General features: G+C 61.8%; 51 protein-coding genes and 2 pseudogenes (2 of these 53 only partly in view). 23 read left to right on the top strand and 30 right to left on the bottom strand.

Going from position 1 to position 57,671, the window contains the following annotated elements; genetic code table 11:
* Positions 1-140, top strand: the final stretch of a protein-coding gene (locus tag AC1Z32_RS32165) for a pyridoxal phosphate-dependent aminotransferase (RefSeq protein WP_483482865.1). The gene continues 1,096 nt to the left of window position 1, outside the view; only the last 140 of its 1,236 coding nucleotides appear in the window; its start codon lies beyond the left edge, outside the window; its stop codon occupies positions 138-140.
* Positions 133-939, top strand: a complete 807-nt coding sequence (locus AC1Z32_RS32170) for an alpha/beta fold hydrolase (RefSeq protein ID WP_483483363.1) — start codon at positions 133-135, stop codon at positions 937-939. Before AC1Z32_RS32165 ends, AC1Z32_RS32170 begins: the two co-directional genes overlap by 8 nt.
* 3 nt (positions 940-942) lie before the next feature.
* Here the strand turns inward: AC1Z32_RS32170 and AC1Z32_RS32175 are convergent, their stop codons facing one another.
* The 3 genes from AC1Z32_RS32175 to AC1Z32_RS32185 form a co-directional block, all read right to left on the bottom strand.
* A complete protein-coding gene (locus tag AC1Z32_RS32175; protein ID WP_483482866.1) occupies positions 943-1,293 on the bottom strand; it encodes a RidA family protein in 351 nt (116 codons plus the stop codon).
* A gap of 30 nt (positions 1,294-1,323) precedes the next feature.
* The gene (locus AC1Z32_RS32180; RefSeq protein WP_483483364.1) at positions 1,324-2,655 is read right to left on the bottom strand and encodes an NAD(P)/FAD-dependent oxidoreductase; all 1,332 of its coding nucleotides are present in this window, start codon (positions 2,653-2,655) and stop codon (positions 1,324-1,326) included.
* Between the two features lie 133 nt (positions 2,656-2,788).
* Entirely contained in the window at positions 2,789-3,715 is a 927-nt protein-coding gene (locus AC1Z32_RS32185) for a LysR substrate-binding domain-containing protein (protein ID WP_483482867.1), read from the bottom strand.
* A gap of 160 nt (positions 3,716-3,875) precedes the next feature.
* On the opposite strand from AC1Z32_RS32185, the gene AC1Z32_RS32190 reads away from it, so the two are divergent.
* Positions 3,876-5,135, top strand: a complete 1,260-nt coding sequence (locus AC1Z32_RS32190; protein ID WP_483482868.1) for an aromatic ring-hydroxylating oxygenase subunit alpha — start codon at positions 3,876-3,878, stop codon at positions 5,133-5,135.
* Positions 5,136-5,217: 82 nt separating this feature from the next.
* On the opposite strand, the gene AC1Z32_RS32195 is transcribed toward AC1Z32_RS32190, so the two are convergent.
* The 3 genes from AC1Z32_RS32195 to AC1Z32_RS32205 all read right to left on the bottom strand — a co-directional run bounded on the left by AC1Z32_RS32195 (position 5,218) and on the right by AC1Z32_RS32205 (position 8,531).
* Positions 5,218-6,210, bottom strand: a complete 993-nt coding sequence (locus AC1Z32_RS32195; protein ID WP_483482869.1) for an Ldh family oxidoreductase — start codon at positions 6,208-6,210, stop codon at positions 5,218-5,220.
* A 24-nt stretch (positions 6,211-6,234) separates the two neighbouring features.
* Positions 6,235-7,287 carry a proline racemase family protein gene (locus tag AC1Z32_RS32200; protein ID WP_483482870.1) on the bottom strand — a complete coding sequence of 351 codons (1,053 nt, stop codon included), beginning with the start codon at positions 7,285-7,287 and terminating at the stop codon, positions 6,235-6,237.
* A gap of 203 nt (positions 7,288-7,490) precedes the next feature.
* A complete protein-coding gene (locus AC1Z32_RS32205; protein ID WP_483482871.1) occupies positions 7,491-8,531 on the bottom strand; it encodes an ABC transporter substrate-binding protein in 1,041 nt (346 codons plus the stop codon).
* 678 nt (positions 8,532-9,209) lie between these two features.
* On the opposite strand from AC1Z32_RS32205, the gene betI reads away from it, so the two are divergent.
* The 5 genes from betI to AC1Z32_RS32230 all read left to right on the top strand — a co-directional run bounded on the left by betI (position 9,210) and on the right by AC1Z32_RS32230 (position 13,481).
* Positions 9,210-9,857, top strand: coding sequence for a transcriptional regulator BetI (betI, locus tag AC1Z32_RS32210; RefSeq protein ID WP_483482872.1), 648 nt, complete (start codon positions 9,210-9,212; stop codon positions 9,855-9,857).
* 137 nt (positions 9,858-9,994) lie between these two features.
* The gene (locus AC1Z32_RS32215; protein WP_483482873.1) at positions 9,995-11,182 is read left to right on the top strand and encodes an NAD(P)/FAD-dependent oxidoreductase; all 1,188 of its coding nucleotides are present in this window, start codon (positions 9,995-9,997) and stop codon (positions 11,180-11,182) included.
* A gap of 10 nt (positions 11,183-11,192) precedes the next feature.
* Complete coding sequence (locus AC1Z32_RS32220; protein WP_483482874.1) at positions 11,193-11,777, top strand: HutD/Ves family protein; 585 nt, start codon at positions 11,193-11,195, stop codon at positions 11,775-11,777.
* A gap of 24 nt (positions 11,778-11,801) precedes the next feature.
* Positions 11,802-12,551 carry an electron transfer flavoprotein subunit beta/FixA family protein gene (locus tag AC1Z32_RS32225; protein WP_483482875.1) on the top strand — a complete coding sequence of 250 codons (750 nt, stop codon included), beginning with the start codon at positions 11,802-11,804 and terminating at the stop codon, positions 12,549-12,551.
* Entirely contained in the window at positions 12,552-13,481 is a 930-nt protein-coding gene (locus AC1Z32_RS32230; RefSeq protein ID WP_483482876.1) for an electron transfer flavoprotein subunit alpha/FixB family protein, read from the top strand.
* Positions 13,482-13,568: 87 nt separating this feature from the next.
* On the opposite strand, the gene hutG is transcribed toward AC1Z32_RS32230, so the two are convergent.
* The 6 genes from hutG to pruA form a co-directional block, all read right to left on the bottom strand.
* Complete coding sequence (gene hutG / locus AC1Z32_RS32235) at positions 13,569-14,369, bottom strand: N-formylglutamate deformylase (RefSeq protein WP_483482877.1); 801 nt, start codon at positions 14,367-14,369, stop codon at positions 13,569-13,571.
* Between the two features lie 151 nt (positions 14,370-14,520).
* On the bottom strand, positions 14,521-18,318 hold the full coding sequence (gene putA / locus AC1Z32_RS32240; protein WP_483482878.1) for a bifunctional proline dehydrogenase/L-glutamate gamma-semialdehyde dehydrogenase PutA: 3,798 nt from the start codon (positions 18,316-18,318) through the stop codon (positions 14,521-14,523).
* Positions 18,319-18,327: 9 nt separating this feature from the next.
* Entirely contained in the window at positions 18,328-19,161 is an 834-nt protein-coding gene (locus AC1Z32_RS32245) for an ABC transporter permease (protein ID WP_483482879.1), read from the bottom strand.
* A gap of 5 nt (positions 19,162-19,166) precedes the next feature.
* Entirely contained in the window at positions 19,167-20,327 is a 1,161-nt protein-coding gene (locus AC1Z32_RS32250; RefSeq protein WP_483482880.1) for an ABC transporter permease, read from the bottom strand.
* A gap of 361 nt (positions 20,328-20,688) precedes the next feature.
* The gene (locus AC1Z32_RS32255; protein WP_483482881.1) at positions 20,689-21,765 is read right to left on the bottom strand and encodes an ABC transporter ATP-binding protein; all 1,077 of its coding nucleotides are present in this window, start codon (positions 21,763-21,765) and stop codon (positions 20,689-20,691) included.
* A 31-nt stretch (positions 21,766-21,796) separates the two neighbouring features.
* A complete protein-coding gene (pruA, locus tag AC1Z32_RS32260) occupies positions 21,797-23,407 on the bottom strand; it encodes an L-glutamate gamma-semialdehyde dehydrogenase (protein WP_483482882.1) in 1,611 nt (536 codons plus the stop codon).
* A gap of 502 nt (positions 23,408-23,909) precedes the next feature.
* On the opposite strand from pruA, the gene AC1Z32_RS32265 reads away from it, so the two are divergent.
* Positions 23,910-24,920, top strand: coding sequence for a LysR family transcriptional regulator (locus tag AC1Z32_RS32265; RefSeq protein ID WP_483482883.1), 1,011 nt, complete (start codon positions 23,910-23,912; stop codon positions 24,918-24,920).
* On the opposite strand, the gene AC1Z32_RS32270 is transcribed toward AC1Z32_RS32265, so the two are convergent.
* From AC1Z32_RS32270 to AC1Z32_RS32285, 4 genes are all read right to left on the bottom strand, one after another.
* A complete protein-coding gene (locus AC1Z32_RS32270; RefSeq protein ID WP_483482884.1) occupies positions 24,921-25,781 on the bottom strand; it encodes an N-formylglutamate amidohydrolase in 861 nt (286 codons plus the stop codon).
* Positions 25,782-26,086: 305 nt separating this feature from the next.
* On the bottom strand, positions 26,087-26,533 hold the full coding sequence (locus tag AC1Z32_RS32275; protein WP_483482885.1) for a hypothetical protein: 447 nt from the start codon (positions 26,531-26,533) through the stop codon (positions 26,087-26,089).
* Between the two features lie 632 nt (positions 26,534-27,165).
* Positions 27,166-28,611, bottom strand: coding sequence for a DEAD/DEAH box helicase (locus AC1Z32_RS32280; protein WP_483483365.1), 1,446 nt, complete (start codon positions 28,609-28,611; stop codon positions 27,166-27,168).
* A 466-nt stretch (positions 28,612-29,077) separates the two neighbouring features.
* On the bottom strand, positions 29,078-30,070 hold the full coding sequence (locus tag AC1Z32_RS32285; RefSeq protein WP_483482886.1) for a zinc-dependent alcohol dehydrogenase family protein: 993 nt from the start codon (positions 30,068-30,070) through the stop codon (positions 29,078-29,080).
* Positions 30,071-30,230: 160 nt separating this feature from the next.
* Between AC1Z32_RS32285 and AC1Z32_RS32290 the strand changes: the two genes are divergently transcribed.
* Positions 30,231-30,596 carry a winged helix-turn-helix transcriptional regulator gene (locus AC1Z32_RS32290; protein ID WP_483482887.1) on the top strand — a complete coding sequence of 122 codons (366 nt, stop codon included), beginning with the start codon at positions 30,231-30,233 and terminating at the stop codon, positions 30,594-30,596.
* 70 nt (positions 30,597-30,666) lie between these two features.
* Here AC1Z32_RS32290 and AC1Z32_RS32295 read toward each other — a convergent pair whose 3' ends face one another.
* The gene (locus tag AC1Z32_RS32295) at positions 30,667-31,560 is read right to left on the bottom strand and encodes a LysR family transcriptional regulator (RefSeq protein ID WP_483482888.1); all 894 of its coding nucleotides are present in this window, start codon (positions 31,558-31,560) and stop codon (positions 30,667-30,669) included.
* A 100-nt stretch (positions 31,561-31,660) separates the two neighbouring features.
* On the opposite strand from AC1Z32_RS32295, the gene AC1Z32_RS32300 reads away from it, so the two are divergent.
* From AC1Z32_RS32300 to AC1Z32_RS32310, 3 genes are read left to right on the top strand one after another with little or no spacing between them, the layout of a single operon-like run.
* Entirely contained in the window at positions 31,661-32,965 is a 1,305-nt protein-coding gene (locus tag AC1Z32_RS32300; protein WP_483482889.1) for a CitMHS family transporter, read from the top strand.
* Positions 32,966-32,983: 18 nt separating this feature from the next.
* Positions 32,984-34,342: an acyclic terpene utilization AtuA family protein gene (locus AC1Z32_RS32305; protein ID WP_483482890.1), complete on the top strand. Its 1,359-nt coding sequence runs from the start codon at positions 32,984-32,986 to the stop codon at positions 34,340-34,342.
* Positions 34,329-34,646 carry an AtuA-related protein gene (locus AC1Z32_RS32310; protein ID WP_483482891.1) on the top strand — a complete coding sequence of 106 codons (318 nt, stop codon included), beginning with the start codon at positions 34,329-34,331 and terminating at the stop codon, positions 34,644-34,646. Before AC1Z32_RS32305 ends, AC1Z32_RS32310 begins: the two co-directional genes overlap by 14 nt.
* A 67-nt stretch (positions 34,647-34,713) precedes the next feature.
* Here the strand turns inward: AC1Z32_RS32310 and AC1Z32_RS32315 are convergent, their stop codons facing one another.
* From AC1Z32_RS32315 to AC1Z32_RS32345, 7 genes are all read right to left on the bottom strand, one after another.
* Entirely contained in the window at positions 34,714-35,838 is a 1,125-nt protein-coding gene (locus tag AC1Z32_RS32315) for a branched-chain amino acid ABC transporter substrate-binding protein (RefSeq protein ID WP_483482892.1), read from the bottom strand.
* 67 nt (positions 35,839-35,905) lie between these two features.
* The gene (locus AC1Z32_RS32320; protein WP_483482893.1) at positions 35,906-36,256 is read right to left on the bottom strand and encodes a cupin domain-containing protein; all 351 of its coding nucleotides are present in this window, start codon (positions 36,254-36,256) and stop codon (positions 35,906-35,908) included.
* Between the two features lie 14 nt (positions 36,257-36,270).
* Entirely contained in the window at positions 36,271-37,653 is a 1,383-nt protein-coding gene (locus tag AC1Z32_RS32325) for an NAD(P)/FAD-dependent oxidoreductase (protein ID WP_483482894.1), read from the bottom strand.
* A 108-nt stretch (positions 37,654-37,761) separates the two neighbouring features.
* A complete protein-coding gene (locus AC1Z32_RS32330) occupies positions 37,762-39,162 on the bottom strand; it encodes an amino acid permease (protein WP_483482895.1) in 1,401 nt (466 codons plus the stop codon).
* Positions 39,163-39,277: 115 nt separating this feature from the next.
* Positions 39,278-40,747, bottom strand: a complete 1,470-nt coding sequence (locus tag AC1Z32_RS32335; protein WP_483482896.1) for a PucR family transcriptional regulator — start codon at positions 40,745-40,747, stop codon at positions 39,278-39,280.
* Between the two features lie 689 nt (positions 40,748-41,436).
* Complete coding sequence (locus AC1Z32_RS32340; RefSeq protein ID WP_483482897.1) at positions 41,437-41,715, bottom strand: hypothetical protein; 279 nt, start codon at positions 41,713-41,715, stop codon at positions 41,437-41,439.
* Between the two features lie 348 nt (positions 41,716-42,063).
* Complete coding sequence (locus AC1Z32_RS32345) at positions 42,064-42,279, bottom strand: DUF1059 domain-containing protein (protein ID WP_483482898.1); 216 nt, start codon at positions 42,277-42,279, stop codon at positions 42,064-42,066.
* Positions 42,280-42,693: 414 nt separating this feature from the next.
* On the opposite strand from AC1Z32_RS32345, the gene AC1Z32_RS32350 reads away from it, so the two are divergent.
* Positions 42,694-43,425, top strand: a complete 732-nt coding sequence (locus AC1Z32_RS32350; protein ID WP_483483366.1) for a protein-L-isoaspartate(D-aspartate) O-methyltransferase — start codon at positions 42,694-42,696, stop codon at positions 43,423-43,425.
* 33 nt (positions 43,426-43,458) lie between these two features.
* On the top strand, positions 43,459-46,017 hold the full coding sequence (locus tag AC1Z32_RS32355; RefSeq protein WP_483482899.1) for a spermine/spermidine synthase domain-containing protein: 2,559 nt from the start codon (positions 43,459-43,461) through the stop codon (positions 46,015-46,017).
* Positions 46,018-46,128: 111 nt separating this feature from the next.
* On the opposite strand, the pseudogene AC1Z32_RS32360 reads toward AC1Z32_RS32355, so the two are convergent.
* The 5 genes and pseudogenes from AC1Z32_RS32360 to AC1Z32_RS32380 form a co-directional block, all read right to left on the bottom strand.
* A pseudogene (locus tag AC1Z32_RS32360) lies at positions 46,129-46,479 on the bottom strand (LysR family transcriptional regulator); the annotation flags it as partial.
* A 248-nt stretch (positions 46,480-46,727) separates the two neighbouring features.
* Positions 46,728-47,531 carry an enoyl-CoA hydratase-related protein gene (locus AC1Z32_RS32365; protein WP_483482900.1) on the bottom strand — a complete coding sequence of 268 codons (804 nt, stop codon included), beginning with the start codon at positions 47,529-47,531 and terminating at the stop codon, positions 46,728-46,730.
* 21 nt (positions 47,532-47,552) lie between these two features.
* Positions 47,553-47,660, bottom strand: a pseudogene (locus tag AC1Z32_RS32370) (SDR family oxidoreductase); the annotation flags it as partial.
* Positions 47,661-47,732: 72 nt separating this feature from the next.
* Entirely contained in the window at positions 47,733-49,133 is a 1,401-nt protein-coding gene (locus tag AC1Z32_RS32375; RefSeq protein WP_483482901.1) for a GntP family permease, read from the bottom strand.
* 80 nt (positions 49,134-49,213) lie between these two features.
* A complete protein-coding gene (locus AC1Z32_RS32380; RefSeq protein WP_483482902.1) occupies positions 49,214-50,092 on the bottom strand; it encodes an NAD(P)-dependent oxidoreductase in 879 nt (292 codons plus the stop codon).
* A gap of 363 nt (positions 50,093-50,455) precedes the next feature.
* Here AC1Z32_RS32380 and AC1Z32_RS32385 point away from each other — a divergent pair, with 363 nt between their 5' ends.
* The 4 genes from AC1Z32_RS32385 (at position 50,456) to AC1Z32_RS32400 (ending at position 53,389) form a co-directional block, all read left to right on the top strand.
* Positions 50,456-51,160 (top strand): CoA transferase subunit A, encoded by a 705-nt coding sequence (locus tag AC1Z32_RS32385; RefSeq protein ID WP_483482903.1) that lies wholly within the window; start codon positions 50,456-50,458, stop codon positions 51,158-51,160.
* Positions 51,161-51,170: 10 nt separating this feature from the next.
* Positions 51,171-51,806 (top strand): CoA transferase subunit B, encoded by a 636-nt coding sequence (locus AC1Z32_RS32390; protein ID WP_483482904.1) that lies wholly within the window; start codon positions 51,171-51,173, stop codon positions 51,804-51,806.
* A 144-nt stretch (positions 51,807-51,950) separates the two neighbouring features.
* Complete coding sequence (locus tag AC1Z32_RS32395) at positions 51,951-52,850, top strand: LysR family transcriptional regulator (RefSeq protein ID WP_483482905.1); 900 nt, start codon at positions 51,951-51,953, stop codon at positions 52,848-52,850.
* A 152-nt stretch (positions 52,851-53,002) separates the two neighbouring features.
* Complete coding sequence (locus tag AC1Z32_RS32400) at positions 53,003-53,389, top strand: nuclear transport factor 2 family protein (RefSeq protein WP_483482906.1); 387 nt, start codon at positions 53,003-53,005, stop codon at positions 53,387-53,389.
* An 84-nt stretch (positions 53,390-53,473) separates the two neighbouring features.
* Here AC1Z32_RS32400 and AC1Z32_RS32405 read toward each other — a convergent pair whose 3' ends face one another.
* Positions 53,474-54,340, bottom strand: coding sequence for an IclR family transcriptional regulator (locus tag AC1Z32_RS32405; RefSeq protein ID WP_483482907.1), 867 nt, complete (start codon positions 54,338-54,340; stop codon positions 53,474-53,476).
* A gap of 297 nt (positions 54,341-54,637) precedes the next feature.
* Between AC1Z32_RS32405 and AC1Z32_RS32410 the strand changes: the two genes are divergently transcribed.
* The 4 genes in view from AC1Z32_RS32410 to AC1Z32_RS32425 are tightly spaced (at most 16 nt apart) and all read left to right on the top strand, a layout consistent with a single transcriptional unit that may run on beyond the window.
* A complete protein-coding gene (locus AC1Z32_RS32410; protein ID WP_483482908.1) occupies positions 54,638-55,726 on the top strand; it encodes an ABC transporter ATP-binding protein in 1,089 nt (362 codons plus the stop codon).
* A complete protein-coding gene (locus AC1Z32_RS32415) occupies positions 55,719-56,636 on the top strand; it encodes an ABC transporter permease (protein WP_483482909.1) in 918 nt (305 codons plus the stop codon). Before AC1Z32_RS32410 ends, AC1Z32_RS32415 begins: the two co-directional genes overlap by 8 nt.
* A 16-nt stretch (positions 56,637-56,652) precedes the next feature.
* Complete coding sequence (locus AC1Z32_RS32420) at positions 56,653-57,447, top strand: ABC transporter permease (protein WP_483482910.1); 795 nt, start codon at positions 56,653-56,655, stop codon at positions 57,445-57,447.
* 10 nt (positions 57,448-57,457) lie between these two features.
* A protein-coding gene (locus tag AC1Z32_RS32425) for a (2Fe-2S)-binding protein (RefSeq protein WP_483482911.1) crosses the window boundary here: on the top strand, positions 57,458-57,671 show its 5' portion. The gene runs 101 nt beyond the window's last position; 214 of the gene's 315 nt are visible here — the first part of the coding sequence; it begins with the start codon at positions 57,458-57,460; its stop codon lies beyond the right edge, outside the window.

Below are 57,671 nucleotides of genomic sequence, written 5' to 3' on the forward strand. Positions count from 1 at the left end.
TCGTTCAAGGCAGCGCATTCGGGCTTGCGCCGTATATTCGAATTGCCTACGCGCTCGACGACGATGCCCTCTTGGAGGCCTGCCACGCGATTCAGCACTTCTGCCGCTCACTGACAGGAGCCGATCATGCCGATGTCTGAACCGCTGGAGAAGCAATCGCTTGCACTGAATGTCGAAGGAATCGAACTGGAAATCGCCACGATGCATCGCACGGGCGAAGGCCTGCCGCTCGTCTTTCTGCACGGCTTCGGCTCGACCAAGGAAGACTATGCAGACATCGCGCATTACCCGGCGTTGGCCGGACGTCCGGTGATTGCGTATGACGCGCCCGGTTGCGGTGACACGCGCTGCAGCAATCCGTCGAAAGTTTCGATCCCCTTTCTCGTCGCCACGGCAAAGGCGGTACTCGCGCATTTCGGTATCGACCGATTCCATCTCGTCGGCCATTCGATGGGCGGCCTCACCGCGTTGATGCTCGCGCATGAGGCGCCGCAGCGCATCGCGAGCTTCATCGACATCGAAGGCAACGTCGCGCCCGAAGACTGCTTCCTGAGCCGTCAGGTGATCGACTATCCTTCAGACGATGCACAGTCCTTCTTCGATGACTTCATCGAGCGGAACTGGCATTCGCCTTATCACGCCAGCGCGCTGTATGCGTCGAGTCTGCGGCATAAGGTGCGCGCCGAAGCGGTACGCGGCATCTTCATGTCGATGGTCGAACTGTCCGATCACGGCGACTTCATGACGAAGTTTCTGTCGTTGCCCTTTCCGCGTATGTTCATGTACGGGGAGCAGAACGCCGCGCTCTCGTATTTGCCGCGCCTTTTGCGAAATGGCGTGCAGCTGGCGCAGATCGCCCACAGCGGACACTTTCCGATGTATTCGAATCCGGTGTGCATGTGGGAGCGTATTGCGGCGTTCGTGCAGCAGTCCGGCTGAGCCTCAGGCAGCCGCCACGATCACGACTTCGATCAGCTTTTCCGGTTGCGCCAGGACGGCCCCCACGGTAGCGCGCGGCGGCGTATGTCCCGGCGCCACCCATGCATCCCAGACTTCATTCATTGCGGGAGCCTGCTTCATATCCGAAAGGAAAATCTGACAGGACAGGATGCGCGACTTGTCAGAACCATGCTCGGCGAGCAAGGCGTCGATCGACGCCAGGACCTGTCTGGTCTGCCCCGCCATGTCTTGCGTGATGTCGTCCGGCACCTGCCCTGCGAGATAGATCGTTCCCTGATGTACAGCGACTTCGGACAGACGCTTTCCAACGTGGCTTCGCTTGATTTCCGTCACCTTCGATGCTCCACAGTTAAACTAAAAGTCTCAACGCTCCAGGCCAGCACGCGCGGCCTGATACTTGATCGAGGAAACCACGCCGATGCGGCGAAACGGCTCGGGCGGCAGCCAGCTGGGACCCTCGAGACTGAGCGCATCCGAAAGGCCGGAAGACTGCGCCCCCATGGCCATCTCGCCAAGCAACTTCCCGTATGTCGTGCCCTTCAACACGCCCGCGCCATTACAGCCCAACGATGCAAACAGACCGGGCCGCAACTCTCCGAAGTAAGTCGCCCCATTGCGCGTCAAAGCCGTGGTCCCGCCCCAGACATATTCGAAACGATGAGACCTCAGGTTCGGAAAGCGGCGCTGATAACTTGCCGTCAATTGCGCCAGCGTGTCGGCGGGTGACTGCTCCTGCTCATACGAGTAGGCGCTGCGAACCATGAAGCGTCCGCCTTGAACACGGCGAAGCGTCGTACCAAGACGGTTGGCCGGAATGACGCCCCACTCCTCTGAATCGCCGAGTTTCGCGAGTTCGGATTCCGGCAGCCGAGGCGTGAGGGCGGCATAGGTAAAGATCGTTATGAGACGATCATTCAGGATACCCAATGCTTTTGCGAACCCGTTATTGGCAAGAATGACCCGATCCGCGATGTATTCGCCACGACTCGTCGTTACTCGAAATGGCGTCGCCTCGCCAACCGACACGACAGCTTCGTTTTCCGCCACCGCGACATTGCGCGGAAGCGAGTCGGCCAGGCCGCGAATCAGCGCGGCTGGTTGCACGAAGACATTGCTGGACGAGTGATAGCCGTATCGGTAATAGCGTGTGCCGAGTTTCTGCTGCAAGGCGTCGCGGTCCAATTCTTCGTAATTTACGCCCCATTCCCGATACTGCGCGAGCGAGGCATGCAGATTCCGCACGCCGGCTTCACTCGCGGCGGCATGAAATTTCCCCACGGGGTTCCACTTGCAGTCGATGCCATTCTCGCGAACGAGCTGCGCGAGCCACTTCAGGCCTGCGTCATACATCCGGATCTGCTTACGCGCGACTTCGACCGGACTGGTGTGACCGCCCATCTTCGTGTTGTGCGGCAAGTTGATGATGAAGCCCGAGTTGCGTCCGGCGGAACCCTCTCCGATCGTCGACGCTTCGAGCACCAGCACCTCGTCATCCGGACACAACTCCGCGATACGCCGTGCCGCGGCAAGGCCTGTGTACCCGCCACCGATGACGATGGTCCCGAAGCGGGAGCTGTTCGTTGCCTGCCTTGGCACGCGCGGCGGCAACATGGCGTTCCAGCCGGAGCACTGCCGATATGCCGGATACGTTTGTGCTGCGTCGAAAGAAAACTCAGGACGTCTAGTGCTATTCATGAGTGCGGCTTCCCTCGATCCGTTCAATTGCCTCCATTTTGCGTGGCACGGAATCGAACTGGCGCTTACATCATGAAACCTGATGCCGAGCTTTTGCGCGGCTTGTACTTTTGCTTCGACGCATAGGCGCGTTTCAGAGCGGAGCGGGATCTCCATGCAACCATTCGACGAGCCCCGTTATCGACGATGTGATCGATCGCCCATGCGGCACGACGATGTAATACGATTCCGCCGGCTTGCATGACGCCGTATGCAGGCGAACCAGTTCTCCCGATGCAAGGAAATCAGTGATGAGCCGCCCCCATCCCAACGCCACGCCCTGCCCACAGCGCGCCGCCAGCACTGCGTCCGTGTAGATGCTGCATCGGAGCGCGTAATTCAGTCGTGCGGGCCGGTATCCGGCGGAAGCGAACCAGGTGTCCCACGCCATCCATCCTTCCGACGTGGAGTCGGAGTCGATCAGCGGCATCCGCGCAAGCTCTTCGAGCGTGTCCGGCGCGCCGTTTTCAAGAAGCCAGCGCGGCGAACATACGGGGAAGACCTCTTCGTCGAAAAGCAAGGTCGCGGTTCCATCTCCCCACGATCCATCACCGAAGCGCACCGCGACGTCGACTTCGTTGTGACGTAGATCGGCGGTGAACATCGGGTCGGTGAGGCGAAGCTGAAGCTTCGGCTGCAAGCGCTTCAGATTCGCAAGACGCGGCACGAGGCGCAGTTGCGAGAACGCCGCAGTCGAAGCGAGCACCAGTTCCTGTTGCTCGAACCCCGCCGATAGACGATCGAACACGCCAGCGATCTTCTGCATCGACTCGGCCACGACGAGGTAGAGAGACTCCCCTTCGCCCGTCAGCGATATGGACCGATGCGAACGGTGGAATAACTTCACCCCCAGCGTCTCTTCGAGGAATTTGACTTGCCGGCTGACCGCGGCCTGACTGACGCCTAGCTCGCTCGCCGCATTGGTGAAACTGCCGAGTCGAGCGACGGCCTCGAACTCGACCAGCGCGGTCATCGACGGAATAATCCGTCTATAGCCCTTGGGGCCTTTCGCAATTTTCATCGGGCGACGTCTCCGGTCATGGTTTGCGAGTGCTTCGCATAACTTGTAGTAATGCAGACAGAACAATAAAGGGCGTTGACGCTCCAGATCCGCACTCCAATACTGCGCGTACGGACTATGAACCGTGCCTGCCGATAACACCTATATCTGGAGCAAAAACGTGTCTGCCACTCCCCTCAAGACTCATCGCGAGCTGATCGATAGCCGCGTACCCGGTTGCGGCTTTCCCGGCGAAATTTTCAGTCGCCAGGACGTTTTCGATAACGACGTCGACGTCTTCTTCAACAAGCTCTGGATCCTCGTCGGCGTGACGGCCGATGTCCCCGAGCCGGGTGACGTGTCCACCGTCGAAGTGGGAAAGGCATCGATCATGATCGTTCGCGACGATGACGAGAACATCCGCACGTATCGCAACGTTTGCCGCCACCGTGGCTCCAGGATCATGAAGCAGCCCGGCAAGGCCAGCGTCGGGATGCTGGTCTGCCCTTATCATCAATGGACGTATGAGCTCGACGGCAGCCTGAAACACGCCACGCACATGGGACAGGACTTCGACAAGACATGCCGGAGCCTGATACCCGTTCACACGAAGGTGATCGGCGCGCATATTTTCGTGTGCCTCTCGGATGAGCCGCCCGAGGATATCTCGACGCTCGAGCAGGTGATGACGCCCCGCTTTGCGCCGCATCAGATGCAGCGCACCAAGATTGCCTTCGAGTCGGAGCTCATCGAGAACGGCAACTGGAAACTCGTGATGGAGAACAATCGCGAGTGCTATCACTGCGAGGGCACGCATCCGGAACTGACCAACTCGTTCCTTCCAGAAGACTTTGGCTTCTGTCCCGACGGACTCGGCGAAGAAGCGATGAAGAATTACGACGCCTACGTGGCCCGCAATGCGAAGAACCGCGAAGACTGGGAAAACGAAGGTTATGTCTGCGCGCTGTTCGAATCGCTCGACGAAAGCGTGCACACGAATTTCCGGACCCAGCGCCTGGTCATCGCCGGCAGCAATGAGTCGCAGACGCTGAGCACGAAGGTCGCGAGCACGAAGCTGCTTGGCGATCTGCAACGCCGCGACCTCGGAGACGTACACATGTGGGGCCATAATTCGTGGACTCATGTCATGAGCGACCATTCCATCGTCGCATTCATTCTCCCGATCGCGCCGGACAAGACGCTTGTGCGGACGAAGTGGCTCGTTCATGAGGATGCTGTCGAAGGCGTCGATTACGATCTCAAGACGCTGACCGAAGTGTGGCTGGCCACCAATCAGCAGGATGCCGATCTGGTCGCGAACACACACAGCGGAACGCAGGATCCCGCCTACATTCCGGGTCCTTACTCGAAATACACCGAAGCGCCGCTCGATCAGTTCTGCCGGTGGTATGACGCGCGTCTGAAAGCACAAGGCATCTGATACCGGAAGGGCGTCAGTGATCGATCGCTGACGCCCCCGTAATTTCTATCGATAATCGGGGCAGCGCTGCGCACTTCCCCACTCACCTGGTATGTTCGTCTCCCTGTGACCACTCCGCGTAGCCGCGCACCCGGTCGATCACTTCCGAAGGCACGTCTATCTCCCGATCCTTGATGTGACTGCCCGGAATGCGCACGCCCATGTCGGCCAGTCGCGCAAGTTGCGTCGAAAGTCGCGCGGGGAAGTCCGCCGAGAAGATTTCGGGTTTGAGCGCCACGAGAAAAAGCCCGATGCCTGGACTTTCACTGCCCTCGGCATAAGAAGGCGCATCCATCGACCAGTTGGCTCCCGTCACGCCGGCAGCGAGCACCTCCATCATCATCGCGATGTTCGCACCTCGCGCTCCACCGAAGGCGACGAGCAGGCCCTTCACGGCTTCCCTGGCGTCCGTTGTCGGCTTGCCGCTCTGATCGACTGCCCAGCCTTCAGGGATGGTCTCGTTGCGCTCCGCCGCGTTGCGAACGCTGACGAAAGCGGTTGCACTGGAAGCCTGATCGATCACCAACGGCCTCCCGTTCGCGACAGGTGCCGCGAAAGAGACTGGATTGGTCCCATAAACCGCACGGCCGCTTTCGAGCGTGGTCATCTGCGCCGTGGCATTGCAGGTGGCGATCGATACGAAGCCGCGCTCCGCCAGGCGCCGCGTGTAGTAACCCAGCTCACCAACCGTGAAGCTGTTCGACATCGTCAAGGCGACGATCCCATAGGTCGCCGCCCGCGTATTCAATTCCTCGAATGCCTGATCGAATCCGAGCTGGGCGATGCCCTTTCGCGCATCGACCGTGATCGCGGCGGGAACCGGAAAGCGAATCGCCGGATCGGCATCGACCGAGATCCTGCCCTTCAGAAAGCCATCGAGATAGTCCGGCAAGTGAGCGAAACCCACCGCCCTGCTGCCGGCGAGTTCGGCCGATATGACGGCTTCAGTCAGAGAGCGGGCGACCGCCTCGTTCGCTCCGACTGCCTTGATCACGCTGTACGCGATCTGCTTTGCTTCATCAATTTCGTATCGCATGGTCTCGTCACCGTTCGTGATACGTCATGCCCAGATGTCCCTCAACGTAAAGCCGTTGGGGAAGGGATCATCGGGATCGAGCACGTATGTGTTGAATCCGTAAATCCATGAGCGGCCGGAGATCGTCGGAACGACAGCGGGAATGTCACCGATGCTCGCCCGTTCGACCAGCTTGCCCGTGAAGACCGTCCCCAGTATGCCCTCGTGCCGGAACGGCTGGTTCAGGTCCAACTGGCCCTTGGCGTGCAGCGTGGCCATCTTCGCCGATGTACCGGTGCCGCACGGACAGCGATCGATGGCGCCGGTCCAGGTCGCCGGATTGTCGAAATCGATGGCCCCGCTGGCGACGGTGACCGCATTCTTCCAGTCCGCATTCGGGTTCTCGGTCGGACCGGAAAGCTGGGCGATCGTGATGCCATAACCCGGATAATGAGGATGCGAGACGGGCAACTGCTCCTGCGCTGCCCTGAGGATGAGCGCCGAAACACGCGTGATTTCCTTCCCGTGCTCCGGCTTCAGCTCCAATCCTTTGAACTGACGCACATCGGCGATCACATAGAACATCCCGCCCCAGCCCACATCCACCGTCACCTTGCCGAGATGCGGCACGTCGATCACCTTCTCGATATACGGTGCGAAAGCCGGCACATTCTTGAACGTGACCGAGGTCACTTTCCCGTTGCTGCATTCGGCGCGGATGCCGATCAAACCCGCGGGCGCCTCGAGTTGAAACTCCGTGACCGGCTCCTGCATCGGCAGCATGCCGGTTTCGAGCAGCACGGTCGCAACCGAGATCGTATTGCCGCCGCTCATCACCGGGTACTCGACCTGTTCCATGATGATGTAACCCGCCGCGGCATCGGGATGCTTTGCCGGCACGATCAGGTTGCAACACAACGGCGGATAGCCGCGCGGCTCGCGCAGCATGAGCATTCGAATCTGATCGTCGTTTTCTTCCAGCCACTTCATCTGCTCATAGACCGTATTCCCCGGAATATGAGGCACGCCTCCCGTGATCACCCGCATCGGCTCGCCCGAATGTGTCTCGACCGCATGAAACGTACGCTTGAAAGTCATGATCTTCTCGTGGGTTGATATCGACATCGCGGCGCGCTTCGCCTCCGCGGCGCCATTCCGGTTCCAAGATACTGTCTGTGAGCGCCCCGCTCGTTAGCTTTGGAAGGTCTTGTGCTGTTCATAAGCGCGAGTACGCGCAACCGCATTGCAAAAGGGGACATGTCGAATGCATGTCCCCTTCGTGCCCGCCAACGAACGACGCCTTACTTGGCGCCGAGCCAGACGGCGAACTTCTGATTCAGATCGTCCGAATGGTCCGCCCAGAACGCAACGTCGACGTCCACTGCCGTTTTCTGGTTGTCCGGATTGGTCGGCAGATAAGGCTTCACCGAAGGATCGACGAGCGAAAGCGAAGAGTTCCGCATGGGGCCGAGCGCGGTGGAAGAGCTCAGCTTCGCGAGCTGCTCCGTCGCGGTGGAGAACTTCAGAAAGTCCTGTGCGGCTTTCAGGTTCTTCGTACCTTTGACGATCGCCAGCCCTTCGATGTTCTTCACCTCGCCATCCCACACGAAGCCGAATGGCTTCTTGTCTTGTGCGATCGCCGTCCAGATGCGGTTGCAATAGGCGCTCGTCATCGTGACTTCGCGATCGGCCAGGAGTTGAGGCGGCTGAGCGCCGGCCTCCCACCAGACGATGGAAGACTTGATGGTGTCCAGCTTCCTGAAGGCGCGCGTGACGCCTTCCTTGGTGCCGAGAACCTTGTAGACATCAGCCGGCTTGACCCCGTCTGCCAGCAATGCCCATTCGAGCGCGCCTTCGGGCGACTTTCTCAGCCCCCGCTTGCCGGGGTACTTCTTCAGATCGAAGAAGTCGGAAACTTTCGACGGCTCCCCGTTCTTGAACGCATCCTTGTTATAGGTGATCACCGTCGACCAGGCGACGTTCCCGACCATGCAGTCGGACAAGCCACCCGACATGAAGTCCGACTTGGCCGACTCGCCGGATTTTCCAGCCGGCAACGAAGCCGGATTGACCTTCTCCAGAAGGCCTTCGTCACAGGCGCGAATGGCGTCCGCGTACTGAATGTCGACGACGTCCCAGGTCACGTTGTTGGTCTGAACCTGGCTTCTGATCTGCGCGATGCCACCGTTATACACATCCGATTTGACGTTCGTACCAGTCTGTACGGAGAAAGGTTTGACCGCGGTTGCGTTCTGGGCGTCCTGATAGGAGCCTCCCCAGCTCGCAAAGACAATGTCGGCTGCGCTCGCGGGGACGCTGGCCACGGAGGCGGCGAACAGCATCGCAATCGCGGTTGAGTATCGGGTCTTCAGTTTCATGCTTTTCGTTCCTTCATAGCGACGTCTGGTGGCACGTGAAGCCAATCGTCTCGGTTAAAAAAATCACGGTGCTGCGGACTGTCCGTCCTCGATCTTTTATTACTTATGCCCTTCAATCGATGAGCATATTTTAATAAGGATTCCTACTTATTCCCATCACAGTTGTTCACCCTTCGGAGAACCTGCATCGAGTTCAAGCGCAGCGCCGGCTCACCGATTCACGCCCCTACTGGCCGTCCTTTCTACGCTTCAAATCTGAACTGACGTCCAGTGCCGCCGAAAGTGAGAGGCTCCTCATCGCCGACTACGTTGAACGCATGTTCAATACACTGCAACTTGGCGTCACTATATACCCGATTTTTAGGTTAAAAAAGGGCTTTTTTGAGGCGCAGTTATCCGGTTTATCCCCTATGCAGCGATCATCCGAGGGAAATCCCTAATGATCCGCGCCTCACCATGATGAACGATTGTTCAATCACCGCGTCGCCCGCAGTCGACGACAGATGAATGCACGTTCAGCTTCGATCCACTCGGGACGGCGCGCCCGGCCGGCTCAGGCATTCGGATAAACTAGCGAGACCCAAACCGGCCGGGCGATCGCCCCGAAAGCCGGTACGCTCAAGCACACAAGTGGAAACTATCGTGAAGGCAGCCGTCGTTGCAGGATCTGGCCGCAAGGACGAAACAGGTCCCTATGAAGGGATGCGGCTCAAGCTCATCGACGCCACGCTGGCGGTCGTCGGTGATGTCGGCCTTGAAAATCTGACGATCAGACGCGTCAGCGAGCACGCCGGCGTATCGGTGGGTCTCGTTCACCACCATTTCGAGAACAAGCAGAGTCTCGTCTACAAGACGTTCGAGCATCTGATCCGCCGGGTGCGCGAGCAGCTCGTCAACGGGCGGCGGGACATTGCGGACCCGGTCGTCCGGATGAAATTCACGGCCGACATGTGTTTCAACGACGAAGTGATGAGCCAGGGCGCAGCGAACGTATGGCCGCACATGTGGAGCTCGTCCGCGCATGAACAGGACGTGCGGCGCCTTTGCACCGCATTCTCGAGGCGGCTGCGCTCCAATTTCATCTTCGACTTCCGGCAGGCCGGATGCGATCCTTTGATGTCCCGCATTTACGCCATTCAGGCGATGGCGCTGGTTCACGGACTATGGATCGAGCATCGGGTCGCGGCGACCATCAGCATCGACGAAGCGATCGGCATATTCCACGGCATGATCGACGATGCGACGCACCGCATCTGGAAGATGAACACGAGGTCTTCGCACCTGCGCTAGCCTGCCCGCACCTGGCCCGACGGGAGCCGCGTCCTCTTGGCCGCTTAAACTAAAAATAGAAACCCCTTATATTCCCAGCCGAAATCATTTCCGGTCGCACACTTCCGCTACACCTTGCTCACAGAAGGAAGCGAACCGTGAATACCTATGATGTGGTTGTGATTGGCGCCGGCGTCATCGGCACTTCGGTGGCCTTTCAGCTTTCCCGGCTGGGCGCGAAAAACGTGCTCGTCCTCGATCGCGGGATGATCGGGGCCGGGACCACCTCGCAGTCATCGGGCATTCTCCGCACGCACTATTCGGTCAGGGAGAATGTCGAACTGGCCCGAAAATCGTGGGACGTGTTCAACGATTTCGCGTCCTATCTCGGCGACGACGAAGCGTCCTGCGGCCTCGTGAAATGCGGCTACATGATCGTCGCGAGCGAGGGAGACAAGCTCGAACCGCTGCGCGCTTCCTTGAACCAGCAAAAGGAACAGGGCATTCCGCTGGAGTTGCTCAACCAGAAGCAAGCGAGCGAGCTGCTTCCGATCGCCCGCTTCGACGATGCCGCCCTGATCGGATACGAACCGGAAGCGGGCTTTGCCGACGCCTATCTCGTGGCCACCAGCTTTGCGCGCGCGGCGCGGCGCGGCGGCGTCACGATCAAGGAGAACGTCTCCGTCGACGAGATTCTGTTCGAGGGCAACAGGGCGGTCGGCGTGTCCACCAGCATCGGCGACTTCGCCACGTCGATGGTCATCAGCACGCAAAACATCTGGACCCCGGAACTCGCCGGATGGACGGGGCGCTCGCTGCCGATCATGCCCGAGCGTCACGCCGTACTGGCACTGGAATGCGAAGCAGCCAAGTACACGTTCTCCATGCCCGTATTCAAGGACCTGGCCTCGCCGGGCATGCTCTATTGCCGCAGCTACGGCGGCAGCCAGATGCTCGTGAGCGAAGGCGTCGTCGGCGAGAAGCTGAACGTGGCCGACACCGAGCAAGGCGATATCCCGATGGATTACATCGTGGATGTCGGCACTCAGGTCGCGGAACGCTTCCCCGAGTATGAAACCGCCGGCATCGCGTCTTCGTGGACGGGCGTCTACGACGTCACACCCGACTGGAACCCGGTGCTCGGCAAGCTTCCCGGCATCGAAGGCCTCGTCGTCGGCTATGGCTTTTCCGGCCACGGCTTCAAGCTCTCGCCCACGGTCGGCCGCGTGCTTGCGCAGGAAGCGCTGGGCCTGCCCACGGACGTATCGCTCAAGCCCTACTCGATCGAACGTTTCGATACCGGCGAACTGCTGACGGGCAAGTACGGCCTCGGCGCAGTGTCCTGAATCCGAAGCGATGTCCGAGATGGAAACGCTGGCGCTGGATTCGATCGCGCCCGAGCCCTGGCGCAACGGCGGCGGCGTCACGCGGACCATCGCGCGGGAAGGCGGTGAATGGCGCGTGAGCATCGCCGAGGTTCAGGCGAACGGACCGTACTCCCGCTTCGAAGGCCAGAGCCGCATATCGTTCGTGCTTCGCGGCGAAGGTGTCGTGCTGCGCGATGCGGATGACGCGATCGAACTGCTGCCTCGAAGGGCGGCCGGATATGACGGCGGCACGCCGTGGCAAGCGACGTTGATCGATGGGCCCGTCAGCGTGCTCAACGTCATGAGCAAGCGTGGACGATACCGGGTGAAGGTGACCTCGGTCGCGCGTTCGATCACCGTCGAGCCGGGTCGCGCGGCTGTCGTTCTCGCGCTGGGCACCGGATGCCGGTTGAGCATTCATCCCGATGAAGCGCGCGATCTGAATCCCGGCAACACGGCGATCTTCCGAACGCTCGGGGCTGCATTGCAGATCACGGCCCAGCGAGACAGCACATCGAATGGCGACGAATCAAGCTTGCTCATCGTCGTAACGCTTGAATCCGTGCACGCATGAGCGCACGTTCAAAAGGAACCTGAAATGAAAGTCATGACAGCAGTGAAACGCGTGGTCGACTACAACGTGAAGGTGCGCGTCAAGGCGGATCAAAGCGGCGTGGATATCGGCAACGTGAAGATGTCGATGAACCCGTTCGACGAGATCGCGACCGAGGCCGCAACTCGCTTGAAGGAAGCCGGCAAGGCGGCCGAAGTGATCGCCGTGTCCTGCGGCGTGCCGCAATGCCAGGAGACGCTGCGCACCGCGCTCGCCATCGGCGCCGATCGCGGCGTGCTGGTCGAGACGGATGCGGAGTTGCAGCCACTGGCGGTCGCGAAGCTGCTGAAGGCCGTCATCGACAAGGAGCAGCCGCAACTCGTGATCCTCGGCAAGCAGGCCATCGACGACGACGCCGGACAGACCGGCCAGCTCCTCGCCGCACTGCTGGACTGGCCGCAAGCGACGTTCGCCAGCAACATCGAAATCGATGGCGAAACCGCCACTGTCACGCGTGAAGTCGATGGCGGTCTCGAGGTCGTTTCCATCGAGCTGCCCGCGATCGTCACCACGGATCTGCGCCTGAACGAGCCACGATACGTGACGCTGCCGAACATCATGAAGGCGAAGAAGAAGCCCATCGATGTGCTGAAGCCGGGCGATCTGGGCGTCGATCCGTCTGCGCGCCTGAAAACGCTCAAAGTCGTCGAGCCGCCGGCACGCAAGGCCGGCATCGTCGTGCCCGATGTCGCGGCGCTCGTCGAGAAACTGAAAACCGAAGCGAAGGTGATTTAAATGACGACTCTCGTAATTGCCGAACATGACAACGCGCAACTCAAGGCCGCGACACTGCATACGGTGACGGCGGCCTTGAAGATCGGCGGCGGTGTGCACGTGCTCGTGGCGGGCGGCGCGGCGGGCGGCGCGGCCAATGCTGCAAGCCGGATCGCGGGCGTCGATAGAGTCATTCTCGTCGATGCCCCTCATCTCGCCGATGGCCTCGCCGAAAACGTCGCCGCTCAGGTCGTGGCGATAGCCAGGGACTACTCGCACGTGTTCTTCCCGGCAACGGCGGCCGGCAAGAACGTGGCGCCCCGCGTGGCCGCGAAGCTCGACGCATCGCAGATTTCCGATGTGATCGCAGTCGATTCCCCCGACACGTTTCAGCGCCCCATCTACGCGGGCAATGCCATCGCGACCGTGCAGACGAGCGACACGATCAAGGTGGCGACGATTCGCACCACGGCGTTCGATGCGGCATCGGCCGAGGGCGGCAGTGCGTCGATCGAGGAAGCCGCAGCCGTGTCCGACACCGGTCTTTCGAAGTTCGTACGCCGCGAAATCGCGAAGAGCGATCGGCCGGATCTGACCTCCGCGCGTGCGATCGTGTCCGGCGGCCGGGGCCTCGGCAGCGCCGAAAACTTCTCGTTGCTCGACCCGCTCGCAGCAAAGCTCGGCGCGGCCATCGGCGCATCGCGCGCGGCCGTGGACTCGGGATACGCGGCAAACGACCTTCAGGTCGGTCAGACGGGCAAGATCGTTGCGCCGGAACTGTATGTCGCCGTGGGCATTTCCGGCGCGATCCAGCATCTCGCGGGGATGAAGGATTCGAAGGTCATCGTCGCGATCAACAAGGATGCGGAAGCGCCGATCTTCGGCGTCGCGGACTACGGACTCGTTGCCGATCTCTTCCAGGCCGTGCCTGATCTGACGAAGTCGCTCTGACCTGGTTGCAAGCACCTTCCCAGGGTGTTCCGCCGTCGCAGATGGTGCGCCCATCGCGACGGCTTTTTTTCGGCCCGATGAACCGCGCTACCGGCCAGCTTGCGCGTTCGCGCGCGCGGCCGCGGCGACCATCCGTTGCACCACCGGCTGCACTTTCCCGGCAAGCTCAGGCCGATATTCGAAAGGCGCGTCCTCGTTCATATAGGTCGACTGACACATCTCCAGCTGCACGGCGTTGATTCCGTCTTCCGGACGGCCATAGGCTCTCGTGATGTATCCGCCCTTGAAGCGGCCGTTGCTGACCCATGTGAACGGCTGACTCTGGAGTTCGTCAGAAATCGCTTCGAGAATCTCCGGCCGGCAACTCGCACCTGCATTCGTGCCGACATTCAGGTCGGGCAGTTTGCCTTCGAACAGGCGCGGCAGGATGCTCGCGATGGAGTGCGCTTCCCAGAGGAGCACGCTGCCGAACTTCGTGCGCATCGCGTCCAGCTCGGCGCGCAGCTTTGCATGGTATGGCTCCCAGTACGTCTGCAATCGATGCCGCACTTCCGCTTGCTCCGGCGCCCGGCCGTTCCGGTACAGCGGCTCTCCGCGAAACGTTTCGCCGGGGCACAGGCCCGTCGTCGTCTGACCGGGGTAGAGGCTCTCACCGGTCGGCGGCCTGTTGAGGTCGATGACGTACCGCGATGTCTTCGCCCCCAGTATCGATGCGCCGGCACGCTGCGCGAACTCGTACAGCCTGTCCAGATGCCAGTCCGTGTCCGCGACGCGCAGCGCTTCGTCCGTCATGTGCGCGGCAATCTCTTTCGGGATATCCGTTCCCAGATGCGGGATGGAGATCAACACGGGCATGTTGCCCTGATGAAAACTGAAAACGTCCGACACTTCGCGCTCTCCTTCGTATCGACTTGCGTTCTCACGACCGCAAGATGCAAAACGTCCGCCGAGGCCGGAACGCAGCATATCGCGCGTTCCGGCCAGGACGGACGTCAATGACAGATGCCGATGAGCGGACACGCCCGCCCCTATCGTCACGTTACGCGACATCCTCGCTCATGACCATCAGTTGCGTATTGCCGCCAGCCGCGCTCGCGTTCACGGTCGTCACGCGTTCGCGCACGAGTTGCGTCCAGTCGTATCGTCCGGACGCGTCCGCGGCGACCACGCTCGTCATCCGCGCGGCGCACAGGCGGCGCAGGTGGCCAAGGTCGCGGTATTCGGCGGAGGCCAGAACGGCCTCGACGCGGACACCCTGCAGTTCGCCAGCCAGCGCCCGCCTTACGTCCGCCGATCCGATCACCTTGCATGCACCGCCCAGCACGGCGGCGAACGCGTCGGCCATGGCGGACTCCGGCAGCACGGCATCGTTGCCGAACGCGACGGCGACCATCACCTGCATAGCAAGCGAGAACGCCGACTCGCCCGTGCAAAGCACCTGTCCCCGCGGCAAGAGTTCCACCGTGTTCTCCTCGCCCGTCAGCGCCGGAAGACTGAGCGGCTTCGACGAGTCGATCAACTGGCTCAAGCGCGAGCGGAAGACTTCGGCCGAAGCACGTTGAGCGGTATCCATCTGCTCCAGCATCGACGCTCGCAAAATCGAATCCAGCCTTTGCAGGCGATCCGCGCGCTCTTGCATATGCGCGGTGACACGCGGCATGAGACGTCCGTCGGCGTTCTCGACCGGAAACTCGAAGAACTTCTCGCTCACGGCCGTCTTCGACCTGCTGAACGGCCCTTGAGGCGCTTCATAGGATGACGGCTCGTGGCGCGTGAGACCGAGGAGCGTCAGCGGCCCGCCGGTCATCGGACCGGTGCCGGCCGCACCGGCACCGCCGGCGGGCTGCATGCCGGGAAACGCCTGATGCATGGACCGGTTGATGCAAATGCTGTTCGCCTTCGAGAACGACAGCAGCTTGCCGCTGGCTTCGTTGATACGCGTGTGAAGACCGAGCACGGCGCACCCGAGCGTATTGAGGCGTTGGATCAGATCGTCCATCCCGCCCGTCTTGAAGCGGACGACATGAAGGATGGGACCGGCGACGCCGGCATCGATGGAACCGAGCGACGCCACATCCTTCATATCGACGATAGCCGGCGCGACGAAGTTGCCTTCCGCGCATTCGGCCGACAGCTTGCCGCGTGTGACCGCGAATCCCTGGCGCCGCAACTGCGCGAGATATGTCTGAGCGCGGTCCTTCGCCGCCCGGCTGCCCACAGGGCCGATATCGGTCGACACGCTGAGTGGATCGCCAGTACTACGCTCGCTGAGCATGCCGTTGAGCATGCGCAGCACCTTGTCGGCGGTCGAGTCCTGAAGGCAAAGCAAGCGCAACGACGCCGGAGATTGCCCCGCGAAATCGAACGCGGACCGGATCGCATCGGAGATGACCTGTTCCGGCAGCGCCGAGCTGTCCACGATCATCGCGTTCACGCTTGCATGAGAAGCGATGAACCTCGCGGGCTGCGCGCGCTCCGCCAGCCGGGCCGAGATCGACGCGGCAACCTCACGCGATCCGCCGAACAGAACAGCGGCAACGCGAGCGTCCGAGACCAATGCCTGGCCGATGGTCGCGCCGTCACCGGGAACCAGTTGCAGCACGCCGGAGGGCAAGCCGGAGTCGATGAACACGCGCGCGGCCTCGAACGCGATCAGCGAAGCATCCGACGACGGTTTCGCAACGACCGCATTTCCCGTGGCGAGCGCCGCGGCAACCTGTCCGACGAAGCAGGACAGCGGCGATGCGGACGGGCTGATGCTCACCACGACGCCGAGCGGCTTTGCATCGGCGAGCCGCGAGTCGGTCATCGATTGATGCGCGTAGAGACGGCACATGTTGACGGCGCCACGAACCTCTTCGACCGCCTCGGACAGCGTTGCGCCGCTCTCGAGCGCCAGCACGGCGCCGAAGTGCGCGCCTTTGCTTTCCAGCGAAGCCGCGACACGCTCGAGCACCTCGGCGCGCTCGGAGGCCGGCGAAGCCGCCCACGCATCGCATGCCTGCGTCGCCGACGCAAGCGCGCCGGCGACAGCGTTCATCGCGCAGCTCGTGACGCTTCCGATCGTTTCGGCCAGCTTGCTGGCGCTGTGCACGAGCGCGGTCGCATCGCCGGCTGCATCGGCCGCCGTTGCAACGATGGGCTTCGCGTTGATCCGGTTCGTCCGGATCGCCGTCACGGCCTGGGCGAAGTCCTTCGAACCGGCAAAGTCCATCGACGCGGCGTTCAATCGCCCCGGCAGCAAGCCGCGCGGCGACACGATGCCGGCATGAGGCTTGCCGCCCGTGCGCGCCGCCTTCGCCACCGGGTCCTGCACGATATCGGCGATGCTCACCGCCGGATCGACGATCTGATTGACGAACGACGAGTTCGCCCCGTTCTCCAGCAAGCGGCGCACGAGGTAAGCGAGCAAGGTCGCGTGTGGTCCGACCGGCGCATAGATCCGGCACGGCCTGCCGAGCTTCGACGCGCTCACGACCTGGTCATACACCGTTTCGCCCATGCCGTGCAGACACTGGAACTCGTAGTCCTTGTCGCCGGCCAGCGTGTGCGCCGCGGCCACCGTGAAGGCATTGTGCGTGGCGAACTGCGGGAAGATCGCGTCCGGCGCGTCGAGCAAAGCCTTCGCGCAGGCGATATAGCTCACATCGGAATGCACCTTGCGCGTGAACACCGGATAGCCCACTGCGCCGGCATCCTGCGCCAGCTTGATCTCGGTGTCCCAATACGCGCCCTTCACGAGACGAATGTTGATGCGGCGGCCATGCGCGCGCGCCAGCGCGATGATCCATTCCGCCACCGCGCGCCCGCGCTTCTGATAAGCCTGAAGCGAGATGCCGATACCGTTCCAGCCTCTCAGCGACGGCTCGGCGCACAGCAGTTCGAGCATTTCGAGCGTCAGGTCGAAACGCGCCGATTCTTCCTGATCGAGGTGAAAGCCGATTCCATACCGCTTCGCCAGTTGCGCGAGCTGCAGCAGGCGCGGATACATCTCCGCCAGCACGCGTTCGCGTTGCGCGAGTTCATAGCGCGGATGCAGGCCAGAAATCTTCACCGATACGCCGGGGCCGTCGATCGGTCCTTGCCCCTTCGCGTCACGTCCGATCGCTTCGATGGCATGGCGATACGACTCGAAGTAAGCCTGCGCGTCCTCATCGGTCAGCGCGGCCTCGCCGAGCATGTCGTACGAATAACGATAGCCATTCGATTCGCGGCCCTTCGCTACGCCGATCGCCTCTTCGATCGTCTGCCCCGTGACGAACTGCTTGCCGAGCATACGCATCGCATAGGCCACGCCGCCGCGCACGACCGCCTCGCCGCCCTTGCGCACAACGCGCGTCAGTGCCTCCGCCAGCGCGTTCTCGTCCGGCTGCTTCAGCAGCTTGCCGGTCACGAGCAAGCCCCACGCCGTGGCGTTGACGAACAACGAAGGCGACTTGCCGATATGCGCGCGCCAGTCCGCATCGACGATCTTGTCGCGAATCAGCTGATTGCGCGTCTCGGTGTCGGGAATGCGCAGCATCGCTTCGGCGAGGCACATGAGCGCAATGCCCTCGCGGCTGTCGAGCGAAAACTCCTGCGTGAGCAAGTCGACGCCACCCGCATCGATGCGCGCGTCGCGCACGCCTTGCGCGAGCCGCGCCGCGAGATCCTGAGTCTTTTTCGACGTTGCCGCATCGAACTGCGCCTCCTTCATCAGCGCTTGCACGACGACGTCTTCGGGTAGCGACGAGGCTTCGCGGATGCGCTGACGCAGGGTCTCGAGACGGGTCGCGGCGGGTTGGGTCGATTGGATTTCCGACAGCATGATGAGGTTACCTGATGGATACTTGGTCATGGATGGCACTCAGAAGCTCGCCATACCGCGCAAGCGTTCGGTCCTGCGGCGCAGAAGTTCCAGCGTGATGAGCAGCAAGGTCGAGATGACGACGAGCACGGTCGCGACAGCCAGAATGGTGGGGCTCAACTGCTCGCGAATGCCGGCCCACATCTGCCGGGGAACCGTGCGCTGATCGGTTCCGGTCAGGAACAGCGCGACGACGATCTCATCGAAGGACGTGGCAAAGGCGAAGAGCGCGCCGGAAATCACGCCCGGCGCAATGATCGGCAGCTTCACCTGAAGGAACACGCGCAGCGGCGAAGCGCCCAGGCTGCGGCCCGCCCTCGACAGCGTCTCGTTGAAGCCCGCGAGAGTCGCCGTGACCGTCACCACGACGAACGGGACGCCGAGCGCGGCGTGCGCCAGAATCAAGCCGGCCAGGCTGTTCACGAGGCCGAACGGGCTGAAGGCGAAATACACGCCGACCGCCGTGATGATCAAAGGCACGATCATCGGCGACACCAGAATGCCGGTGATCAACGCGCGGCCTTTCAGACGCGGATGCGTGAGCCCGAGCGACGCCATGATGCCGAGCGTCGTGGCAAGAAGCGTGGACGCCGAGCCGACGATCAACGTGTTCTTGAGCGCGAGCATCCACTCCGGGCTGTTGATGAAGTCCTGATACCAACGCAGGCTCACGCCGGGCAACGGATACGTGAAGTACGGTTGCGAGTTGAACGACAGCGGCATCACAACCAGAATCGGCGAGATCAGGAAAACGAGGATCGCCATCGACAGAATGACGTGCGCCCATCGGCCGAGCCGCCCCCAGACCGTCACATATGCAGGAAAGTTGAACATTCGTCTCACCCCAGCTTGACACCGGCGCCGCCGGTCATACGAACGAAGATCGCGTAGATCGCCAGCACGCCTGCCAGCAGGATCGAAGCGAGCGCGCAGGCCAATCCCCAGTTCAGCGTGTTGTTCACGTGATTGGCGATGTAGTAGCTGGCGAGCTGGTCATCGGGGCCGCCGACGATGGCCGGCGTGATGTAGTAACCGACCGCCAGAATGAACGTGAGCATGCCCGCCGCGCCGACGCCCGGCAGCGTTCGCGGAAAATACGCTTGAAAGAAGGAGCGGACCGGTCCGGCTCCGAGCGAGCGGGCTGCCTTCATGTATATGTTCGGCACGCCCTTCATCACCGAATACAGCGACAGGATCGCGTATGGCAGCAGGATGTGGGTCATCGCGACCAGCACGCCGAACCGGTTATAGATGAGCTGAAAGCCGTGCTCGGTCATCCCGAGGGCTTTCAGAAGATCGTTCAACACACCGTGCTGTTGCAGCACGACGACCCATGAGGTCGTACGCACCAGAATCGACGTCCAGAACGGCAGCAGCACCATGATCATGAGCAGGTTGCTGAAGCGAGCCGGAATATTCGCGAGAAAGTACGCGACCGGATAGCCGAAGAGAAGACACAGCGCGCTCACCGCGATACTGACCCATGCGGTACGCACGAACACGTCGACGTAGAGGCGCTCGCTCGGGTTTTCGCGCACGATCGCGCCGTGGTCGTCCCGCTTGAAGTCGAACGCTTTCAGGTAGTAGCCGAGCGTCCACGGCGACGATGCGTACTTCAGCGTCGACCACGCGCCGATGTCGTTCCAGCGCTCGTCGATGGCGCTCAGGCGCTCGTGCCATGTGCCGGTGCCATCGACGCTCAGGCGGCGGGCCGTTTTCATGACGAGGCTGCGCATGCCCGCCTCGTCATAGTTGAGTCTCGATGCGACCCGGCTGACGCCTTCGCCGCCCTTCGCTGCAATGAGATCGTGCGCGAATGCGTCGAAGACCTGTTCGTTCGGCAGCTTGCCCTGTCCGGGGTCCCACTCGCGCAGCATCGCCGATGCGTGCGGAAGCTCCTGCGACAAGGTCGCGTCGCGAAAGCTCTTCAGCAGCAGACTGCCGATCGGCACGAGAAACGTCACCACGAGGAACACGAGCAATGGCGCCACCAGAAGCATTGCCTTTATTCTTTCGGCACGTTCTGCGTTACGAAGCCTGGCTTTCAGGCTCTTCGAGTCCTGGACGTTCAGCTGGGCAACCGGCTGATCCGTGGGAACGGCAATATCATGGGGAAGCATCATCATGGTCTTGCGGCCTGCGCCGCGTCCTCCTGATCAATTCACACTGAAGCGGTCATTTCCAGGCGAGCGAATCGCGGATGTCGTTCTGGTTTTGCGTTTTCCGGATCCGCGTGTTCTTCGCGTGGTCGCCGAAGGGAATCTGCATGCTGTCGCGAACGAACTTTTGATAAGTATCGCTAACTACACTTGCAACAACTTGAGCATATCTCCGCGTTTTTATCGAGCTACGAAGACGCGCTCATTGCAAGGCGCGGCACGCTTCCGCCATCCATCCGACATGCACGGAATCGCCGATGCGCAAGCGGCGCGCGTCCCCGTCGTTCGGCAGCTTCACGATGAAGTCGTTCTGTCCGCAGACCTGCATCACCACGCGAAGATGGTCGCCGTAGTAGATGAGGTCCTTCACGCCGCCCTGAAAGACGTTGTCGCAGCGCTTCGCCAGATCGCCCACGGCCACGCGCTCGGGCCGCAGTGAAATGCTGGCGGAGCCGGTTTCCCGAACGGTCGGCCCCACGCTCGCCCTGATGCTCTGACCGCTTGCCAGCTTCACGGTGCAGCGCTCCTTCTCCATCGCGGAGACGGTTCCCACCAGTTCGTTGCTTTCGCCGATGAATCTCGCCACGAAAGCGTTCTCGGGTTTTTCGTACAGGGCTGGCGGCGGCGCGAGCTGCTGAATCACGCCGTTGTTGAACACGGCAATGCGGTCCGACATGGTCATGGCTTCACTCTGATCGTGCGTGACATAGACCACGGTCAAACCGCTTTGCTCGTGAATCTGCTTGATCTCGTACTGCATCTGCTCGCGGAGCTGCTTGTCGAGCGCACCGAGCGGCTCGTCCATGAGCACCAGCGCGGGCTCGAACACCAGCGCGCGCGCAACCGCGATGCGTTGCTGCTGCCCGCCGGAAAGCTGGCCGGGCATGCGGTTGGCGAACTTCTCCATGTTCACCATGTCGAGGGCGCGCTTGACCTTGCGGGCGATCTCGTCCTTCGATACCTTGCGAACCTTCAACGGGAACGCGAGATTCTCCGCAACCGACTTGTGCGGAAAGAGCGCGTAGCTCTGAAAGACCATGCCGATATTGCGACGCTCAGGGGGAATGCGGTTGATCGGCTTCCCCTGAAGCAGGATTTCGCCATGCGTGGCGGTTTCGAATCCCGCCAGCATCATCAGGCACGTCGTCTTTCCAGAGCCGGACGGCCCGAGCATCGTCAGAAATTCTCCTTCCTCGATGTCGAGGTTGAGATTCTTGACGACAAGCGTTTCGCCGTCGTAGGTCTTCTGTACATTCTTGAAAGAGACAATGGTTGACATGATGTGTCCTCAGGAGAAGCCGTAATCGAACTCAAGCGCCGAATTGCCAGTCGCGCGGCGGCAGATAGGTTTCCTTGACCACGCGCGGCGACGCCCAGCGCAGCAGGTTCAGGTACGAGCCGGCCTTGTCGTTCGTGCCGCTTGCGCGACCGCCGCCGAACGGCTGCTGACCGATCATCGCGCCGGTGGGCTTGTCGTTCAGATAGAGGTTGCCCGCTGCGTTGATCAGCACCTGCTCCGCGTGATGAAGCGCGAAACGGTCCGTGCAGAAGATCGAGCCGGTGAGCGCATACGGGCTCGTCGCGTCGATCAGTTGCAGCGTGTCTTCCCAGGCGGCGTCGTCATAGACGTAGACGGAGAGGACCGGGCCGAACAGTTCTTCCTTCATCAGCGCATGCTTCGGGTCGCTGACTTCGAGGACCGTCGGCTCGACGAAGTAACCAGGATCGGACCACGTCTTGCCGCCGGAGATGAGCTTGACGCTAGCGTCTTCGCGCGCCGCGGCCAGCACGCGGGAAAGCTTCTGATACGAAGCCTGCGAAATCACCGCGCCCATGAAGGTGTCGTGATCGGCCACATCGCCCACCTTCAATTGCGACAGGCGCTCGCGCATTTCCTGGCTGACGGCCGGCCAGAGGCTCTTCGGAATGTACGCGCGCGACGCCGCGCTGCACTTCTGCCCTTGATATTCGAACGCGCCGCGAATCAGCGCGATCGCGACTTCCGACGCATTGGCGGATGCGTGCGCGAGCACGAAGTCCTTGCCGCCCGTTTCGCCGACGAGGCGCGGAATGGTGCGGAACGCATCGACCTTCGACGCGACGCCCTTCCACAAGGACTGGAACACCGACGACGATCCGGTGAAGTGGATACCCGCGAGATCCGGTGACGACAGCGCGACGCGCGTCGTGAGCTCCGCATCGCCCGGCACGAAGTTGATGACGCCCGGCGGCAGTCCGGCCTCTTCGAGCGCCTCGAAAAAGATGTAGTTGGCGAGCGCGGACTTCTCCGACGGCTTCCACAGCACGGTGTTGCCCATGATCGCGGGCGCGGTGGTCAGATTGCCGCCGATGGCCGTGAAGTTGAACGGCGACACCGCGTAGACAAAGCCTTCGAGCGGACGCCAGTCGGCGCGATTGACGGCGGTCGGAACCGACATCGGCTGCTCGGCGTACACGCGCTGCGCGTTGTACGCGTTGAAGCGCAGGAAGTCGATCAGTTCGCACGCGGAATCGGGCTCGGCCTGATCGATGGTCTTGCTCTGGCCGAGCACCGTCGCGGCGTTGATGCGAATGCGCTGGCGCGTCGCGATGATGTCCGCGGCACGATGCAGGATCGTCGCACGGCTCGCATAAGAGAGGCTCGCCCAGTCTTTCGCGACGGACTTCGAGCTGGCGATGGCTTCGCTGATCTGCGCTTCGGTCGGGCGATGAATCCGTGCGAGAAGGCGCTGATTGTCGTGCGGCGCGCGCACCTCGACGACCTCGTTCGAGAAGTAACGCTTTCCGCCGATGACCGTCGGAATCTCGACGACGTCGCGTTGCTGCAGCGCCTTGCCGAGTTCCGTTGCGGCGGCGGTGCCCGGTCGGAAACTCACTTCGGCTTCATTCGCCGGCAACGGAAATTGTGGACCTGAACTCACGCTGACTCCTTTACGAAAAAACAGTTGGGACGGACTACCGGAGGACATCACGCCGGTATGTGCTTCGACTCATTGCCTCGATGCCAGAGTAGTCGCGGACACAAATTCATCGGGTTCTTCAACCTCGCCTTATGCTTTGTTTTCGGTCGACGTTATGGAACTGGATGAAGCGGCAACCGATCGATTCCTTGCTTCCGAACATTGGTCAGCTGATCAGTCGATGACGGATCGAATCCTCAGACAGGTGTAGCTGCCCGAGCGCCTCACACTGAACATCCGTTCAACAAACAATGAATTTCGCCAACTATACTTCCGAAAGATGGCGGGTCAATAGTGTTTTCCCCGCTCTTATCTCGTGAAAATCGCTGCATCTATGGGTTTTCACCTACATTAACGCGGTTATTTTTGATGAACACTTGTTCAGCATAACGCGGCGCAATACACGGCTCTTTGCCGTCGCCGCGAGAGATACCCAGGCACGACCCATCACTGACCGATGATCATGGCGACTACGAAAGAGAACGCTCCCGAGAACTTCCCGGACTGGGGCCTTCTGGCGAGCTGGGTGGCCGTCGTCGAAGCGGGTTCGATATCGGATGCGGCCAGCCGTCTGTCAATCTCGCAGGCGGGCGTATCGCTGCGCATCAAGGCGCTCGAATCGATTCTGGACACGAGCCTCCTCGATCGCGCCACGCGCCCGGCGCGGCCGACCGCCGCCGGACAGCGTCTGTTCGAACATGCCACCGTGCTGCTGCAAGGCGCCGACCAGATGGTCGAAAGCGTGCGCAACGTGACGCGCGCCAAACGCATTGTGGTGAGGCTCGGCTGCGTGGATTCGTTTGCCGCGACCATCGGGCCGATCATCATCAGGGCGCTTTCGGGGACGTCGCATCAGATCAGGCTGTGGTCAGGCATTACACCCACGCTCGACGCGCAACTGGAGGCCCGGCAACTGGACATGGCCGTCACGACGACCAGCTTCACGAATGCCGGGAACATCAAGAGAAAGAAGCTTTTCACGGAGCCGTATGTGGCCGTCTTGCCGAAGAGCTTCGAAGTCGACCGGTTCACCACGTTTTCGGAACTCAGCCGCCACCTTCAATTCATCAGGTACAGCGCCCGCTCGGTTATCGGGCAGCATATCGATGCGTATCTTGCCGCTCACGGCGAGAATATCGATCGCACATGCGAGTTCGACGCTACCGACCCGATGCTCAGCCTCGTCGCCGCAGGGCTCGGCTTCGCGCTGACGACGCCGCTCTGTCTCTGGCAATCACGCCACTACGTTCAGGATGTCCGGGTGGTCCCGCTCTCGTCCTTCTCGCGTCACGGCAGGGCTTATCAGCAATTGAGCCGGTCCTTTTACCTGGCGTATCGGGAAAATGAACTTGGACACCTGCCGGCGGATCTCTACGATCTTCTGAGGCGCGCAGTCGAAAGACAGGTGTCGCAGGACATCGCGAAGGCTCTGTCGCTGCGTCCGGAAGAGGTATGCATCCCGGACAATGAATAGTCACGAAGTCGCGTGATGTTGGAAAGCGTCCCGCAGCGCCCGGGGAAGGTCGCCCGGCGTGGACTGTCGATCGAGCGTCGAAAGGGTGCGTTCGGCACCGTCGAGGAGCGCCGACATTGCGGTCTCGTGTGCATCGACGCCCTTTCCTTCATTCCTGGCGAGTTCGATCTCTCGCCGCCAGTTTCCTGAAATCTCCAGCTCGACGACGTGGATGCCGCTCTCAGGTCTGCCATAGTGGCGCGCGGCGAAGCCCTCGGCCGACTTTCCATTGACGACCCAGGAACGCTCGCGATCGCGCGCCACCTGCGTCAGGGCCGAAACGATTCGCCTGTCACAGGAATTGCCATTGCTCGTGCCGAAGTGACAGTCGACTGTCGCGCGTTGCGAGCGAAACGGCGACAGCCACGAGCCTGCGTGCACCACCAGCATGAACACGTTGGCATGTGTCTCGCGGAGTCTGAGCAACTCCGCCAGCACCGACTCGTGAAAGGGCGTCCAATGATCCGCTACGCGTTGTTTCACAGTGGGGCCGTCCGGCTCGAGTCCCTGCGAATACAGGGCCTCGCCATGAGCCGTATGTGTTCTGCACAAGTTGAGCCGGTTCAGCCGCTCACTCAGCGCGCTGTCATGCGGCGCGACGTTCATGTCGATCACGCAAGGGTGGATCGCCGCGGCGATCCCCGTCATGCCGCGCTTTTGCGCGACTTCGATCAGCGCTATTCCTCCGGGATCCGACTGGCGTCCATTGATCGGCTGCCAGGCGGGATGGGCACGCAATTCGATGGGAACCGCGCAACCTGCGTGAGGCGCGACCACCAACACTGGAGACCCGCCGCGGAAAACATGGCTCTCGGTTCGCATAGGCATCCTCTTCCAATCGAGACATCGTTGAAGCGCTTTCCGGCACGCACGAAGTGAGTGCCGGAATCTCGTTGGAAGACTAGCGGCGGAATCGCCATGCGACCCCTGCTTTAGCGAAGCTTATGCTGATGATTGGCCGGTCAAATGCGTCCCTTGGCGAGGGGAAACGTGAAGAGGAATCGGTTCAATCCGTGATGAACCCGTCGGCGAACCGATGCCTCCGCCCGCCTGCCGCGATCGATTAGTCGCAGGCACAACGCTCGCGTCCGGCTCGCGCCGGAACCGCGCTGCGTTCAACTTTTCGCTCAGTCGTGATGGTGACGCTTGTGGCGCTTCTTGCTGTAGCCGTGGCTGTAGTCGTGGCTGTAGTCGTCCGCGTACGAGTTCGAGCGCGAAATATTCCCGCCCAGCGCTGCGCCGGCGCCGCCGCCGAGCGCTGCGCCGACCAGGCCGCCGCCACGGCCGCCCATCGCATTGCCTGCCGCCGTGCCGGCACCACCGCCCAGCGCGCCGCCGATGATGGCGCCCGTGCGCTCGCGACGGTTCGACGTGACCGCGCCGCCTGCGCCGCCGCCCACTGCCCCGCCGAGCACCGCGCCCGTGCTGCCGCCTACGGCACCGCCGAGCGCAGCCCCGGCCACGCCGCCGAGGGCGCCGCCGAGCGCATTGTTCATGTCGCCAGCCATGACCGGCATCGATGCCGCAGCCGTGAGCGCTGCGACTGCAACAAACTGAATGATTCGCTTTGACATAGTTCGGACGTTTTTTTTGAGACGGCGCGAGTATAACCGGAGCGTCGAAAGGCTTTCGTAACGCCGCCCGCCGTTGGCGGTAAGAGGTGTAACAAATTCCGAGCATTGGCATTGGCAGAAAGCCGAGGTGCGTGACAAGGATTGCGATAAATAGCCTGATGCGGCTCCAGGAATTCATACGGAATCCGAATTGCTTCGAGGCGATGCCAAGGATGGTCATTCGAAGCTATCAGCGCCGTTCAGGACTTGCACGCGGGGCTACTGAAGTGGAAATGACCTTCGCTCTCAAAGCTACTGGAGAAATGGGAAATACTCCGATAGGAAGGACATCGGGCGCGGCGAATGACAAGGGGAAGTTGATTTGGAAGGGTCGAGTTATCGCGGCAATATTGTGCGACATCGAATCCGGGCAGCAGCGTAATGCCTAATCCGCAACACGCCGCATGCACGACCACCCCGGGATGATCGCCGACGAGCGGTCCCGCAGGCGTATCGAGCGCGTGTTCTTTCCGTCGCTCAGTTTCCATTGAGGCGTGGTCGACGAATTGACGAGGCGCAGGCAATCGTGGCCAGCCAGGTCGCCGACGACCCGCACGAGACGCGGTTATCGCATGGAGCAATCCTCAGCACAGTCAGGGTTGGCGTTTGCTACGGCCACCAGCGGGTTTGCTAGCCGGCTTGCCTGAGCCCGCAGCGGGTTTGATCGCGGATTTGCCGCGTGGCTTTTGAACGCTGAATGGATTACTGCTTGACAAGCCTGTGCCTTCACCCGCGGCCAGAGCGCGCTCCGCCGCAGGCTTGCGTTTGTTTTCGCCACCTTGCGGGCGCGGCTTTTTGCTGAGCATCTGCATGGCGCCCGGCGCCGCTTGCGGCACTTTGGGCTTCTTGGCCTTCTTGGGTTTCTTGATGATCTGGCCCGTCGCGCTGGTTTGCGGCACGCGGTGTTCTGCTTCAAAACCCGGCTCTTCCTGGCGGGGCAGCGTATGCCGGATGAGCGCTTCAATCGCAGCCAGTTGCGGCGCTTCATCGGCACACACGAGGGACACCGCCACACCGCTGGCACCCGCGCGGCCGGTACGGCCAATACGGTGCACATAGTCTTGCGCCACGATCGGCAGATCAACGTTGATCACCAGCGGCAGGTCGTCAATATCCAGCCCGCGCGCAGCCACATCGGTGGCTACCAGCATATGTACTTCGCCTGTCTTGAAGCGCTCCAGCGCACGCAGGCGCGCGGGCTGCGGCTTGTCGCCGTGGATGGTGTCGACCGCATAGCCCGCTTCATCCAGCATCGCCGCCAGGTAGTCCACGCCATTGCGGGTTTTGACGAACACCAGCGCGTGCTTCCAGTTGTTCTCAGCCACAAGGTGCATGAAGAGGTCAGGCTTGTTCCTTTTATCCACCGGCACGACCCATTGCTTGATCCTGCTGGCCGTAGCATTGGGCGGGCTGACGCTGATATTGACCGGACCGCGCAGAATGCTCGCCGCCATGGCGCGGATATCATCGGTAAATGTGGCGGAGAACAGCAGGGTCTGCCGCTGAGCGGGCAAGGCAGCGAAGACGGCGTTGAGTTCGCGCGCAAACCCCAGATCCAGCATGCGGTCGGCTTCATCCAGCACCAGCGTTTGTACTTGATCGAACTGCACTGCGTTCTGGCGATTGAGATCCAGCAAACGGCCAGGCGTGGCAACGAGCACATCCACGCCTTTGCGCAACTTCATCATCTGCGGGTTGATACTCACACCGCCGTAGGCGGCCAGAAATCGAAGGTCCAGACCTTTGCCATATTCGATAAAGCTTTGCAGCACTTGTTCAGCCAGTTCACGCGTGGGTACCAGCACCAGAACACGCGCGCGGTTGCTGGACACGGCCGGGCCGTGTTGCACCAGCCGTTGCAACAGCGGCAGCGCAAACCCCGCCGTTTTTCCGGTGCCGGTCTGTGCCCCAGCCATGACGTCCTTGCCGCTGAGCACAGCAGGAATCGCCTTGACCTGCACCGGCGTAGGGGTCTGGTAGCTGAGGTCCTGCAAATTACGCAGTAACCGATCGATCAGGCCAAGCGAGGCAAAAGACATGCACGTATTCCGGGCGAAAACCGCAATTTTAGCGGTTACCGCGCTGAATGCACCGCGCAGGTGGTTGGTCAGAAACATCGACTTTGATCGCCGCTGAAAAACGTAGCGTTGCCGGCGGTCCGTTCTCTGAGTACCTCGGCCGATGGAACGGCCTTCAAAACACGAGAGCCAAGGGCCCAATCTGGCCGAGGCCGTGCAAAAACCCGATGATCACCTGGACTGAATCAATCCGCCGAGTCAAGAGGCGCAGATGGGGCGATTCATCAAAGGTGCCGAACGCGGTCAAACGATCCTTCCACCAGAGTGTCGAGGCTGCATCGATTTACCGCAGATCATCTGCATCAACGATTTCATGTTCTGCCGCGCTCGGGTCCTCGCAATTTTTACCCTGCGCTCGGCGAAGTGCTACCGCGAAGGCATGCCCATCGGCGCGCCTTCGTCCTGCTGTTAGCGCGGGGGGCTCGCTTCACTCCACCGTCACGACTATCTTTCCGACTTGCTCGTTCGATTCCAGGAAGCGCGTGGCTTCCCGAATCTCATCAAACTTGAACGTCCGCGAAATGAGAGGAACGAGCACACCGGACTCGAGCTTCTCATTGATGAACGCCTTCGCGCGTTCGAGCAATTCGTCGTCGCTCGTGACCTCGATGTAGAGATAGCCCTTGAACGTCAGACACTTGCCGAGCAGAGCAAACTGCGGAAACGTCCCCTCGTCGGTGCTCAGAGCGCCGTACTCGAGAAGGATGCCGCCGAACGACATGCACTGAGCAAGCTGAGCGATTGCCGGGCCGCCGATTGGATCGAACACGACGCGAGCCCCCTTTCCGTTCGTGATCTCTTCGACTCGAGTCGCCAGGTCCTCTTCCGTCGTGGCAACTACGTGGTGAGCACCGGCCTCTCGAAGCGGTTGAGCCTTCGCGCTGCTGCGCGTCGTTGCAATAACCGTAGCGCCGACGCTCCGCGCGATCTGAATCGCGGCGATGCCAACGCTGCTCGATGCCGCCGAGACGATGACGAAATCGTCAGCGCTCAGCTTCCCTTGTGCGATCAACGCACCCCACGCCGTAACGTACTGCATCCACGATGCAGCAGCCTGTTCGAACGTCAATCGCGCGGGATGCTTCACGACGTACCTGGCGGGAATGTTGATCAATTCTCCGTATGTCGGCCAACGGGACATGTCCAGCGTTGGAATGACGCTCACGGCATCGTTTTCAGTGAAGCCAGTCACCTCCTCACCCAGCGCCTTGACGACGCCCGCAGCTTCATAGCCGAGCTGAGAGGGAAACACGGCTTCCTGGAGATATCGCCCGGTGCGAAACATCACTTCGGCACGGTTGAGGCCGATGGCTTTCACCGCAATCTGCACTTCGTCTGCAGCCGGTGCGGGGACGTCCAGGTCTTCGATGCGAAGCACGTTCGCATCGCCATATTCATGAAAGCGGACAACTCGGGTCATGGAACACTCCTTTGCGGATAGCTCAGGCTTTATCGCTGAGCACACGTTCCATTGTTTGGGCACGCGCTAGCAAGCGCAATACTTCAATTTTTTAAATATACTACCCAAAAGGGTAGTGTGGAAAGACTGCCCGCGTATGACTCGGACCGGGAGCGTTTCGATGCCGAAGCGTCGCAAATACGATGAAGCGCCGCCGTGCGCGATTGTTGCGACCCTCAACCTGATCAATGGCCGGTGGAAAGGTGTAGTCCTCTACTATCTGCTCACGAAGGGCACGATGAGGTTCAACGAACTGCAACGACACCTGCCTGGCTGCACGCCGCGGTTGCTCGTAAAACAACTGCGTGAACTGGAAGAGGATGCCTTTATCACGCGCACGGTCTATCCGGTCGTGCCTCCCAAGGTCGAGTACGCGTTGACGGATGAGGGACGCACGATCGGCCCCATTCTCTCGCAACTCAATGACTGGGGCGTGGGCTGGCTCGAACGGCGTGGCTTGCGAGAGAAGACTGACGAAGCGGCGTGAGGAGAATCGAGATGGCGCGCAGGACAGCCAGTCTGCCGGGGCGCCGGTCGGTCATGGAACCGCGATAAGCTCACCGCGTCTTGACGCTCTGACGCATCCGTTGCACGAACTTCTCGGTGACCGCCGGCAAAGTTCTGCCTCTTTTCTTCACGATTGCGATCGATCGCACGAACGCCGGATGTTCGATCTCCTTCACGACGAGCCCCGCTTCGGCACGCACCTCGCGCGCGGTCTCGGGCAGGATGGTCACGCCCAGACCGGCACGCACCATCGCGACGGCGGTCATCATGTACGTGGGTTCGCACGCGATATCGAGCGGCCCGCTCGATTTGCTGAGCGCCGCATCGACAACCGCCCGCACGCTCGTTCCCGGCGCGGTGAGTACGAGCGGTAACCGCGCCAGATCGCCCAGGCCGATGCGACGCTTCCTCGCGAGCGGATGCGCGCGCGGACACACCGCGACGAGCCGGTCCACGCCCGCATGCAGAACCTCGAGCATCGGGTCGAGCGCCTCGCCGCCGGTGAGGCCGATATCCGCTTCCTCGTCGCGCACGAGCGCGTTGACCGTGCTCGCCACGACATCGCGGATCTGAAACACGACGCGCGGCACTTCGCGCTTCATGTCGATGATCAGCTCGGGCAACACGCTCGCCGCGAATGTGGGCAGGCACGCGATGCGAATCGTGCCGCTCTCGCCGATGCCTAACGCGCGCGCATCGCGCAGCACGTTTTCCATGTCGCGCAGCGATTTGCGCAAGAGCGGCAGCAGCTCGCGGCCCGTCGGCGTCAACGCGACATTGCGGCTATTGCGATCGAACAGGCGTGCGCCGACCGCCTCCTCCAGCCGGCGTATCTGCACCGTGAGCGCCGGCTGCGACAGATGCAGCCGCTCGGCCGCACGCGTGAAGCTGCCCGCCTCGGCCACGGCGACGAGCGCGCGAATATCGCGAAGATTCAGATCCATTATGGTTTGTGATAGCTGCGATCAAATCATTTCAATTGTGTTATCGCCGTTCCGAACTTACTCTCGACCACATCAAAAAACAAGATTCGGAGACAGACACATGCTGCCGTTGCTAGGCCTTGCCACCATCCTCGTCCTGCTCGGGGCGATTCTTTCGAAACGCATGTCGCCACTCGTGGCGCTGATCATCGTGCCGATCGCGGCGTCGCTGATCGGCGGCTTCGGCTTGCAGACGAGCAAGTTCGTCATCGACGGGCTGAAGAGTCTCGCGCCCGTCGTCGGCATGTTCGTGTTCGCGATTCTCTATTTCGGCACGATCACCGATGCGGGCACGCTCGATCCGATCATCGACCGCATCCTGCGCGCGGTCGGCACGAAGCCTACGCGCATCGTGATGGGCACGACACTGCTCGCGCTGCTGATCCATCTCGACGGTTCCGGCGCCGTGTGCTTTCTCGTGACGATCCCCGCGATGCTGCCGCTCTATGAACGCCTGAACATGGACAAGCGCGTGCTGGCCGCCGCTGTTTCGATGGCGGCGGGCATCAACTTCCTGCCTTGGACGGGACCGATGATTCGCGCATCGGCGTCGCTGCATCTGCCGATTTCATCGCTATTCAATCCGCTGATTCCGGTGCAGGCAATCGGCCTCGTGTTCGTGTTCGGCATGGCGTGGTGGCTCGGCCGCCGCGAGGAAAAGCGCCTCGGCTACTCGAGCGCGAACGGTTCGATTCCGTTTCCGAAGCGCGAGCTCACGTCCGAGGAACAGGCGCTGCGCCGTCCGAAGAACTTCTGGTTCAACATCGTGCTGACGATCGTCGTGCTCGGCACGATGGTCGTGATGGGCGAGAAGATTCCGCCCGCGATCATGTTCATGGTCGGCCTGTGCATTGCGCTGATGGTCAATTACCCGAATGTGGACATGCAACGAAAGCGCATCGACGCCCACGCGCGCGCCGCGCTGATGATGGCGGGCATTCTGCTCGCGGCGGGCGTGTTCACCGGCATCATGCAGGGCAGCGGCATGCTGAAAGCGATGGCGCAGGCGGCGGTCGGGTTCGTCCCGCCCGCGATGGCGGGGCATATTCCGGTCGCGCTCGGTCTTGCATCGATGCCGCTGTCGATGCTCTTCGATCCCGACTCGTTCTATTTCGGCGTGCTGCCCGTGATCGCCGAAGTGGCGTCGCAGCTCGGCGTGCCGCCGGTGCATGTCGGCCAGGCCGCGCTGCTCGGCCAGATGACGACCGGCTTTCCCGTGAGCCCGCTCACGCCCGCGACGTTTCTCGTCGTCGGCTTGTGCGGCATCGATCTCGCGGATCATCAGAAGTTCACGTTCCCGCTGCTGTTCGGCGCATCGATCGTCATGACGATCGCGTGTGTCGTGCTGGGCGTGTTTTCGCTTTAATCCAGACCGGACGACGTCATGAAAGACACCATCAGAATCGGCGCGGGCGCGGGCTATTCCGGCGATCGCATCGAACCTGCCGTCGAACTCGCGGAGCACGGCGCGCTCGACTACCTCGTGTTCGAATGCCTTGCAGAACGCACGATCGCCATTGCGCAACAGGCGCGCCGCAACGACCCCGATCTCGGCTACGACCCGCTGCTCGAAGCGCGCATGCGCGCGGTGCTGCCCGTCGCGGTGAAAAACGGCGTGCGCCTCATCTCGAACATGGGCGCGGCCAATCCCCGTGCGGCGGCGCGCAAGACCGCGCGGATCGCGCGCGAGCTCGGCCTCGATGGACTGAGGATCGCCGCAGTCACCGGCGACGACGTGCTCGATGCCGTCCTGCGCTCGCATCTGCGTTTCGAGGAATCCGGCGACGATGTAGCCGCGTATGCGGATCGCATCGTATCTGCGAATGCGTATCTCGGCGCGGCGCCTATCGTCGGCGCGCTCGCCGCGGGCGCGGATATCGTGCTGACGGGGCGCGTCGCGGATCCGTCGTTGTTCACGGCGCCGCTTATCCACGAATTCGGCTGGAAGATGGATGACTGGAATACGCTCGGACAGGCGACCGTCGTCGGGCATCTGCTCGAATGCGCGGGACAGGTGACGGGCGGCTACTTCGCCGATCCCGGCTACAAGGACGTCGGCAATCTCGCGCGGCTCGGTTTTCCGATCGGCGAGGTGGGCGCGGACGGTTCCATCGTCGTGACGAAGGTGCCGCATGCGGGCGGCGCCGTCACCGAGGCGACGTGCAAGGAACAACTGCTCTACGAGATCCACGATCCGGCGCGTTACTACCAGCCGGATGTGGTCGCGGACTTCACGCAGGTACGCGTGATGCAGGAAGCGCAAGACCGCGTGCGCGTGTCGGGCGGACGCGGCCATGCGCGCACGGATACGCTCAAAGTCTCGGTCGCCTATGTCGACGGCTATATCGGCGAAGGGCAGATTTCCTATGGCGGACCCGGCGCCGTGGCACGCGCGCGGCTCGCGCTCGATATCGTGCGTGAGCGCCTTGCGATCACCGGCGTCGATACGAGCGAGCTTCGCTTCGACCTGATCGGCGTGAATGCGCTCTATGGCGATGCGCTGGCGTCCCGCGGCGGCGAGCCTTTAGAGGTCCGCGTGCGCGTGGCGGGGCGCACATCGAACGCGAATGAAGCGGCGCGCATCGGCAACGAAGTCGAAACGCTCTACACCAACGGCCCGGCGGCCGGCGGCGGCGTGACCAAAACGACGCGCGAAGTCATCGCCGTGCAATCGGTGCTGCTCGCGCGCGAACATGTGAATCCCGTTTTCGAATTCGTGGAGACCAACGATGAAACTGCGTGAACTGGCGCACGGCCGTACCGGCGACAAGGGCAACACGCTGAACGTCTCGGTAATCTGCTTCGACGCGAAGCATTACGCGCATTTGCGCGACGCGTTGACGCCCGAGCGCGTCAGGGCACATCTCGCCGATGTGGTGAAAGGCGATGTCGTGCGCTATGAGCTGCCGCTTCTGGGTGCGTTCAATTTCGTGCTGGGACACGCGCTCGGCGGCGGCGTCACGCGGTCGCTGGCGCTCGACGCACATGGCAAGTCGATGAGCGCGGCGCTCCTCGATATCGAGATCGAGGAGCCTGTCGCGGATTGAGTCCGTGTCAGCCGTATGCCCGCAAGCCCGGAACGCTCGAAATCACGCCTTTTCGTGAAGTCGCAGCCTACCTGACATAAGGAACGGGCAAGCCGTTTCGAATGACATACACAGTGGTTGGCGCGCCTTTTAGATTCCCCTCGGCATCAAAGGAGTACGTGCCGGCTATCCCCTTGTATTGTTCCTTTGCAAGTTGTGCGATCAGCTTGCCTTTGTCAGTCGTCGTCGCCGCTTTCGCCATGGCGTCGGCCAGCATTTTGACTCCATCGTAATAGTTGACTGCATAGACTTGCATGTCAGCATGATAAATGTCCTTGTACTTCTTGATGAATTGTCTACCTTCCTCAGTCTGGTCCAGAGCGGTCCCGCCTTGGGAACAGTAGACAATCGAGGCCGCCTCGCCTGCCACTCTTCCCATGTCCGCTGTACAGATGGCGTCGCCTCCAAGTAGCTTCGCTCTCAGACCGCGCTGCCGCATCTGTTTGACCATCGGCGCGGCTTGAGAGGCGTAGCCGCCGAAGAAAATGACATCAGGGTTCTTGGCTTTGAGAGCCGTAAGGACGCCAAGGAAATCGGTTGCTTGACCGTTGGTGAATTGCTTATCGATAACTTCCAGGCCGTTTGCCTTGGCCGATTCCTCAAACTGTTCCGCGATTCCCTGCCCATAGGCGGAACGGTCGTCGATGATTGCAACCGTTTTGGCCTTCAACTCCTTCGCCGCGAAGTCCCCCATCGTCCCACCAAGCTGAGCGTCACTCGCCCCGATCCGGAAAATGTTTTTAAAGCCTTGCTTTGTAATCGCGGGGTTCGAGGCGACAGGCAGCAGCGGAACCCCTGCATTGTTATAGACGCGAGAAGCAGGAATAGCCACGCCTGAGTTGTATGGCCCCAAGACAGCGACGACGTTGCGATCAACGAGGATCTGGGCAATCTGAACGCCGGTTTTTGGATCGGCCTGGTCATCTTGCGATTCCAATTTAAAAGTTACCTTCTTACCTGCTACCAGCACCCCTTGTTTATTTAGTTCGTCGACAGCCATTTGCGCGCCATTTTCATTGTCCTTGCCGTTGGCCGCCTGAGGCCCCGTGAGCGGGGCCGAGTGTCCGATCGCGACAACTTCCTGCGCCATTGCCGGCAGCGTCAGAGCGACCGCTGTGCAGGCTGTCGCGCCAAGAGTAATGAATTTGCGCATGCTTTGTCTCCAAACTATAGGTCGGTGTTATGGATACCCTGCCGTCTGAACGACGGCGTGCATCGGTTCAATAAATTGCGTAGATCTTGCGAACGGGCTCAAGGACATCCCAGCGCCCCGTCCATCCGGGCGGCAAGATGACGAGATCCCCACCGACGATCTCGGTCACTTCACCCGTCGAGTCGTCGGTGAGCCTGGCACGGCCGGAGATGATGTACGTGAATTCGGTATCGGGGCGGTTTATCACTGGCCAGCCTCCTGGCTGACATTCCCAGATGCCCAGATTGCCAACCGCTTCGGGCGCCACAGACTTGACAGCAATCTGGGGATCGCCGCTATCGGCCCCGGCTCGCTGGCCGGCCGCGGCGAGTCGAGCCGAAGCAATATCGGCGGCTTTGACGATGGTGAACTTCGACATGTACTTCTCCTTTTTCAATGGGCGCCCGTCAGCTTTTCCAGAACCCGTGCTGTACGCGATGGCTGGTTTGTTAAACGTTCTTCGAAGTCACTGAAACCCGCCGCTGTGAGACCGCCATTGACCCCAATCCAGCGAAAAGGCTCCGGCTCCCAGGCCGGCGAGCGATGATTAACCACGGGCAACTGGTTGATCTCGTCTTCGCGATCGAGAATCAGATTGCGCAGGATGCGGCCTGCCAGGTTGCTCGTTGCGACTCCATCGCCGACGTAGTTTCCCGCCCAGGCAATGCGCGCGTCCTTGTCCATACTCACGGTCGGGCACCAGTCCCGCGACACCCCCAGCGCGCCGCCCCAGCGATGCGTGATGCGGGCATCGGCCAGATCGGGGAAGAACTCGAGCATTGCGGCGTGGATGTTGGCGTGGACCTTGTCGACCAGGTCATCCTCGGGTGACATTCTTGAGCCGAAGCGGTAAGGAGCGCCGCGGCCGCCAAACACCAGCCGGCCTTCCGCCGTCACTTGTCCGTACACCCTCAGGTGGCGCATGTCATTGAAAGCCAGGCGATGATCGAGCCTCAGCCGCTGACGAAGCTCCTGCGGCAGCGGCTCCGTGGCGAGTACCAGCGAGTAGAGCGGAATGACGGAGCGGCTGTTCTCCGGCAGCTGGCAGGAAAATGCCTCGGTTGCGCGCACCACCGTCCTTGCCTTGACGCCGCCATGCGCCGTGCTCACCTGTCCGGGCGCGATTTTGAGAGCGGCCGTCTTCTCGAAGATTCGCGCGCCCATTGCTTCTACAACGGTTGCCAGGCCACGCACGAGCTTGCCGGGATGGATCAGCGCGCAGTGCTCGGTGTAAAGGCCGCCCAGCACACGCTCGGCGCCGATCCGCGTCGAAGCTTCCTGTGCATCGAGCGCGCGCCATTGATCCGGCAATCCAAAGCGAACCGACGCATCGACTGAGGCTCGAATTCGATCGAACTGAGGCTGACTGCGTGCAAGGGAGAGAAAACCTTGCTTGGCATAGTCGGCATCGATGCCTTCAAGATCGAGCACGCGTCCAATTTCGTTCACTGTCTCGTTCATCGCTGCCTGCAAATGCAATGCCGCGGCGTGCGAATACATGTGCGCCACGCGTTCGAGCGCGATCGGAAATATTGCCGACGCCCACCCTCCGTTGCGGCCCGAAGCGCCGAAGCCGACAGCTTCGCGCTCCAGCAGGATGACGTTCAGCGACGGCTGAGCCTTCAGTAGATAGTACGCAGTCCAAAGCCCTGTATAACCCGCGCCGACGATGACGACATCGGCCTGCTCTTCCCGGTCCAGCGTTTCCCGCGCGCGCGAGTGTTCATGCCACAGCGGGCGGTTCGGAAGGTGCGTCAGTTCTTGTGCGGATGGCATCCGTCTCTCCTACCAATCCAGGTTCGTGTTCATGCACTTCGGATTCGTTTATCGCTGTGACGATTACCGTGCGAGTCCCAGGCGTATGCGGAACTCGCCGATTCCACGTCATGTGCGATTTGCCGCCGATGGTGTCGCGGTCCGCGCCTGCTTCCGCTTGCTCTTGACGCAGAACACCGGGTAGGAGGCGAGAATGACGATCAGAGCGATGACGCTTTGAAGAAGGCTGATCTGGCTCTTCGGATCGAGCGCCATGCTTACCAGTACGGCGATGATGGTGACGGTGACGAGCAGCGGCAGCCACGGATGGCCCCACATCCGGAGCTTCAGCATGCCCCGGCGTTCCCATTCGCCCCTCAGCTTGATCTGTGACAGGCAGATCATCAGATAGACGAACAGAAACACCGCACCCGACGAGTTGATCAGAAACAGGAAGACAGTGTCGGGCCAGAGCGCTGCGATCACCACGCAGCCGTATCCGACCAGCGTCGAAGCGATGACGCCCCGGGCAGGTACGCCACGGCCGTTGACACGTCCCACCCACTTCGGCGCCTCGTTGTTGGAACTGAGGACCAGAAGCAAACGCGACGATGTATAAAGTCCCGCGTTGAGCACGGACAGCACGGCGACGAGGATGACGGCTGTCAATACGGTTGCGGCGCCCGGGATGCCGATCTTCTCAAGCGTCGCCACGAATGGGGATTTGCCTGGCACGATGTCCGTCCACGGCTGAGCCACGACGATGAACAACGCGGAAAGAACGAAGAAGACCAGGATGCGGGCCATCACCGTGTTGACTGCGCGGCGCACGTTGCGTTCGGGATGCTCGGATTCCGCAGCGGCAATGGTGGCTACTTCCACCCCTGTCATTGAGAAGATCACGACCACGACGCTCGTGAATAGCGTCCCCACGCCTTTGGGAAAGAAGCCGCCGTGTGCGGTCAGGTTGGAGAACGTTGCTGTCGATCCTGGCCAGAGATGGAAGACGTAGGCGCCCGCTATGATCAGGAAAGCGGCAATGGCTACGATCTTGACACCCGCGAACCAGTATTCCGCTTCTCCGAATGATTTGACGGACAAGAGATTGAGCGCCGTCATCATGACCATCAGGCCTAGCGAGATGATCCAGACGGGAATGGCGGGAAACCATGCATGGATGGTTTGCCCGCCTACGACGGCCTCGAACCCGACCACGATCACCCAGAAATACCAGTAAAGCCAACCCATCGCATAGCCGGCGAGATCGCCGTAAGCAAGGCGTGCGTAATCGACAAATGAACCCATCATGGGTTGAGCCGCAGCCATTTCGCCCAACATGCGCATGATCAGCGCGACGATCAAACCCGTAATGGCATAGGTGATGAAAGCGCCGGGGCCCGTCGACGCAATGACTGCGCTAGAGCCTACGAACAAGCCAGCGCCGATCACGCCTCCGAGAGCCAGCATGCTGATATGCCGGGTTTTAAGAGCGTGTTTCAGCCGCGGATCGAGCTCCGTCTGGATAGGCATCGGTTATCTCCTGGAATCGAATTTGTCTTTTGTGGCCTCCATTAAAAGCAATGCGCGCGAGCTAGGCTATGCGCAAAATTTCGACTCGAAGGATGGCTTTTATACAAATGTATGACTATCCATCTGATGATTTCGATAGATCGTCAGACAATAGATTGGCAGCCTTTCCCGCCTGAACCGCCAGCCACAGCCGGGTGATGCCGTCGGTTGTAGTCGGTTTGATGCCACATAGCTGCTCGATATGTTTCAAGCGGTAGACAAGTGTTTGACGATGAATGCCCAGGTCAAAGGCGGCGGATTTCCAGTTGCCATCGTTCTCGAGAAACGTCATGAGGGTCGTGAGCAGCACGGTGCCATGAACGCGGTCGTACTCGATCACGGGAGCGAGATAGCGGCCAACCAAGGCGCTCGCCTCGGCGAGCGACCTCGGCATCGTGATATAGCCGGTTTCTATTTCTCCGTAGCGCACTACTTCCATTCCGACTTCACGTGCCTGTGCCAGCGCCAGGCGAGCCTGTCGCACGCTTTCGCGAAAGCCGGCTGCCTCCGTGACGGGCCCGCTTATGCCGACCACGGTGCCCTTGCCCGGGTCGAAGCGCAGGCAATCGATCGTAGCGGCGTGATCCTGAGCCAGCGCGAGCAGCACGTCGTCTTCCAGCAGCAGCGGTGTGCGGGCGTGCAAAGCTGGCGCATGGTGGATGTCCGCTACGCTCCACGGCCCTTGCTTTCCTGGAGCGACCGCGAGCACGACGAGCGTGCCCGTTAGCCCGCGTCGCTCCAGGATTGGACGAAAGGAAAACTCGGCCTCTCCCCGCAACAGGCTGCGCAAAAGCGCCGCGCCTTCTTTCCGAAGGTTGTCGCGGTCGATCATCATGCGTTCCAGCTCGATCTCGAGCAGGCCTAGAAGAGAGCGCACTAGCAGCGGATCTTGCAAAGCTTCCGCGTCCCGGCGGCGAATGACCAGATTCGCCCTCGCCCGCCCGCCAATAGCGACACGTTCTACGAGAACCGGGTGAGTCTCGTCAGAACCCGGCAAGGAGCGCGAGGAAACGATGACCGAGCCGCTGCCAGCATCTTCGATTGCCAGACCGAGGCGCAACCGGTCGGAAAGAATGGTCAGTCGTCCGGCCATGTCCGGCTCTTCGCGCAGTGCGGTCGCATAAGTCTCGAACAGTTGTTCGCTGGCTCTGAAGCGGTCGCGCTGGGCTTGCAGCACACTTTCGATCACATGCCTCGACAACTGGACGAACTCAAGCTCGAAGCTCGCGGCGAGCACGGGGAACATGAGACGGTCTGCCGCTTCCAGCATCTCGCGTGACAGTTCCGGCGCATCGGCCTGGCGTGCGACGACCAATGCACTTGCATTGCTATGGGCCAGTTTCTCAAGCCACGTAGCCTGGTCCGACGCGTTGCGCGGCAGGCCCACACCCGTCGTCATGACAAGATTACCGGCGGAAATCCATCGCCAGGGATCGGGAAGGTCAACGGCATGGGCCCAGTTGATTGTCCGCATCAGTCCGGACGAGCCCCCAAGGACCGTCAGTTTCAGAGATTCGGTATCGAGCAACTCCTGCACGGTAATCATCGGTTGCACTTGGTCGGTAGATAGCGTGAATGAATGTGAACGCCTTCGAGGATCCCGTCGATCATCGTCGGCATCCGCTGTGGCACGCGGTCAACTTTGAAGCGTACCAAGCAACGCTGTTCAACCAGGTGCTGCCGTGAAATTACGGGCTTGTCAAGAATGGTTGTCAGGGACGGGCCGCGCGAGTCCTAGCTTGACGTGAGTGTGGACTATCCTGGGAGCAGGATAAAGCCTGTCTGGATCGGTCAACGAGGCGCACCCGCACGCGCGAGTTTCTTGACGAGATGACGGCAGGCGCGGTGCCGGGCTGTGCGCCCTTGCGATGAGGACACGGCGCCGGCGGTTCTGGAGAAGAAACGATCCGCTGCAAGCACGGAGTGTCGGCTCGCGGCCTAGGCGGGCCTGCTCTCCGGTTGGGGAGAGTCTGGCCCGCCGCTACGGCGGGGTGATCAGTTCCGGAATGCAAAAGGGTTTCGATGACGGCAGGACACGCGACTCGCACGCCACCTAACGACCGCTTTTGAATGTGTAAGAGCCGCTCAAACGGCTTCACCTGGCGAAAGCGAATGTCCCTTTCATGGCCGTATCGGGTCAACGCACGCTCCAGCGGGGAACGCCAAAAGCCGCTTGCCCGCTCAGCGAGCGGTTGCCATAGGGCGCGCGAGAACGCGCGTCGGTATCATCGGGGATCAGACAACAAATTCGCTTCTGGCCTCAGCGATCCAAGCTATAACGGCAGGCGGCAATGCAAACGTGTCCATGCCTTCTCCCGGTTTTTCCTTTCCGTCACGGCGTGGAATGATCTTCAGAAAGCCATAACCCGTCTCGTGGACCGAGCTACAGTGGATCAGGACGAGTTCCCCTTCTCCGGGCTCGGTATCGAGGCGCATGACTGACGGCAGACTATCAATCTGCATAAGGAAATGGCGAATTGAGGGATCGCGTCGAATGGCTACATACAAGTTCATCTGTCTTGTCCAAGTATTTTTCAAACTGCCCAAGTCACCTTTATTGTCATCGGCACGGAGGCCACCCTCGGCAAAAGCGGCGGAACGATTCCCTCTCGCGTCATTAGTCGACGACGCAGCGCTGAGCGGATCTGCGAGCCGCACGGACTGGAGCGATACCGCGTCGAGCTCGCTGAGCCGGCCAGCAGATTTCGCGAATCGATGTCAGCAAGAACGGAGGACAGCAGTGCGCCGCTTGCTGTCATTCGCGAAGCGGTGCAGTCGAATCTAGGCGCCTGGGAACGGCGCACGAGTCTCGACGACCGCCGTTTTGCGATGATCGTTACCAGTCGAAATCGCCCGTCAATGTCAGGATGACGCCTGTGGGTTTTCCAATGGCGGAGTTCCTTCCTTGAAGGCCTGCCTAAGCTGTGCGCGGAACTCGGGCGTGTCCTCGTGATGGTGCACCGCGACAGCGTGCTGCACCGCGGCTTCAATCAGTTCGTCGTCGGTGTCCGCCGCGATCGCAATCGAGCAATTCATCTCGCTCGGAAAGGCGCGGCAATCGATGTACTTGCGGGTCATGGCGGCGTCCTCAGAGTCAACACGTTAAACACGTTAGTCATACTCTAACTATAGATGGTGAGTTAGGGGCGCGACGGATCGGTTATGGATTTTTTGCGTAACCGGTTCACTGCGCCTCAAGATTGCTCGCAGATGCCTCGCGTACAACGCAGCCAACGTTACTGGATGCGGGGGGAACAGGCGCGTGCGATCGCAGAAGCACCGTCGCGAGCCTTCATGAATCTTGCATTCATCACAAGCGCGCCAGCCACGGCCGTTCCCAGAGGCAATGCGGCCTTTGGCGTTGACACGATGACGCGCTCGAAGTCTGCGCTAAACATGCGACGAACGGCCAGACGCGCCCTGCCCGACCTCGCGTACGCGGGCGTAGAATTTCAGCAGACAGCCAACTGGGGCCGCACGGTGAAACGAGTCATGCTGCGCTGGCTGCGTATCCTGATTCCAGCAATTGCACTGGCGTGGATGTCTTCTGGCATTCACGCCGCCGATGACTTCGCGTCCCTTCGCGCGACGATGATCAGGAACATCTCGGAGCTTGCGACCGAAACCTCCCTCGCAACCGGCAGAGCCGCAATCGATCCGCGCGTGCTCGCCGCGATGAACCAAGTGCCTCGCCACCAGTTCGTGCCACCCGACGAGGAGCGCAACGCCTATGAGAACCGGCCTCTTCCCATCGGCTATGGCCAGACCATTTCGCAGCCCTATATCGTCGCGTTGATGACCGACCTGATGATGATCAAGCCCACTGACGTCGTGCTGGAAGTCGGCACCGGCTCAGGGTATCAGGCGGCGATTCTCTCGACCCTCGCGCAAGCGGTCTATACGATCGAAATCATCGAACCTCTGGGCCAAGCGGCTCAGGAGCGCTTGCAGCGGCTTGCTTACAAGCGCGTGGAAACCAAGGTAGGAGACGGCTATTACGGATGGGAAGCCCACGCGCCCTACGATGCCATCATCGTCACCGCCGCCTCGAGCCACGTCCCCCCTCCTCTCGTGCGGCAGTTGAAGCCCGGCGGCAGGATTGTCATTCCCGTAGGCGCGCAGTTTCTGACGCAATATCTGCTGCTGATCACGAAGGCGAACGACGGGACCGTCTCCACCCGACAGATTCTGCCCGTCCGCTTCGTGCCTCTCGTCGGGCACTGAATCGAGCGGCCCAAAGATATCCCGCGAACCCGCATGGCAGCATGGCTGAGCGCGCGCCGTCCGCATCCCCTTCAGGTTCATGCCATCATGCCGGCCGCGCCGTTGCTCTCCGTCTCGCTGCTTTCAGCCGCTGCCCTCGGTTACGAGCTGCTGTTGATGCGGCTCTTTTCGATCATTCAATGGCATCACTTCGCGTACATGATGATCAGCGCGGCGCTGCTGGGCTACGGAGCAGCCGGCGCCATGGTCTCGCTTGCGCAGCGCTGGCTCGTGGCACGGTTCACAGCCGTGTTTGTCGCCGGTGCAATCCTGTTCGGCGTCTTTGCGGTCACCTCGTTCGCTTTCGCGCAGCGCATCGCGTTCAACCCGCTGGAGATTCTCTGGAATCCGCGCGAACCTTTGCGCCTGCTGTTGATCTACGTGCTCCTTTTCGTTCCTTTCTTCTGCGCCGCGACCAGCGTCTGTCTCACCTTCACACGGTTCAATGACCAGATCCCGCGTATCTACAGTTTCGACATTGGCGGAGCGGGCCTGGGCAGCGTCGCGATCATCGGCGCGCTATTCGTGCTGCGTCCGCTGGATGCGCTTCGGGTAGTGGGCGCCGCAGGCATCACGGCAGCGGCGCTGGCATGCGTCGAATGCCGCTGGCACCGGAAGTGGTTGCCGATCCTGTTGCTCGGCGCCGCCGCCATGCTGGCCACCGGCCTGCCGCGAGACTGGATCGTATTGCGGCCATCGGAGTACAAGGAACTGAGCCAGGCTCTGCGTATCAAGGACGCGCACGTGGTCGCCGAAAGCTCAAGCCCGCTGGGTGTCGTCACGGTGGTGGAAAGCCCCTCGATTCCCTTCCGACATGCGCCCGGGCTGAGCCTCAACGCGACGATGGAACCGCCGCCGCAACTCGGCGTATTCACCGACGGCGACGGACTGTCCGCGCTCAATCGCTATGACGGGCGGCGCGAGCCGCTCGGTTACCTCGACTCAATGACCTCCGCGCTTCCCTATCACTTGCTGCGGCGACCCAAAGTCCTCGTGCTCGGCAGTGGGGCAGGCGGCGACGTATTGCAGGCGCTGTATCACGAAGCGAGCGCAATCGACGCGGTCGAACTGAATCCACAGATCGTCGAAGCGGTTCAGCACCGCTTTGCCGACTTTTCCGGCAAGCCGTACAGCGCACCCAACGTTCGACTGTTCGCCGGCGAAGCGCGTGGTTTCGTCGCCGCGCGCGGCGAGCGCTACGACCTCATCCAGGTCGCGCTGCTGGACTCCTTCAGTGCCACCTCGGCCGGGCTTTACGCCCTTTCCGAGAGCTACCTCTACACTGTGCAGGCGTTTCAGGACTATCTGCGCCATCTCAACGCAGGCGGCATACTGGCGATCACTCGCTGGGTCACGCTGCCCCCGCGCGACGTCCTCAAACTGTTTGCGACGGCCGTACTGGCGATGGAGAACGCCGGTGTGAGACAACCATCTCGACGGCTCATGCTGATCCGCGGATGGAAGACCGCGACGCTGCTGGTCAAGAACGGCGAATTCGATGACAAGGACATCGCCGCGCTGCGCAGCTTCTGCCATGCCCGTTCGTTCGACGTCGGATACTACCCGGGGATGCAGGCCGCCGAAGCGAATCGCTACAACGTACTTGAAAGGCCCTACTTCTTCGAAGCCGCGCACGCGCTGCTGAGTCCCGGGCGGGAAACGTTCTGGGCGCGCTACAAGTTCGATATCCGCCCCGCCACGGACGACAAACCGTACTTCTTTCACTTCTTCAAATGGCGATCGCTGCCCGAGTTTCTCGCGTTGAAAGGGCGAGGCGGCATGACCTTGCTGGAATGGGGCTACCCGGTACTGATCGCCACCCTTCTGCAGGCGACATTGATGGCCTTCGTGTTGATCCTCTTGCCTCTGTGGGTGATGAAGCGCCGGACGGGCACGGCTCACGGTTCATCGCGTTTGGACGCCACTTCCCGCGGTGATGCCACTGCTTCGGTGGCGGCGATATCGGAAAGCAGAGTCGCGATCTATTTCGTCGCGATCGGCTTCGCTTTCATGTTCATCGAGATCGCGTTCATCCAGAAGTTCGTTCTGCTCCTGAGCCACCCGCTCTACGCTGTGGCGGTCGTGCTGTGTGCGTTCCTCTCGTTCGCGGGACTCGGAAGCCGGTACGCGCAGCGCCTGCAGGGTCGCGAGGCACGGGTCGCCCGTTCCGCGACACGGCCGCGCACGATCAGAAACCATTGGTCGACTGCGGCGACCGCCATCGTGGCCCTCTCTGCCATCTCGCTCTGCTACCTGTTCGTGCTGCCCCCTCTGTTCTCGCTCCTGATACCTCTATCCGACCCGGTCAGAATAGCGATTGCCGTGCTGCTCATCGCGCCGCTCGGCTTTACGATGGGCATGCCCTTTCCGCTCGGGCTCAGCCGCGTTGCCGGCTGTGCCGAAACGCTCGTGCCCTGGGCGTGGGGCGTCAACGCGTGCACGTCCGTGGTGGCTGCAGTCCTGGCGACGATAGTGGCGATTCATCTAGGCTTTACTGCGGTGGTCGTGATAGCGGTCGTGCTCTATCTCGCCGCGGCGGCTGCCTATCCCTGATCCGCCCAGTCCAACTTGACCGGGCGCCCCTTTGAGCGGGATTGCGCTCAAAGGGCGACCAGCCCGGCAAGCGTCCGCTCGAGCGACGCGACGTTCTTGCCAGGCCGAGTGTCATAGCCGCTCGATCAAGCGTCGATTCGCCTGCTCGCAGTATTCGTGACAGCCGCCCGTGTCGCGTTCGCCGCGCCGAGCACGAAAAGCGGCGCATCCGCGCGTCGGTTGCCGCCACGCCGAGGCCATCGCGCACGAGTTGCACGATCGCTGAACTCGACGGCCAACCGGTGATGCGCGTATCTGCGAGCGGCACGCCGTTGGCGAGCGCAAGCTTGTCGACGATGTCCTCTCCAGCGCGCGATGCGGTGCCGTCCCGCGCCCGAACGTCAGGATCGGATGACGCAATACGCGTTTCCCGAGTCCGCTGCACGAAAGCGGTAGCAGGCCCCCCGCGCGATGGATTCTTCGTCGCTGACTTCAACGCGAATGCGTGAGTCGAAACACACCACAACGAAAGTGAGCAAACGGGCAATTACCCGTTCCCCCCAGAGGCAGGAGTCTGGTCGCCTTCGCAAATCGAACGTCCGCGGCAAGGGGCGAGCCGACGTCTGAGTGACCAGGCGAGATCCCCGTCGAACGTCGCTTACTGGCCGACTGCGCGCGTCCAGCCTCTTAGCTCGACGCCGATTCGGACCGACATGCGATGAAAATATCGATCAGTTCTCGTCCGGCCTCCGCACCGGCACATCGCGAAACCTCGGCTTGCGCTTCTCGAGAAACGCCCGCACGCCTTCCTTTGATTCTTCAGTTTCGTAGTACATTGCGAGCGCCTGCATGCCCTGCCCCGCGATGCCGCGGATCGATTCGCTGTCCGCGTTGAACGAGCGTTTCGCAATGGCGAGCGCCGTCGGGCTCATGGCGAGGATTTCCTGACACCATCTGTCGACCTCGGCGTCCAGTTTCTCGTGCGGTACGACCGCGTTCACGAGCCCCATGCTCAGCGCTTCGTTCGCGGTGTATCGACGACAGAGAAACCAGATCTCCCTCGCGCGCTTCTCGCCGACTATGCGGGCAAGCAGCGCAGTCCCGAATCCCGGATCCACGGAACCGACCCTGGGACCGACCTGACCGAGTTGCGCCGTGTCGGAAGCAATCGCCAGATCGCAACAGGTGACGAGCACGTTACCGCCGCCGATGGCATAGCCGTTCACACGCGCGACGACGGGCTTCGGGCAATCGCGGATCGCACCCTGCAATTCCTCGACCGGCAGGCCGATCATGCCGCGTCCGTCATAGCCGCCATCGTGCGCCGACTGGTCGCCGCCGGTGCAGAACGCCTTGTCGCCCGCGCCGGTCAGCACGACCACGCCGACCGCCTTGTCCCACGACGCCGCGTTGATCGCGTGGATGAGCTCATCGCAGGTCCGGCCGCGAAACGCGTTGTACTTTTCCGGCCGGTCGATGGTGATGCGCGCGACGCCGCCGCCCACGTTGTAGAGGATATCGGTGTATTCGTTCATCGTAATGTCCGTGGTGTGAAATCAGGAAATGGTCAGCCCGCCATCGACGGGAAGAATGTGGCCCGCGGTCGAGCGCGATTCATCGGAAGCGAGAAACAGCGCCGTCGATGCGACGTCTTCCGGTGATAGCGCCGCGGCGCGGACGATGCCCGCTGCCCCCGAGCCATGTGGAGTCTCCTTGATTGCGTTGATTGGATGAGGTCAGACAAGGCGCGTCGTGTAGTACACGGCGATCACGAAGAACACGGCCAGCGTCTTGATCAGCGTGACGGCGAAGATGTCGCGATACGACTGCCGGTGCGTGAGTCCCGTCACGGCCAGCAACGTGATCACCGCGCCGTTGTGCGGCAGCGTGTCCATGCCGCCGCTCGCCATCGCGACCACGCGATGCAGCACGTCCATCGGGATATGCGCGGCCTGTGCGTTCCTGATCAGCTGCTCGGATATCGCAGCAAGCGCGATGCTCATCCCTCCCGATGCCGAGCCCGTGATGCCCGCCAGCGTGCTGACCGACACCGCCGCGTTCACGAGCGGATTCGGGATGACCTTGAGGGCATCGCTGACCACGACGAAACCGGGCAGCGCCGCGATCACGCCGCCGAAACCGTATTCCGATGCGGTATTCATCGCGGCCAGCAACGCGCCTGCCGCCGCGGTCTTCGAACCGTCTGCGAAGCCGGCTGCCACGCGGCGGGACGCCGTGACGATCACGAGCGTGATACCGAGCAGCAGCGCTGCTTCGACCGCCCAGATCGCCGTGACCGTCCTGATCGGCGTCGTGATCGGCGCGTGCACGCCCGGCAGGATCTCCGGCGGCACGGTGTAGGACACGCCGTACCAGAGCGGAATCCACTTCGTGAAGACGAAGTTCGCCACGCCGACGAGCACGAGCGGAAGGATCGCCAGCATCGGATTCGGCAGCGCAGCGGTGTCGACCCGTTCTGGCTCGTTGATGAGCACGCTGCCGTAGCCCTCGCCCCCGGCCATCGCGCTGCGGCGGCGCCATTCAAGGTAGGCAAGCCCGATCACGACCATGAACACGGAGCCGATCACACCGAGCCACGGCGCGGCCCATCCGGTCGTCTTGAAGAACGTCGTGGGGATGATGTTCTGGATCTGCGGCGTGCCCGGCAGCGAGTCCATCGTGAACGAGAAGGAACCGAGCGCAATGGCGCCGGGCATGAGCCGCTTCGGGATGTTGCTCTGCCTATAAAGCTCCGCCGCGAACGGATACACCGCGAACACGACGACGAACACCGACACGCCGCCATAGGTGAGCAACGCGCACACCGCGACGATCACGACGTTGGCGCGCGAACGTCCGATATGGCGAATCGCAGCCGCCACGATGGACGCCGCGAAGCCCGACATCCCGATCACCTTGCCGAACAGCGCGCCGAGCAGGAACACCGGGAAATAGAGCTTCACGAAGCCGACCATCTTCTCCATGAAGATGCCGGAGAACACCGGCGCGACGGCGGCGGGCTCGGTGAACAGCACGGCGGCCAGCGCGGCAACGGGTGCGAAGAGAATCACGCTGTAGCCGCGATACGCGGCGAACATCAGAAACACCAGGGCCGCCACGACTATGAAGAGGGCCATCAACTCGTCTCCAATCCTAAGTAATTATTATCGACTCATCACCCGCGGCACCTCCGCCTGACCGGGTCACCGCATGTGCATCAGCGAACGCCTCCGTGACGCATCCATTGATCCATCGCCGCGCCGCCGTGGGCGTCGACATAACGTGAGACTTCACCGAGAAGACCGAGATCGAGCTTGCCCGACGCCGCCATATCCCTGGCGAGATGCAGATCCTTGCTCACGACCTTCACCAGTGCGCCGAACGCCTCCTCCGATCGCGCCCACGCGCCGTATTGACGGCGTCCTTCGGCGGCATCGACGGTGAGAAAATTCCGTCCCGTGCTGACGTTGATGATCGGCGCGATCTGCTCGAACTTCACGCCGTGGCGCTCGGCGAGATCGATCGCTTCGGCGGTCAGAAACATCGTCGCGATGCACAGCATGTTGTTGACCACCTTGACCACTTCGGCCGACCCCAGCTCGCCGCAACGAAACAGGTTCTGCCCCATCGCGCGCATCACCGGCATGACGGCGTCGACATCGGCGCAAGCGCCGCCGAGCATGATCGTCAGCGTGCCGTCTTCCGCCTTGACGATGCCGCCGCTGATCGGCGCATCGATCAGATGCGCGCCCGCCGCCTCCAGCCGCGGCGCGATGCCTTGCAACGTGTCCGGCAAGGTCGTGCTCATCACGCAGACGATCGGCGCGTGGCCTTCGGCGATACCATGCACGAGACCGTCCGCGCCGATCGTCACGTCCCTGATCTGCGCATCGTTGCCGACGAGGACGACGATGACATCGGCCACGCCGCAATCTCGTGCCGACATCGTGACGCGTGCGCCTTGCGCCTCGAATGACGCGAGCACCGCCGGATTGCGGTCGCAGACGATGAGTTCGAATCCCGCTTGCATGACGCGACGGGCCATCGGCGCGCCCATGCTCCCGACGCCGATGAATGCAACTGTTCTGATTTCCATGATCTCCATTCCTCGATTGCGCGAAATTTTTCTCGTGTCACCGGGAACAGAAATCTCGCTGATTAATTGCCATATCGAGAGCACGTGATTCGCCTCGGTTCAGGCAAATTATCCGCATCGGACGTGAATAGAGATATGCAATGCCCGCAAAGTGGCTGTGCATTTATGCACGGATACGTCTCGTGGTTAGCGGCTCACCGATGGCTTGACCATCGAGTCCGATTCGAATGGATTGTGCATTTCCGCACCTCAAGCTTGCGCGGATCGCCGTTGCCAGGCGCTCGTCCGCGACGCCAGAATTTCGCAAAGAATCCCGCTTGAAAATGCGACCCACGAGACGATTCAAAACACAGAGAGCTTGATATGGAGAAGGTATTCGAGACACCCGAGGACGCGCTCGCCGGCGTCGTCAGGAATGGGCAGATCATTGCCATCGGCGGATTCGGCCTGTGCGGCATCCCGGAGAAGCTCATCTTCGCGCTTCGCGACAGCGGCGTGAACGATCTGACCTGCATCAGCAACAATGCCGGCATCGACGATTTCGGCCTTGGCATTCTGCTGAAGACGCGGCAGATCAGAAAAATGGTCTCGTCCTATGTCGGCGAGAACAAGGAGTTCGAACGCCAGTATCTGTCCGGCGAACTCGAACTCGAATTCACGCCGCAAGGCACGCTCGCCGAACGCCTGCGCGCGGCCGGCGCCGGCATTCCTGCGTTCTTCACCCGCACGGGCGTGGGCACGGTTATCGCCGAAGGCAAGGAAGAGCGCCTCTTCGGCGACAGGCGCTACATCATGGAAACCGCGTTGAACGCCGATGTCTCGCTGGTGAAGGCATCGGTTGCGGACCGCGCGGGCAATCTCGTGTTCTCGCGCACGGCGCGCAACTTCAATCCCGATGTCGCGATGGCGGGCAACATCACCATCGCCGAGGTCGAGAAGATCGTCGAGATCGGTGAGATCGATCCCGATGACGTGCACCTGCCCGGCATCTTCGTCGACCGCATCGTTCTGAACCGTTATCCCGACAAGCGCATCGAGCGCAGAAGCTTTCGCACGCGCGGCAACTGAGAGGTAGATCATGGCCTGGAACCACGAGCAAATGGCGGCCCGCGCCGCCACCGAACTCCGCGACGGAGACTATGTGAACCTCGGCATCGGATTGCCGACGAAGGTCGTTCAGCATGTGCCCGACGGCATGCAGGTCTGGCTGCAATCCGAGAACGGCCTGATCGGCATCGGCGAGCCGCCCGACGAGGACGAGATCGACCCGGATCTCATCGACGCCGCGAAGCAGACCATCACGATGGTGCCGGGCGCATCGATATGCGCGTCGTCGATGTCCTTTGCGATGATCCGCGGCGGCCACATGGATCAGTCGATACTCGGTGCGATGCAGGTCAGCGAAGCTGGCGACCTCGCGAACTGGATGATCCCCGGCAAGATGGTCAAGGGCATGGGCGGCGCGATGGATCTCGTCGGCGGGGCGCGACGCGTCGTCGTGCTGATGGAGCACACGACACGTACCGGTGAAATGAAGATCCTGCGGCACTGCTCGTTGCCGTTGACGGGCGCCAGTGTCGTGAACAGGATCATCACGGATCTCGCGGTCATCGACGTAACTGAACAAGGACTCGTCGTGAGGGAACTCGCACCGGGCGTGTCGCGCGAGGCATTGCAGGCGCGCACGGAGCCTGCGCTTTCGTTCGCGCTTTGACACGACAGACTTCCCAGTCAGCGGGCGGGCTGCTCACGCTTGCCCGCGTTTCATCGATGCAGCCCTCCGGAGCATGCGATGATTGGACCGTGTCCCATCATCATCCGCTATCGTCGTGACATGACGAGACGGCGAACGGAGACCATGAAGAACGATCTGGAATGGACCGACTTTCGATACTTCCTCGAAGTCGCACGCACGGGGAAAATTTCCACCGCGGGCGAACGATTGAATGTCGAGCATTCGACGGTATCGCGCCGGATCAATCGTCTGGAAGAATCGCTCGGCACGGTGCTGTTCGACCGGCGGCGTAACGGCTACTCGCTCACCGATGCAGGAAAGGCGCTCGTGCCTCACGCCGAGCGCATGGAAAACGCCATGCTCGGTGCGATAGAAGAGCATATGAGCCGGTCTTCCGCGATTCACGGCACGGTGCGCGTCGGCACGCCCGAGGCGTTCGGCATACATGTGCTGGCATCGGGCATCGTGGAACTGAACAGGCAGCAGCCCGATCTTCACGTCGAGCTGATGGCGCAGCCGCAATTCCCGAGCCTCGTCACGCGCGAGGTCGAGATTCTCGTCACGCTGGAGCCGCCGCAGATGGGCCGCTATACGGTCACGCGTCTCGCCGATGTCGATTACTTTTTCTACAGCTCCCGGGCCTATCTCGACATGCACGCGCCCATTCGCGGCCTTGCGGATATCGCCGAGCACGACTTCGTCGACTATGTGCACGACGGCTCCGTGAGCGAGCGCTATCGCGTTCTCGACGAACTCGTATCGAAGCCGAAGAGACGATTCACGTCGACGAGCGTGCTCGCGCAACGCGAGGCCCTCGCGGCCGGCATGGGCATCGGACTTCTGACGCCGTATGTCGCGACGGCTCGCCCGGACCTGATCAATCTGTTTCCCGATCGCGCGCAGATCACGCGCACGTTATGGCTCGCCGCGCCGGAAGATCTCTTCAAGACGAGGCGGATTCGCTTCGTGTGGGATTTCATTCGCGCGATCATCGACAGCCATCCGCATCTGTTTCGCAGATAGCCGGCCATCGCGCTCCGATAGACCGCGCGCAGACCTCGCGCACCCTGCTGTTCCATGCGTTCATGACCTATGCTGAAGCAAGGGCCGCTGGCAGCAGCGGGACGTGCATGAAGAGGCTCAGCAGCACACGAACAGCGCGAAGGGAGGACAACATGGGAGCGGCTAAAGAAATCGTACAGCGTGCATACGAAGCCTTCGGACGCGGCGATGTGCCGGCGATTCTCGATCTCGTCGGCGACGAAGTCGACTGGGAGTTCGTCGCCTCCGCAGGCCTGCCTTACGCTGGACGGCGCACAACGCGCGACGAGGTCGCGGCCTTCTTCGCCGATATCCCGCGAGCCGATCAGATACACGAGTTCGAGCCGCGCGAGTTGATCGAGGCGGGCGATCATGTGACGGTCCTGGGCTGGGAGAAGTCGACGGCGCTCGATACGGGCAAGACTTTCGAGAGCGAATGGGCGCACATCTTCACGATTCGAGGCGGCAAGATCACCCGATGGCGTGGCTTCTTCAACACAGCGGCGCGTTACGGCAAATAAGGCCGGCAACGCGGCTCATCGCTGCGAATCGCATGCGCGCGGCGAAAATGCCTGAACCCAGGCGCGCTCGTACGGCTCTGCTGCTTATTCCGCCGGCCCTGACAGCGGCCTCGTCGCCATCGCGCGCGTCAGGCCATGAACCGGACGGCGCACGGCCACGTCGAACGGATTGATCTGCGGGCCGAGCGCCTGCGCCTGGCGCTTCAGCAGTTCGACCACCATCGGCAGGCGGTCTTCGCCCAGGCGCGTCGACAGCGTGCCGACGCTCAACGCGCCGACCGCATGCCCCGAGCGGTCGAGAATCGGCACCGCCACGCCAGCCATGCCGTCGATCAACCCGCTGTTGCGGCCCGCGTAACCCTGCACGCGCACGCGCTCGATCTCCGTGCGCAAATACACCTCGTCGAACACGCCATAGTTGTGCAGCCGCGGCACGTTGTAGCGGATGATCTCCTCGCGCTCCGCTTCCGGCTGGAACGCGAGAATGGCGAGGCTCCCTTGCCCCACGCCCAGCGCGACGCGCCCGCCGACGTCGCCCGTGAAGGAACGGATCGGATACGGACCTTCGCACATGTCGAGACACACCGCATCGAAGCTGCTTTTCACGAGGAGGAAGATGGTGTCGCCGAGACTCGCGCACAGCCGCAGCAGCGCGGGCCGGCATAGCGTGCGCATCCGGCTCGGATTGCCCGCCTGCGCCGCCAGTGAAAAGAAATCCACGCTCAGCCGGTAGCGCTTGGTGTTTTCGTCCTGCTCCACGACGCCTTCCGCCATCAACGCCTGAAGAATCCGATGCACGGTAGCCTGCGTGAGACCAACGGCCTTCGCGAGCGCGGTGACGCGGCTGCCTTCCGCCTGATCCTCGCCGAGCGCGCGGATCACGGCGAATGCGCGTTGCAGCATGCCGGTGCCGGGCGCGTCCGTTCCGTTTTCTTCGATCGATGCCTTCATCTTGGCCTCATTCATTCCACACAACGGAATGCATTCGATGCTGCGCATTCGTGCCGCTATTCGACCCGATACCGCCGCATCGCACAATACGCAGCGAACTCAGGGATTACCCAAATCGCGCTGAGCGAAACGATCCACCGAACTTATGGCTTTTATATTCCGTTAAACGGAATCACACATCAAGTCCTTATCGATGAATGGAATTTCGAATTGACTGGCCGGAATTTGGCTGGCTAAAGTCGATTTCATCGAATTCATCACATGCAGCCGGCGCCCGCTACGCCGAAGGGAAAGGCCATGTCGTTCCTCACACTGACGGATCTGTCGAAGTCGTTCGGCGATCTGCACGCCGTCGCCGATGTCAACCTCTCGGTCGAGAAGGGCGAATTCGTCTCGCTGCTCGGGCCTTCGGGCTGCGGCAAGACCACGACCTTGCAAATGATCGCGGGCTTCATCGAAGCCACGCGCGGCCGCATCACGCTCGACGGCCGCGACATCACGCACATGCGGCCGAACAAGCGCGGTCTCGGCATCGTGTTCCAGAGCTATGCGCTCTTTCCGCACATGAGCGTCGAGCAGAACGTGAGCTTCGGCCTGGAGATGCGCGGCATCGACAAGCGCGAGCGCCGCGACCGCGTGCGGGAAGCGCTGTCGCTCGTGCGGCTCGACCCGTTCGCGCACCGCTTTCCGCGCGAGCTCTCGGGCGGGCAGCGTCAGCGCGTGGCGATCGCCCGCGCCATCGTCATCGCGCCGCCCGTGCTGCTGCTCGACGAACCGATGTCCAATCTCGACGCCAAGTTGCGCGAGGACATGCAGTTCGAATTGCGCGGCATTCAACGCAAGATCGGCACGACGACGATCATGGTCACGCACGATCAGTCCGAAGCGCTGTCGATCAGCGATCGCGTCGTCGTGATGGAGGCGGGACGCATCACGCAGGTCGATACGCCTTATCGCGCGTACGAACGTCCCGAGACGAGCTTCGTGTCGCAATTCATCGGCAAGGCGAACATGCTGCGCGGCACGATCGTCGCGCGCGACGGCAACGCCATTCGCATCGATCTCGGTCACGATCTCTCGGAGACGGGCACGACCTCGCAGTTGCCGGAACGCGAGCGCGCGATCGGCGTCGGCGATGCGGTCACCGTGTGCATCCGCCCGGAAAAGCTCAGGCTCGGCGCGGCGGGCAGCGGACGTCTGCCGGGCCGCGTGACGAGCCGCTTCTTTCTCGGCAGCCAGTGGCTCTACCGGCTCGACAGCCGGGCCGGCGAAATGCTCGTGTGTTGCCAGAACCACGGCGACGAGCCGCTGGAAGAAGGCGCGCAAGTGGGCATCGACTGGAACGCGGAATCGATCCGCTTCATTCAGGAGGCCGCCCGTGGATAGCACGCTGCGTTCTTCGGAGTCCGCCGTGGCGGCCCAGTCGGGAAAAGGACGCCGCGCGCCGTGGCACGCCCATCTTCCCTTGTGGATGATGAGCGCGCCCGCGCTGCTGCTCTTCTCGGTGCTCGTGATCGTGCCGCTCGCGATGACGCTCGCGCTGACCTTCTATCGCTTCGATCCATCGATCGGACCCGTCGCCGCGTTCGATCTGCACAACTACGCCGAAGTGCTCGGCTCGCCCTACTTCCACACGATCTTTCTGCGCACCTTCGGCATCGCCGCACTCGTGACGCTGCTGTGCGTTGTGATCGGCACGCCCGAGGCGTACATCCTCTCGCGCATGGGCGATCCGTGGCGCTCGGTCTTTCTGCTGGTGATCCTCGCGCCGCTGCTCGTGTCGGTGGTCGTGCGCGCGTTCGGCTGGAGCATGCTGCTCAACATGAACGGGCTGGTGAACCAGTTGTTCGGCGTGTTCGGCATGGGTCCGTACAAGCTGCTTTACACGACATTCGCGATCGTCATCGCGCTCGTGCACGTGATGCTGCCGTTCATGGTGATTCCGGTCTGGACCGCGCTGCAGCGCATCGACCCGCAGACGGAAAACGCCGCGCTTTCCCTGATGGCCTCGCCCGCCGTCACGCTGTGGCGCATCGTTTTGCCGCAACTCGTGCCGGGCATTCTCTCGGGCAGCCTGATGGTGTTCGGGCTCTCCGCGAGCGCCTTCGCGATTCCCGGCCTGCTCGGCGGGCGGCGTCTCAAAGTGGCGGCCACGACCGTCTACGACCAGTTCCTCAGTTCGATGAACTGGCCGCTCGGCGCCACCATCGCCTTGCTACTGCTCATCGCCAATCTGGTCGTCATGCTCACCTACTACCGCGTGCTCGAGCGGCGCTACGCGCGCAGCATGGGCTAAAGCGAGGCACTCCATCATGCGCAAAAACGGCCCCTTGGCGCTGGCGTTCCATACGATCGTGATCCTGTTTGTGCTGGCGCCGCTCGTCATCGTCGTGCTGGTCGCGTTCACGCCCGAGGAAACGCTCACGCTGCCCACGCGCGGCCTCTCGCTGCGCTGGTTCCGCGCGATTCTCGACTATCCCGACTTCATCTCGGCGTTCTTCAACAGCGTGAAGCTCGCGTTCGCTTCGGCGACGCTGTCGCTCGTCATCGCGCTGCCGGCGGGCCTTGCGATCGGCCGCGCGCGCTTTCCGGGACGCGGCTTTTTGAACGCGCTCCTGCTCTCGCCGCTCGTGATTCCCGGCCTCGTGCTCGGCATCGCGATGCTGCGCTTCTTCGCGATGATCGGCGTGACCGGCTCGTTCGCGTGGCTGATCCTCGCGCATATGGTCATCATCACGCCGTTCGTGATGCGGCTCGTGCTGGCTTCGGTGAGCGGCATGGACCGCAGCATCGAGCACGCCGCGTCGTCGCTCGGCGCGAGCGCGTGGACCACGTTCCGCCGTGTCACGCTGCCATTGATCCTCCCCGGCATCACGGGCGGCTGGCTGCTCGCGTTCATCAACAGCTTCGACGAGCTGACGATGTCGGTCTTCGTCACGTCGCCGCAGACCGTCACGCTGCCGGTGCGCATGTACATGTACGCAACCGAATCGATCGATCCGATGATGGCGTCCGTCTCGGCGCTGGTGATCTTCATCACCGCCGGCGCGATGCTGATCCTCGACCGCGTGTACGGACTCAACCGCATTCTGATTGGCCAGCACTGAACTCACTCTCATGAGCACCGTTATGCATCATCACGCGCCGCAGTTCGTCCGCCTCGCCGAACGGGACCGCGCGCGCATCTCCTTCGTTCTCGATGGCGTTCAGACCGAAGCGCTGACGGGCGACACGCTGCTGACCGCGATCCTCACGCAGCAGCGTCACGTGCGGCACAGCGAATTCAGCGGCAATCCGCGCGCGGGCTTCTGCCTGATCGGCGCGTGTCAGG

This window comes from Caballeronia sp. 11_S32, from assembly GCF_056930355.1.

Excerpts from the sequence above, each read along its gene's own strand:
- AC1Z32_RS32170 (WP_483483363.1), top strand. The coding sequence starts at position 133 with ATGTCTGAACCGCTGGAGAAGCAATCGCTTGCACTGAATGTCGAAGGA.
- AC1Z32_RS32180 (WP_483483364.1), bottom strand. The coding sequence starts at position 2,655 with ATGAATAGCACTAGACGTCCTGAGTTTTCTTTCGACGCAGCACAAACG.
- AC1Z32_RS32185 (WP_483482867.1), bottom strand. The coding sequence starts at position 3,715 with ATGAAAATTGCGAAAGGCCCCAAGGGCTATAGACGGATTATTCCGTCG.
- AC1Z32_RS32195 (WP_483482869.1), bottom strand. The coding sequence starts at position 6,210 with ATGCGATACGAAATTGATGAAGCAAAGCAGATCGCGTACAGCGTGATC.
- AC1Z32_RS32200 (WP_483482870.1), bottom strand. The coding sequence starts at position 7,287 with ATGACTTTCAAGCGTACGTTTCATGCGGTCGAGACACATTCGGGCGAG.
- AC1Z32_RS32205 (WP_483482871.1), bottom strand. The coding sequence starts at position 8,531 with ATGCTGTTCGCCGCCTCCGTGGCCAGCGTCCCCGCGAGCGCAGCCGAC.
- AC1Z32_RS32220 (WP_483482874.1), top strand. The coding sequence starts at position 11,193 with ATGTCCGAGATGGAAACGCTGGCGCTGGATTCGATCGCGCCCGAGCCC.
- AC1Z32_RS32225 (WP_483482875.1), top strand. The coding sequence starts at position 11,802 with ATGAAAGTCATGACAGCAGTGAAACGCGTGGTCGACTACAACGTGAAG.
- AC1Z32_RS32230 (WP_483482876.1), top strand. The coding sequence starts at position 12,552 with ATGACGACTCTCGTAATTGCCGAACATGACAACGCGCAACTCAAGGCC.
- putA (WP_483482878.1), bottom strand. The coding sequence starts at position 18,318 with ATGACCAAGTATCCATCAGGTAACCTCATCATGCTGTCGGAAATCCAA.
- AC1Z32_RS32245 (WP_483482879.1), bottom strand. The coding sequence starts at position 19,161 with ATGTTCAACTTTCCTGCATATGTGACGGTCTGGGGGCGGCTCGGCCGA.
- AC1Z32_RS32250 (WP_483482880.1), bottom strand. The coding sequence starts at position 20,327 with ATGCTTCTGGTGGCGCCATTGCTCGTGTTCCTCGTGGTGACGTTTCTC.
- AC1Z32_RS32255 (WP_483482881.1), bottom strand. The coding sequence starts at position 21,765 with ATGTCAACCATTGTCTCTTTCAAGAATGTACAGAAGACCTACGACGGC.
- AC1Z32_RS32265 (WP_483482883.1), top strand. The coding sequence starts at position 23,910 with ATGGCGACTACGAAAGAGAACGCTCCCGAGAACTTCCCGGACTGGGGC.
- AC1Z32_RS32270 (WP_483482884.1), bottom strand. The coding sequence starts at position 25,781 with ATGCGAACCGAGAGCCATGTTTTCCGCGGCGGGTCTCCAGTGTTGGTG.
- AC1Z32_RS32275 (WP_483482885.1), bottom strand. The coding sequence starts at position 26,533 with ATGTCAAAGCGAATCATTCAGTTTGTTGCAGTCGCAGCGCTCACGGCT.
- AC1Z32_RS32280 (WP_483483365.1), bottom strand. The coding sequence starts at position 28,611 with ATGTCTTTTGCCTCGCTTGGCCTGATCGATCGGTTACTGCGTAATTTG.
- AC1Z32_RS32285 (WP_483482886.1), bottom strand. The coding sequence starts at position 30,070 with ATGACCCGAGTTGTCCGCTTTCATGAATATGGCGATGCGAACGTGCTT.
- AC1Z32_RS32290 (WP_483482887.1), top strand. The coding sequence starts at position 30,231 with ATGCCGAAGCGTCGCAAATACGATGAAGCGCCGCCGTGCGCGATTGTT.
- AC1Z32_RS32295 (WP_483482888.1), bottom strand. The coding sequence starts at position 31,560 with ATGGATCTGAATCTTCGCGATATTCGCGCGCTCGTCGCCGTGGCCGAG.
- AC1Z32_RS32300 (WP_483482889.1), top strand. The coding sequence starts at position 31,661 with ATGCTGCCGTTGCTAGGCCTTGCCACCATCCTCGTCCTGCTCGGGGCG.
- AC1Z32_RS32305 (WP_483482890.1), top strand. The coding sequence starts at position 32,984 with ATGAAAGACACCATCAGAATCGGCGCGGGCGCGGGCTATTCCGGCGAT.
- AC1Z32_RS32310 (WP_483482891.1), top strand. The coding sequence starts at position 34,329 with ATGAAACTGCGTGAACTGGCGCACGGCCGTACCGGCGACAAGGGCAAC.
- AC1Z32_RS32315 (WP_483482892.1), bottom strand. The coding sequence starts at position 35,838 with ATGCGCAAATTCATTACTCTTGGCGCGACAGCCTGCACAGCGGTCGCT.
- AC1Z32_RS32320 (WP_483482893.1), bottom strand. The coding sequence starts at position 36,256 with ATGTCGAAGTTCACCATCGTCAAAGCCGCCGATATTGCTTCGGCTCGA.
- AC1Z32_RS32325 (WP_483482894.1), bottom strand. The coding sequence starts at position 37,653 with ATGCCATCCGCACAAGAACTGACGCACCTTCCGAACCGCCCGCTGTGG.
- AC1Z32_RS32330 (WP_483482895.1), bottom strand. The coding sequence starts at position 39,162 with ATGCCTATCCAGACGGAGCTCGATCCGCGGCTGAAACACGCTCTTAAA.
- AC1Z32_RS32335 (WP_483482896.1), bottom strand. The coding sequence starts at position 40,747 with ATGATTACCGTGCAGGAGTTGCTCGATACCGAATCTCTGAAACTGACG.
- AC1Z32_RS32340 (WP_483482897.1), bottom strand. The coding sequence starts at position 41,715 with ATGAACTTGTATGTAGCCATTCGACGCGATCCCTCAATTCGCCATTTC.
- AC1Z32_RS32345 (WP_483482898.1), bottom strand. The coding sequence starts at position 42,279 with ATGACCCGCAAGTACATCGATTGCCGCGCCTTTCCGAGCGAGATGAAT.
- AC1Z32_RS32350 (WP_483483366.1), top strand. The coding sequence starts at position 42,694 with ATGCTGCGCTGGCTGCGTATCCTGATTCCAGCAATTGCACTGGCGTGG.
- AC1Z32_RS32355 (WP_483482899.1), top strand. The coding sequence starts at position 43,459 with ATGGCAGCATGGCTGAGCGCGCGCCGTCCGCATCCCCTTCAGGTTCAT.
- AC1Z32_RS32365 (WP_483482900.1), bottom strand. The coding sequence starts at position 47,531 with ATGAACGAATACACCGATATCCTCTACAACGTGGGCGGCGGCGTCGCG.
- AC1Z32_RS32375 (WP_483482901.1), bottom strand. The coding sequence starts at position 49,133 with ATGGCCCTCTTCATAGTCGTGGCGGCCCTGGTGTTTCTGATGTTCGCC.
- AC1Z32_RS32380 (WP_483482902.1), bottom strand. The coding sequence starts at position 50,092 with ATGGAAATCAGAACAGTTGCATTCATCGGCGTCGGGAGCATGGGCGCG.
- AC1Z32_RS32385 (WP_483482903.1), top strand. The coding sequence starts at position 50,456 with ATGGAGAAGGTATTCGAGACACCCGAGGACGCGCTCGCCGGCGTCGTC.
- AC1Z32_RS32390 (WP_483482904.1), top strand. The coding sequence starts at position 51,171 with ATGGCCTGGAACCACGAGCAAATGGCGGCCCGCGCCGCCACCGAACTC.
- AC1Z32_RS32395 (WP_483482905.1), top strand. The coding sequence starts at position 51,951 with ATGAAGAACGATCTGGAATGGACCGACTTTCGATACTTCCTCGAAGTC.
- AC1Z32_RS32400 (WP_483482906.1), top strand. The coding sequence starts at position 53,003 with ATGGGAGCGGCTAAAGAAATCGTACAGCGTGCATACGAAGCCTTCGGA.
- AC1Z32_RS32405 (WP_483482907.1), bottom strand. The coding sequence starts at position 54,340 with ATGAAGGCATCGATCGAAGAAAACGGAACGGACGCGCCCGGCACCGGC.
- AC1Z32_RS32410 (WP_483482908.1), top strand. The coding sequence starts at position 54,638 with ATGTCGTTCCTCACACTGACGGATCTGTCGAAGTCGTTCGGCGATCTG.
- AC1Z32_RS32420 (WP_483482910.1), top strand. The coding sequence starts at position 56,653 with ATGCGCAAAAACGGCCCCTTGGCGCTGGCGTTCCATACGATCGTGATC.